General features: G+C 73.1%; 50 protein-coding genes and 2 pseudogenes. 33 read left to right on the top strand and 19 right to left on the bottom strand.

Annotated features, from left to right (window positions below; all coding sequences use genetic code 11):
- Positions 1-115: 115 nt before the first annotated feature.
- The 4 genes from ACFVGO_RS13175 to ACFVGO_RS13160 form a co-directional block, all read right to left on the bottom strand.
- Positions 116-247 carry a hypothetical protein gene (locus tag ACFVGO_RS13175; RefSeq protein ID WP_380356212.1) on the bottom strand — a complete coding sequence of 44 codons (132 nt, stop codon included), beginning with the start codon at positions 245-247 and terminating at the stop codon, positions 116-118.
- 522 nt (positions 248-769) lie between these two features.
- On the bottom strand, positions 770-961 hold the full coding sequence (locus ACFVGO_RS13170; protein WP_359906203.1) for a DUF397 domain-containing protein: 192 nt from the start codon (positions 959-961) through the stop codon (positions 770-772).
- A gap of 70 nt (positions 962-1,031) precedes the next feature.
- Positions 1,032-1,223: a DUF397 domain-containing protein gene (locus ACFVGO_RS13165; RefSeq protein ID WP_359906206.1), complete on the bottom strand. Its 192-nt coding sequence runs from the start codon at positions 1,221-1,223 to the stop codon at positions 1,032-1,034.
- Between the two features lie 10 nt (positions 1,224-1,233).
- Positions 1,234-2,082 (bottom strand): helix-turn-helix transcriptional regulator, encoded by an 849-nt coding sequence (locus ACFVGO_RS13160; RefSeq protein ID WP_359906209.1) that lies wholly within the window; start codon positions 2,080-2,082, stop codon positions 1,234-1,236.
- A gap of 256 nt (positions 2,083-2,338) precedes the next feature.
- Between ACFVGO_RS13160 and ACFVGO_RS13155 the strand changes: the two genes are divergently transcribed.
- From ACFVGO_RS13155 to ACFVGO_RS13140, 4 genes are all read left to right on the top strand, one after another.
- On the top strand, positions 2,339-2,701 hold the full coding sequence (locus ACFVGO_RS13155; protein WP_359906212.1) for an ATP-binding protein: 363 nt from the start codon (positions 2,339-2,341) through the stop codon (positions 2,699-2,701).
- Positions 2,701-2,943, top strand: coding sequence for a hypothetical protein (locus tag ACFVGO_RS13150; protein ID WP_359906215.1), 243 nt, complete (start codon positions 2,701-2,703; stop codon positions 2,941-2,943). Before ACFVGO_RS13155 ends, ACFVGO_RS13150 begins: the two co-directional genes overlap by 1 nt.
- 876 nt (positions 2,944-3,819) lie before the next feature.
- The gene (locus ACFVGO_RS13145; RefSeq protein WP_380631770.1) at positions 3,820-4,377 is read left to right on the top strand and encodes a hypothetical protein; all 558 of its coding nucleotides are present in this window, start codon (positions 3,820-3,822) and stop codon (positions 4,375-4,377) included.
- Between the two features lie 48 nt (positions 4,378-4,425).
- Positions 4,426-5,298 (top strand): TIR domain-containing protein, encoded by an 873-nt coding sequence (locus ACFVGO_RS13140; RefSeq protein ID WP_380631831.1) that lies wholly within the window; start codon positions 4,426-4,428, stop codon positions 5,296-5,298.
- Positions 5,299-5,312: 14 nt separating this feature from the next.
- Here ACFVGO_RS13140 and ACFVGO_RS13135 read toward each other — a convergent pair whose 3' ends face one another.
- The gene (locus ACFVGO_RS13135) at positions 5,313-6,188 is read right to left on the bottom strand and encodes a hypothetical protein (protein ID WP_380631768.1); all 876 of its coding nucleotides are present in this window, start codon (positions 6,186-6,188) and stop codon (positions 5,313-5,315) included.
- 490 nt (positions 6,189-6,678) lie between these two features.
- Between ACFVGO_RS13135 and ACFVGO_RS13130 the strand changes: the two genes are divergently transcribed.
- From ACFVGO_RS13130 to ACFVGO_RS13100, 7 genes and pseudogenes are all read left to right on the top strand, one after another.
- Positions 6,679-6,927: a hypothetical protein gene (locus tag ACFVGO_RS13130; RefSeq protein ID WP_380631766.1), complete on the top strand. Its 249-nt coding sequence runs from the start codon at positions 6,679-6,681 to the stop codon at positions 6,925-6,927.
- Positions 6,899-7,423: a DUF6879 family protein gene (locus tag ACFVGO_RS13125; RefSeq protein WP_380631764.1), complete on the top strand. Its 525-nt coding sequence runs from the start codon at positions 6,899-6,901 to the stop codon at positions 7,421-7,423. Before ACFVGO_RS13130 ends, ACFVGO_RS13125 begins: the two co-directional genes overlap by 29 nt.
- 28 nt (positions 7,424-7,451) lie before the next feature.
- A pseudogene (locus ACFVGO_RS13120) lies at positions 7,452-8,299 on the top strand (helix-turn-helix domain-containing protein).
- 117 nt (positions 8,300-8,416) lie between these two features.
- A complete protein-coding gene (locus tag ACFVGO_RS13115; protein ID WP_380356230.1) occupies positions 8,417-8,872 on the top strand; it encodes a glycine-rich domain-containing protein in 456 nt (151 codons plus the stop codon).
- A gap of 137 nt (positions 8,873-9,009) precedes the next feature.
- A complete protein-coding gene (locus ACFVGO_RS13110) occupies positions 9,010-9,705 on the top strand; it encodes a class I SAM-dependent methyltransferase (RefSeq protein ID WP_380631829.1) in 696 nt (231 codons plus the stop codon).
- Entirely contained in the window at positions 9,702-10,844 is a 1,143-nt protein-coding gene (gene tgmC, locus ACFVGO_RS13105) for an ATP-grasp peptide maturase system methyltransferase (protein WP_380631761.1), read from the top strand. Before ACFVGO_RS13110 ends, tgmC begins: the two co-directional genes overlap by 4 nt.
- Before the next feature lie 100 nt (positions 10,845-10,944).
- Positions 10,945-11,487, top strand: a complete 543-nt coding sequence (locus tag ACFVGO_RS13100; protein ID WP_380631759.1) for an NUDIX hydrolase — start codon at positions 10,945-10,947, stop codon at positions 11,485-11,487.
- A gap of 237 nt (positions 11,488-11,724) precedes the next feature.
- Here ACFVGO_RS13100 and ACFVGO_RS13095 read toward each other — a convergent pair whose 3' ends face one another.
- Positions 11,725-11,922 (bottom strand): hypothetical protein, encoded by a 198-nt coding sequence (locus ACFVGO_RS13095; protein WP_380631757.1) that lies wholly within the window; start codon positions 11,920-11,922, stop codon positions 11,725-11,727.
- Positions 11,923-12,043: 121 nt separating this feature from the next.
- Here ACFVGO_RS13095 and ACFVGO_RS13090 point away from each other — a divergent pair, with 121 nt between their 5' ends.
- Genes ACFVGO_RS13090 through ACFVGO_RS13080 form a run of 3 tightly spaced genes read left to right on the top strand, consistent with a single transcriptional unit; the run spans position 12,044 to position 14,819 of the window.
- Positions 12,044-12,871 carry a hypothetical protein gene (locus ACFVGO_RS13090; RefSeq protein ID WP_380631755.1) on the top strand — a complete coding sequence of 276 codons (828 nt, stop codon included), beginning with the start codon at positions 12,044-12,046 and terminating at the stop codon, positions 12,869-12,871.
- 44 nt (positions 12,872-12,915) lie between these two features.
- A complete protein-coding gene (locus ACFVGO_RS13085; protein WP_380631753.1) occupies positions 12,916-13,956 on the top strand; it encodes a DUF4232 domain-containing protein in 1,041 nt (346 codons plus the stop codon).
- A 59-nt stretch (positions 13,957-14,015) separates the two neighbouring features.
- The gene (locus ACFVGO_RS13080; protein ID WP_380631752.1) at positions 14,016-14,819 is read left to right on the top strand and encodes a hypothetical protein; all 804 of its coding nucleotides are present in this window, start codon (positions 14,016-14,018) and stop codon (positions 14,817-14,819) included.
- Between the two features lie 418 nt (positions 14,820-15,237).
- Here ACFVGO_RS13080 and ACFVGO_RS13075 read toward each other — a convergent pair whose 3' ends face one another.
- Positions 15,238-16,311: a helix-turn-helix domain-containing protein gene (locus ACFVGO_RS13075; RefSeq protein WP_359906246.1), complete on the bottom strand. Its 1,074-nt coding sequence runs from the start codon at positions 16,309-16,311 to the stop codon at positions 15,238-15,240.
- 324 nt (positions 16,312-16,635) lie between these two features.
- Here ACFVGO_RS13075 and ACFVGO_RS13070 point away from each other — a divergent pair, with 324 nt between their 5' ends.
- Positions 16,636-17,157: a hypothetical protein gene (locus ACFVGO_RS13070; RefSeq protein WP_380631750.1), complete on the top strand. Its 522-nt coding sequence runs from the start codon at positions 16,636-16,638 to the stop codon at positions 17,155-17,157.
- A 102-nt stretch (positions 17,158-17,259) separates the two neighbouring features.
- Here the strand turns inward: ACFVGO_RS13070 and ACFVGO_RS13065 are convergent, their stop codons facing one another.
- A complete protein-coding gene (locus ACFVGO_RS13065) occupies positions 17,260-18,027 on the bottom strand; it encodes a GntR family transcriptional regulator (RefSeq protein ID WP_359906252.1) in 768 nt (255 codons plus the stop codon).
- Positions 18,028-18,225: 198 nt separating this feature from the next.
- Here ACFVGO_RS13065 and ACFVGO_RS13060 point away from each other — a divergent pair, with 198 nt between their 5' ends.
- The 10 genes and pseudogenes from ACFVGO_RS13060 to ligA all read left to right on the top strand — a co-directional run bounded on the left by ACFVGO_RS13060 (position 18,226) and on the right by ligA (position 30,036).
- Positions 18,226-19,803, top strand: a complete 1,578-nt coding sequence (locus tag ACFVGO_RS13060) for an alkaline phosphatase family protein (RefSeq protein ID WP_380631749.1) — start codon at positions 18,226-18,228, stop codon at positions 19,801-19,803.
- Positions 19,804-20,067: 264 nt separating this feature from the next.
- Positions 20,068-21,078 (top strand): aldo/keto reductase, encoded by a 1,011-nt coding sequence (locus ACFVGO_RS13055; protein ID WP_380631748.1) that lies wholly within the window; start codon positions 20,068-20,070, stop codon positions 21,076-21,078.
- A gap of 53 nt (positions 21,079-21,131) precedes the next feature.
- Positions 21,132-21,563: an SRPBCC family protein gene (locus ACFVGO_RS13050; RefSeq protein ID WP_359906260.1), complete on the top strand. Its 432-nt coding sequence runs from the start codon at positions 21,132-21,134 to the stop codon at positions 21,561-21,563.
- Positions 21,564-21,851: 288 nt separating this feature from the next.
- The gene (locus ACFVGO_RS13045) at positions 21,852-22,862 is read left to right on the top strand and encodes a 3-oxoacyl-[acyl-carrier-protein] synthase III C-terminal domain-containing protein (protein WP_359906263.1); all 1,011 of its coding nucleotides are present in this window, start codon (positions 21,852-21,854) and stop codon (positions 22,860-22,862) included.
- A gap of 115 nt (positions 22,863-22,977) precedes the next feature.
- Positions 22,978-23,133 (top strand): hypothetical protein, encoded by a 156-nt coding sequence (locus ACFVGO_RS13040; protein WP_359906266.1) that lies wholly within the window; start codon positions 22,978-22,980, stop codon positions 23,131-23,133.
- A 77-nt stretch (positions 23,134-23,210) separates the two neighbouring features.
- A complete protein-coding gene (locus ACFVGO_RS13035) occupies positions 23,211-24,749 on the top strand; it encodes a phenylacetate--CoA ligase family protein (RefSeq protein ID WP_380631747.1) in 1,539 nt (512 codons plus the stop codon).
- Complete coding sequence (locus ACFVGO_RS13030; RefSeq protein WP_380631746.1) at positions 24,746-25,702, top strand: hypothetical protein; 957 nt, start codon at positions 24,746-24,748, stop codon at positions 25,700-25,702. The genes ACFVGO_RS13035 and ACFVGO_RS13030 overlap by 4 nt, the downstream gene beginning before the upstream one ends.
- 65 nt (positions 25,703-25,767) lie before the next feature.
- Positions 25,768-26,283 (top strand): annotated as a pseudogene (locus tag ACFVGO_RS13025) (IS701 family transposase); the annotation flags it as partial.
- Positions 26,284-26,510: 227 nt separating this feature from the next.
- Entirely contained in the window at positions 26,511-27,356 is an 846-nt protein-coding gene (locus ACFVGO_RS13020) for a TIGR04222 domain-containing membrane protein (protein WP_380631744.1), read from the top strand.
- A 601-nt stretch (positions 27,357-27,957) separates the two neighbouring features.
- The gene (gene ligA, locus ACFVGO_RS13015; protein WP_380631742.1) at positions 27,958-30,036 is read left to right on the top strand and encodes an NAD-dependent DNA ligase LigA; all 2,079 of its coding nucleotides are present in this window, start codon (positions 27,958-27,960) and stop codon (positions 30,034-30,036) included.
- A 169-nt stretch (positions 30,037-30,205) separates the two neighbouring features.
- Here the strand turns inward: ligA and ACFVGO_RS13010 are convergent, their stop codons facing one another.
- A complete protein-coding gene (locus ACFVGO_RS13010) occupies positions 30,206-31,177 on the bottom strand; it encodes a hypothetical protein (RefSeq protein ID WP_380631740.1) in 972 nt (323 codons plus the stop codon).
- 201 nt (positions 31,178-31,378) lie between these two features.
- Here ACFVGO_RS13010 and ACFVGO_RS13005 point away from each other — a divergent pair, with 201 nt between their 5' ends.
- On the top strand, positions 31,379-32,209 hold the full coding sequence (locus ACFVGO_RS13005; RefSeq protein WP_380631738.1) for an arylamine N-acetyltransferase: 831 nt from the start codon (positions 31,379-31,381) through the stop codon (positions 32,207-32,209).
- A gap of 55 nt (positions 32,210-32,264) precedes the next feature.
- On the opposite strand, the gene ACFVGO_RS13000 is transcribed toward ACFVGO_RS13005, so the two are convergent.
- The gene (locus ACFVGO_RS13000) at positions 32,265-35,108 is read right to left on the bottom strand and encodes a M48 family metalloprotease (RefSeq protein ID WP_380631736.1); all 2,844 of its coding nucleotides are present in this window, start codon (positions 35,106-35,108) and stop codon (positions 32,265-32,267) included.
- Positions 35,105-35,629, bottom strand: coding sequence for a hypothetical protein (locus ACFVGO_RS12995; RefSeq protein WP_380631734.1), 525 nt, complete (start codon positions 35,627-35,629; stop codon positions 35,105-35,107). Before ACFVGO_RS12995 ends, ACFVGO_RS13000 begins: the two co-directional genes overlap by 4 nt.
- 258 nt (positions 35,630-35,887) lie before the next feature.
- Here ACFVGO_RS12995 and ACFVGO_RS12990 point away from each other — a divergent pair, with 258 nt between their 5' ends.
- On the top strand, positions 35,888-36,526 hold the full coding sequence (locus tag ACFVGO_RS12990; RefSeq protein ID WP_359906292.1) for an ATP-dependent Clp protease proteolytic subunit: 639 nt from the start codon (positions 35,888-35,890) through the stop codon (positions 36,524-36,526).
- A gap of 1 nt (position 36,527) precedes the next feature.
- The gene (locus tag ACFVGO_RS12985; RefSeq protein ID WP_359906295.1) at positions 36,528-37,130 is read left to right on the top strand and encodes an ATP-dependent Clp protease proteolytic subunit; all 603 of its coding nucleotides are present in this window, start codon (positions 36,528-36,530) and stop codon (positions 37,128-37,130) included.
- An 85-nt stretch (positions 37,131-37,215) separates the two neighbouring features.
- Here the strand turns inward: ACFVGO_RS12985 and ACFVGO_RS12980 are convergent, their stop codons facing one another.
- A complete protein-coding gene (locus tag ACFVGO_RS12980) occupies positions 37,216-37,710 on the bottom strand; it encodes a helix-turn-helix domain-containing protein (RefSeq protein WP_380355003.1) in 495 nt (164 codons plus the stop codon).
- Positions 37,711-37,878: 168 nt separating this feature from the next.
- Between ACFVGO_RS12980 and ACFVGO_RS12975 the strand changes: the two genes are divergently transcribed.
- The 5 genes from ACFVGO_RS12975 to dpgD all read left to right on the top strand — a co-directional run bounded on the left by ACFVGO_RS12975 (position 37,879) and on the right by dpgD (position 44,710).
- The gene (locus tag ACFVGO_RS12975) at positions 37,879-38,523 is read left to right on the top strand and encodes a hypothetical protein (protein ID WP_359906301.1); all 645 of its coding nucleotides are present in this window, start codon (positions 37,879-37,881) and stop codon (positions 38,521-38,523) included.
- Positions 38,524-38,818: 295 nt separating this feature from the next.
- Positions 38,819-39,871, top strand: coding sequence for a DUF4190 domain-containing protein (locus ACFVGO_RS12970; protein ID WP_380631731.1), 1,053 nt, complete (start codon positions 38,819-38,821; stop codon positions 39,869-39,871).
- 228 nt (positions 39,872-40,099) lie between these two features.
- A complete protein-coding gene (locus ACFVGO_RS12965; protein WP_380631729.1) occupies positions 40,100-42,199 on the top strand; it encodes a hypothetical protein in 2,100 nt (699 codons plus the stop codon).
- Positions 42,200-42,213: 14 nt separating this feature from the next.
- The gene (locus ACFVGO_RS12960) at positions 42,214-43,764 is read left to right on the top strand and encodes a hypothetical protein (RefSeq protein WP_359906310.1); all 1,551 of its coding nucleotides are present in this window, start codon (positions 42,214-42,216) and stop codon (positions 43,762-43,764) included.
- 64 nt (positions 43,765-43,828) lie between these two features.
- Positions 43,829-44,710 (top strand): enoyl-CoA-hydratase DpgD, encoded by an 882-nt coding sequence (dpgD, locus tag ACFVGO_RS12955; RefSeq protein WP_359906313.1) that lies wholly within the window; start codon positions 43,829-43,831, stop codon positions 44,708-44,710.
- Positions 44,711-44,758: 48 nt separating this feature from the next.
- Here the strand turns inward: dpgD and ACFVGO_RS12950 are convergent, their stop codons facing one another.
- From ACFVGO_RS12950 to ACFVGO_RS12920, 7 genes are all read right to left on the bottom strand, one after another.
- On the bottom strand, positions 44,759-49,774 hold the full coding sequence (locus ACFVGO_RS12950; protein WP_380631726.1) for an amino acid adenylation domain-containing protein: 5,016 nt from the start codon (positions 49,772-49,774) through the stop codon (positions 44,759-44,761).
- On the bottom strand, positions 49,771-51,801 hold the full coding sequence (locus tag ACFVGO_RS12945; RefSeq protein ID WP_359913170.1) for an ABC transporter ATP-binding protein: 2,031 nt from the start codon (positions 51,799-51,801) through the stop codon (positions 49,771-49,773). Before ACFVGO_RS12945 ends, ACFVGO_RS12950 begins: the two co-directional genes overlap by 4 nt.
- Positions 51,798-52,025, bottom strand: coding sequence for an MbtH family protein (locus tag ACFVGO_RS12940; protein WP_359913173.1), 228 nt, complete (start codon positions 52,023-52,025; stop codon positions 51,798-51,800). Before ACFVGO_RS12940 ends, ACFVGO_RS12945 begins: the two co-directional genes overlap by 4 nt.
- Before the next feature lie 62 nt (positions 52,026-52,087).
- Positions 52,088-53,389 carry a (3,5-dihydroxyphenyl)acetyl-CoA 1,2-dioxygenase DpgC gene (dpgC, locus tag ACFVGO_RS12935; RefSeq protein ID WP_359913176.1) on the bottom strand — a complete coding sequence of 434 codons (1,302 nt, stop codon included), beginning with the start codon at positions 53,387-53,389 and terminating at the stop codon, positions 52,088-52,090.
- On the bottom strand, positions 53,386-54,069 hold the full coding sequence (dpgB, locus tag ACFVGO_RS12930) for an enoyl-CoA-hydratase DpgB (RefSeq protein ID WP_359913179.1): 684 nt from the start codon (positions 54,067-54,069) through the stop codon (positions 53,386-53,388). Before dpgB ends, dpgC begins: the two co-directional genes overlap by 4 nt.
- Before the next feature lie 21 nt (positions 54,070-54,090).
- Positions 54,091-55,206, bottom strand: coding sequence for a 3,5-dihydroxyphenylacetyl-CoA synthase DpgA (dpgA, locus tag ACFVGO_RS12925; protein WP_359913182.1), 1,116 nt, complete (start codon positions 55,204-55,206; stop codon positions 54,091-54,093).
- Positions 55,203-56,588: a PLP-dependent aminotransferase family protein gene (locus ACFVGO_RS12920; protein ID WP_380631722.1), complete on the bottom strand. Its 1,386-nt coding sequence runs from the start codon at positions 56,586-56,588 to the stop codon at positions 55,203-55,205. The genes dpgA and ACFVGO_RS12920 overlap by 4 nt, the downstream gene beginning before the upstream one ends.
- Between the last annotated feature and the right edge of the window lie 539 nt (positions 56,589-57,127).

Genomic DNA, 57,127 nt, shown 5'->3' with positions numbered 1-57,127 from the left:
AACTGTGATCACCTGAGGGGGGCCCCGGTTCTTTTTCCCCCCCCCTCCCCCCCTCTCCCCCCCCTCCGGGGGGGGGCGCCCCCCGCTGCGGGGTCGGGCCGGTCAGGAGCCTCGGTTACCTCTCGACCATGAAGGAGCGGGGGTGCGAGTTGAACCTGACCGAACGGCCGGCGGGGACGTTGAACAGCAGGCTGGTGCAGTCCTCCCGCCAGTAGAAGCGGACCGCGCTGTCTGTCGCGTTGTTCACGCCCGACAACGGCCCCTGCGCCTCCCTCGGCACTTCGTAGCAGCCTGCGGGCGGGTCGACGTACGGCACGCCCGGGCCAAGGCCCGACCCGTCAGGGAAGATCACGTTGTAGAACGTCAAGGTGCCCGTGGCGGCCTGGGCGGACGTGGGGACGGCTACGGCCAACGTCCCTGCAGCGATGAGAGTGCCGAGCGTTGTGACGAGTCGTCGCATGATGAGACCTCCTGTGCGCAGGGGTGCCGGGCGCATTCCGCGATCACTGCCAAACGTAATGGGATGTGCGCGAATCGTCACCGGCGTGAAGAGGTGCGAACGGCGCGAAGGCTGCTGCTGCGGCTGCGGCTGCGCAAGGGCTCGTGCGGCGGGCGGCCACCGGGCTTCGACGAGCAGCGGTACTTCTGCCAGGTGGACTCAGGCATTGTTGTTTTCCGTTTCCTTCCTGGCTGGGGGCCTTTGCCTTCGCGGTGCCGTGGTTGCGCCCCTCGCCCTGGGTGGGCGAGGGGCGTTGCGGGGTTGGGGCGGTCAGGCGTGGTGGTCGAATTCGCCGGCTTTGAGGCCGTGGAGGAGGGTGGCGAGGGTGGTGGGGGTGGTGCGGAGGATGAGGTGGCCCTCGTCGGACTCGCGGAGTTCGATCGCCCCGGTGGTCGAACGGATCTCCACGCACGCGTTGTTTGCGCCGGAGTAGCTGGACTTCTGCCAGGTGGACTCAGGCATTGTTGTCTTCCGCTTCTCGACTTGCGCCCCTCGCCCGGGGTGGGCGAGGGGCGCTGCGGGGTTGGGGCGGTTAGGCGTGGTGGTCGAATTCGCCGGCTTTGAGGCCGTGGAGGAGGGTAGCGAGGGTGGTGGGGGTGGTGCGGAGGATGGTCTGCCCCTCGTCGGACTCGCGGAGTTCGATCGCCCCGGCGACCGTGCGGACCTCCACGCAGTTCTCGACGTTGCCGCTGAAGGAGGACTTCTGCCACTCGGTGTCCGTCATATCGGGCCTTTCATAGGTTCTGTGCGATCTTGTGGATCAAGTTGCGAGAGTCGGTTTCGCCGAGTGCCGAGGCTTCGGTGCGATCGAAGATGTAGCGGTAGCTGTTCAGCTCGCTGACGGCATCGAGGTATTCGGGTCCTTGGGAGGACTCTCGTTCGACCGTGTCGAGTTCAGGGACGGCGCCGAAGGAGTAGGTGAGGTTCTCGGCAGCTCCAGGGAAGGTTTCGACGTCGAAGGGTACGACTCGGACGGTCAGCCAGGGCAACTCGGAGTCTTCGAGCAGAGAGGAGAGCTGCTCCTTGAGGGTTGGAGTGCCACCGAACCGTGTCCAAAGGACTGACTCGTAGATGAAGAACGTCGTCGGCTTCGGGTTGCGGCGCAGGTCTGCCTTGCGTTGCATTCTGAACGCCGTACGCGCTTCCACCTCATGCCGAGGCAGGGGAGGGAAGACGCGCCCGAAGACGGCCGATGCGTAGCTGAGGGTCTGACAAGGTCCGGGCATGTGCGTGAGGAGCCACAGTTTGAGTCCGTGGGAGGTCTTTTCCAGCTCCGCGTTCTCAAGGACGCCATCGGGGACCGTACCCCGATACTCCTCCCACCAGCCCTTGGACCGGTCCAGGACTATGGTTTCCAGCGCGTCGACCAGAGGTTCGTTCATGCACTTGCAGGCAGCAGCGAAGGAGCGGAGCCGGTCAGGGCTCACGCCGACCTTGGCTGCTTCGATCTGGCTGACCTGAGTCCGGTCGATACCGAGAGCTCTGCTCAGGTTGGAAGTCGAGAGTCCGGCAGCCTCGCGCATCTTTCGGAGTTCGGTCCCGATGCGGAGTTGGCGAAGCGTCGGGTGTGCTCGTGGCGGCATTGGCACCTTCCTGGCCCGGTGTGGACCAAGTCTGCCGCGCTGTTGTGCGCAGGGTCCACCTGGGGGTGAATCTATCCGGAACTGGGATCACATGTGATTCCGATGGAGTATGGTCGATCTCACATCGATCCGACGGATCGTCAGTAACGCCTGCTAGCAAGCACCGCAGAGCAGCCAAGCCCTTCTCCACCGGCCTGGCTCACGGCGACACATGTTCCGCCGGTTCCTCCCTCACTCACGCCTCGGGAGAACTCCCATGCGTCACATCAACACCCCCACCATTGCCATCGCCCGTCAGACCCTCCACAACAGCATGACCCGCGTCGGCTGGTCCCCCTCCGTCATCTCCGACGCGCAGCTCGCCCTCTGCGAGCTGCTCGTCAACGCCTGGCGGCACGGGGACACCCCCGCCCCGCTCGTCGAGATCATCTCCATCAACGGCTCCCTGCGGGTCTCCGTCACGGACGGGAGCCCGATCCTCCCCGCGACCCCGCCGCTCTCCCTGCTCGCCGAGTCCGGCCGGGGCCTGCAGTTGGTCGAGGGCCTCACCCACCGCTGGGGCGTCGACCCCCACGAGCGTGCCAAATCCGTCTGGTTCGAGCTGGACGGCGCCGCGTGATGGCCCGCCGTCACCCGATGCTGCCGACCGACCCCCGGATCCGGCACTACACCGACGCCCACATCAGCACGCTCCTCGCCGAAGTCCAGGACCGGGGGCGGAAGTTCGGCCTGATCTTCCCCTCGGCCGGCACCGACCGGACCATCGACGGCCGCGTCCTCGTCCGCTTCAACACCGCGCCGGCCTCGACGCTGTTGAACCTCCTCGTCCTTCTCCTCGACGCGGAGCGGGACTTCTCGTGAGGTTCCTGATCGGGACGGCCTTCGCCGTCCTCCTTGCCGTCGCGCTCTCCATCGTGGCCCTGGGCGTCGTCAACGCCCTCCGCACGACCCCGCCCGACGAGGACGCCTGACCCCGCCGGCCCCCGCCGCCCACGCGCCGGGGGCTGCGGCACTGCTCCGGGCCCCGAAAGGCTCACTTCTTGCTTCCTGCCAGCGACTCTCTAATGAGCCCTGAACGCGCGAAGGCCGATGCGGCGCGTTCAGGGCCCCTGCCCGTCAGCTGCATATTGTGACCAGCCTCGCGGTGTCACGGGTTCGCGCCCCGGCCAGTTGATCATGCCACCCTCCTCGCGCCTCCCCGCACGCTCTGCGATACATGCAAGAAGTCCGGATACGGCGAGGAATGGGCCCCGCCGGACGGCGGGAATTCAGCCGGCGCCCATCAACCACGGCTGCCGGACGGAGTGTCAGGCAGTGGGCTCGTCGGAAGGTCCCAGCAGGTGCTGGATGGGCTGGAGACGTCCTACCACTGCGGCGTAACGCGGACGGCAGCACCGGTCCTCGGTACGGCCAAGGACCCGATAGCCGCCCTGCTCTCCGCGCCGCGCGGCCTGACGGTGGCCCCGAGAGAACCGCGCCCGGCGTAATGGTGAGGCCGGACCGGGCAGCGGGGGGCACCCCTTGGCGGCTCGGCATCTTTGGGATGGTTTGAGATATTTTGTGAGCTTTTGGCAATCATTGCGACAGGCGGGCAAGATCACAATGGGCAGTCGAGAAATCCTATTGAATAATTATTCGCGACTTTCGCCTGTTCGTCGGATTATCTCTGTGCGCAAGCTGGCGGGATCTCCTGCGCCATGCTTCAATACCAAGCGAAGCGGCGCCATGGAGACTCCGATGATCGCAGCAATGGTAACTGCCTGTGCCAGCATTCTGATTGCCGTAATGGCCTACTGGCTGAATCACCAAGGAGAAACCCGCAGATCTCTGAGGAAGGCGCAAATCGACCGGGTGAGCAGTCAATTAAAAGACCTCTATGGTCCGCTTCTCATTCTCGCGGAAACAAACGAGAAGGCGTGGAGCGAATATCGCAGGCGCTACATTTTACCCGTTGGTTCCGGTCTGGATGAGATTCCGCTGCCAGAACTAGAGGAGAAACGGTGGCATACGTGGGTAGAATCGGTGTTCGCCCCGACGGCCCAGAGGATGCGAGAGATCGTCACTACTCGGGGTGATCTGATTATCGGGGGAGAAATGCCGCCCGTAGTCCTGGAGTTTTGCGCGCACGCAGCGACCTATAACGCCCTCCTGGCGAACTGGGAAGCCGCCAGTCCAAGCAAATCAACCCTGATTCGCCATCCAGGAAACGGATTTCTTTCCTATATTCGCGAGTCGTACGGGTCGCTCAAGGCGGAACAGGCGCTTCTGCTCAAGGCGGCGCGCGAGTCCGGGTGATCATAATTCGACCAACAGGCATTTTGAACAAAATAGAAGGAGGCTGCTATTAAGGTATTTCTGAGCTGGTCCGGAGAGCGCTCCAAAAGAACTGCCGAAGCCCTTTGGTCCTGGTTGCCAGATGTTCTTCAATATATTAACCCGTGGCTCTCCAGTCTGGATATTTCTGCAGGGAGGAGGGGAGTTCGAGAGATCACCGACGAGCTTTCTGAGACAAATTTTGGTATCATCTGTACAACCCCTGAGAATCAAGCTTCCACTTGGATTAACTTTGAGGCCGGGGCCCTTTCTAAGCAGGTCGATGAAGGCTATGTGGTCCCGTTCCTGATCGGCATGAAAGCTACCGACCTCATCAGTCCTCTCAGTCAGTTCCAGGCCATCATCGGAGACAGCAAGGATGATGTGCAGAAGCTCCTTTTTGACATCAATGAAGCTTCGAATGGCCTGGCAATATCGCGCGAAAGATTGGAACGTGCCTTCCGGAGAAGCTGGCCGGAGCTCGAGAGCAACATGAGGAACATCAGCGCACTTTCGTCACGGGACAGCCCGTCGAACACGGTCGAGCGATCCGAGGCCGACATGACTGAGGAGATCCTCCTTATTGCCCGACAGCTCGATCACCGTATGGCAGAGATCGAGAGATGCACGCTACAGGCAGACGGGGCGCCGCGGCGTTCTCCTCGGGAAATTCGCCGGATCAGCGAAGAGAAGTTCATTGCCTCCTCATTCGCAAAGATCGGCTGGGAGGCCGTACGCTCCTCCTGGGAGGCCGACACCGTAGTAATTGTCGCGCAGATTTCAGGAGGGTCATCGCAGTCGATTTCACGCGATTTTGTCGAGCGGGTCGCCAAATCCCTGGGGCGAGAGGTGGTCGTACGGGGGGAGGCCGGGAATGTGATCATTCGCAGCCTCCTCCCGTGATAAAAAATACGTTCCTAGCGCTCGAATTTTACCTCGACCGGCAGCGGCATCTTCTCCCTCTTTCCCAAGCGTCGAAGGCGCAATTCTCCGGCCTTCTCTGGTTCAACCCAGGCGTTCCACGCCTTGATATAGATTGCCACCTGGTCCCGCATTTCCATCCTGCGCTTGGAGGAGCTCCGTCTCGGCGTTTCTCTCGGAACCTCCCGCAGAGCAAGCCTCGCATCACCAGGATCCAGACTCGCGCCCGACTTGAGACCCGAGATCCATTCGTCGAGTTCTGCAGCAGGTGCTACCTCGGTGGTCACGAAATATCCCACCGCCACCGCCGTCTGGCTCGCGAAAAGGTGTTTCGAAAGCTCGCGACCGATGCTCACGGCCTCCCCGTACCTGTCTTTATCCTCGTTGTACGCGGCCAGGATCCGGTCGTTCGATACGTAAGCCCGGGTGCCACTCCAAGGGTCGTTCGGAATCATCTTGAAGAGAAGTACGTGACGGATTGTGGCGGAAAGCAGGGGCCGGTACTTCGCGCCTGTCGACAACAGCGTATCCGCTGCACTCCGACTCCTACCGGTGTCGAGAACCGGAAAAATGTCATTTGACAGCCCATCGACAACGAACATCTCCACAGGAGCGTTGGCTTCGATGATCGCATGGAGGCGATGCTGGCCGTCGATAAGTACGCCGTCCTTGTCGAAGGCGATTCCCTGATGAGTCAACTTCCATTCGCCGCGGAGAATGGCCTCCGCCAGGGCTCTCACTCGCCCCATGTCCAGGCGTCGGTTGACCGAATTCCGGGACAGAAAAGTTCCGGCAATATCGGGGGTTACCTTGATGATTCGCGAGACGGGGTTCTCCTTCGGCTCCCCCGGCCCTTCAATGGCGATAGTCATCCTCTGATCGTAAGGTCGACAGCTTTGAACTCCCCATTTTTGATCAAAAGTGATCAATTTTGCTCAATGGGTCGCTATCTTAATATCGTCGATGCCCAACTCGGCACGGTAAGGTCCGCTTGGTGGGATTGGGGGCCACCTCCGACTGGAGTTCAGGTATAGCGCGGACGGGACCCGCACCACGGGGCTTGCCCAGGATCGGCACAGCGCTACGGACAGACTGAAGGGAGACGCGCCCCGAGCGCGAGTCGCTCCGCCGACGTCCTGGCCCGGCGATCTCTCGCGGCCTCGCTCGCTGCACCATCCCAACCAAGGGGAGGCGCGCCGTGCCTATTTCTACGTTGATGTACCCGAACACGGTGCTCGCCAACGCCATTTAGGACGCTGACCGGGCCGGCGGTCGCTGCGTGCGGCGGGAGTCTTGACGGCGGTCGTTCAGCGGGGAATTGTCGAGCAAGTCAGAGCAATCCACTGGCAAGAGGGGGCCGGCGTGGCACTACGGTTGATCGGGATTGACCCCAACACGGGGGACGGGGACGACGAGTGCCCGACCGTCTGGTACGACGACGAAGCTGACGAGATCGTCGTGCAGGGCTGGAAGGCCGCCGAGAAGCTGCGCGCCAAGTGTCTGGAGACCGGCAGCATCCCCGATTCGGAGGATGTGGTCCGGCTGCCGGCGCGGATGGTGCCGATTTTGAGGAAGGCGTGCGATGCCGCCGAAGGTACCGACGTTCGCTGAGCAACTGGCCGCCGCCCGCTCCAGCGCAGTCCACTTGGAGATGCGCGACTCCTACAGTGTGGCCAAGGAGACCGGGCCCTTCGCGGCGTGGCGGGACGGCTTCCGCCACGACCCTGACGACCGTACGTCCTGGTGGCGCCCGTGGCTGACGCTGATCGAGGAGACCGTCGCCCGGGGCGTCGAGGTCCGGCGCGTGCGGATCGTGTCCGAGCCGGTGTCGGAGTACATCAGGTTCGAGTACTCCGGCACCTTCACCAACATCGCCGCGGGCGAGCAGATCCGGTGGCTGCCCCGGCGGCAGGCCTCGCACATCGCCTTGCCGGGCAATGACTTCTGGCTGTTCGACAGCGAGTCGGTGCGGTTCAACCACTTCACCGGTGATGGGGAGTCCGCCGGGCCGTCGTTCAGCGACGACCCGGCGGTGGCCCTGCTGTGCGCCACCGCGTTCGAGGCGGCCTGGGAACGGGCCGTGCCGCACGAGAACTACACAGTCTGACCACGTCAAGACCAGCCACGGCAGCATGATGTCGATCTCCCCGTCATCCAGCGTCCAGGCCGCCCGCAGGGCCCTCGCCGCACGCCTTGGCGAGCTGATGCGCGACGCCGGGCTGAAGGGTGGGGAACTGTCGGCCCGCTGCGGTTGGCACCCGGCCAAGACCTCTCGCATCCTCAACGCCAAGGTCGCCCCGTCGGACTCCGATATCCGCGCCTGGTGCGAGGCCTGCGGGGTCGACGACCAGGCGCCCGACCTGATTGCCTCCAACCGGGCGGTGGACTCCCTGTACGTCGAGTGGCGACGCATCACCCGTACGGGCCTGCGCCAGGCGCAGGAAGCCCGGGTGCCGCTCTACACCCGCACCCGCCATTTCCGCGCCTACTCCTCCCGGGTCGTCCCCGGCGTCCTGCAGACGCGGGAGTACGCAGACGCCCTGCTGCGCACCGTGGCCGATGTCCGTCATACCCCGGACGACGTGGAGGCCGCAGTCGAGGCCCGGCTCGCCCGTTCCAGAATCGTCCTCGAGGGAGGGCGCCGCTTCGTCGCGGTCATCGAGGAGTCCGTCCTGCGATACCGGATCGGCGACGACGAGGTGATGGCCAGCCAACTCGGCCACCTCTGCGGGCCATGTCGATGCCGTCGGTGTCGCTGGGCATCATCCCGTTCACGGCCGCCCGCACCATGTGGCCGACGGAGACCTTCAACCTCTTCGACGATCGGCAGGCGGGGGTGGAGCTGTTGTCGGCCCAGGTCACCGTGACCGCACCCAGCGGCCTCGCCCTCTACGCGCGGACGTTCGCCCGCTTCGCCGGGTTGGCTGTGCACGGCAGCGCGGCCCGTGAGCTGATCACCGCCGCGATCGACACGCTGAGGTGAAGCGGCCGCAAGTTTTTGCAACTTCCTTGAGTGCCAGAGGGGTTGGTCCGTAGCTTTCACAGGGCCGCCGGGCAGTGCCCGGCGCCACCAGGTGCCCCAACAGCAGTCGGAGGAACCATGGCAACCGCAGTTGCGCCCACCGACCCGACCGTCGGACCGCTCCGGAACGTGCGCGACCACATCCCCGCCGATCTGTGGGGAAAGCAGATCGGCCTGCTGATGCGCGACTACCCGTACGACTCCGTCATGGCCGCCCGCGTCCTCGGCCAGGGCTACGCCTACCTGCTGACCGCGATGGCCCACCGTGGCGAGCGTCTGAGCCTCGGCCCCAGCGCGCTGGTGGACATCGGCGTCCACACGATCATCCTGGACACCGTCGCCTACGCCGAGCTGTGCCGGACCCACAACGACGGTTACTTCCTGCACCACGTGCCGGCCGTCGAGTTCAAGGACGACGGTACGGTGCTGCGCACCGCCCGGCTCATCGCGGCTGACGGCTGGGACGTGGACCTGCCGTTGTGGGCCGACGCCGCCAACTGTAGCCCCTGCCACCCCGGCAACGACTCGCACTGACCGGCCGGCTGCGGTGGTCCCGGCCCGGCCGGGGCCACCGCCACGCGGACGGGTGGTCTTCGCCCGAATCCCTGCGCCCGGGCGCGCCGGGCACCAGGATGGCCCGGGTGACGACCACCTCACCCGCCCAGGCCGCCATGCCGGACCTCTGGCACCACTACGGCCGCACCCGCGCCGACGCGGACCGGGCCGTCCCCGGCTCCTTCCGCTGGGTCTGGGCCCAGGACGGCGGGCCGGGGAGCGAGGTGCTGGGCGACGTCACCGGCCTCGTACTGGCCGACCTCGGCGCGGGCGCCGCCCGACACGCCGCCCACCTCGTCGCCCACCACGAGCCGGCCCGGGTCGACGCCATCGACGCCTCTCCCGCCCAGCACGCGATGGCCTGCGACCTCTACGGTCACCTCGCGCCGCGCCTGCGCACCCTGCGCACCGGCGTGGTCGAGCACTTGGAGGTGCACCCGGATGCGTACGACGTCCTCTACTCCGTCTTCGGCGGCCTCGACTTCGCCGACCCCCGCCGGCTGCTGCCCGCCGCTGCCCGCGCCCTGCGTCCCGGCGGGCTGTTCGCCGCCTCCACCCTGGGCCACTACCTCGGCGGAGCGCCCGCCGAGCCGGACGTCCGGCACGCCGACATTCCGGCCCGCACCCCGGACGGCACTGCGACGACGATGCGTCGCTGGGTCCTCCAGGAGCACGTCTGGACGAAGTTGCTGGACGAGGCCGGGTTCACCGCGATCAGCATCGATCGGCTCCCCCCTGCCACTTCGGGCGCACGCTCGGCCGACACCCTGCTCGTCAGGGCCTACACGCTCCAGAAAGGCCGTGACACATGAGCACACCGGCTGAACTCCGCGCCTCTCTGGCCGACAGGCTCACCGAGAACGGTGCGCTGACCGAACGCGAGTGGCAGAGCGCCGCGAGGGCCGTTCCACGGGAACTCTTCGTCGGAACCCACTTCGCCCCGGTCACCGGCAGCGTTCCGACCAGCTACCGCCCCGTCCGCGAGGGCGAGCCCGGATGGCTGGAGGGGATCTACGACGACCGGACGCTGGTCACCCAACTCGACGGCCGCATCGGGCCCGAGGACACGGCCGGGGAAGCCGTGACCGGTATCCCGTCCTCGTCGTCCACCCTCCCGTCCGTGGTGCTGCGCATGTGGCAGCAACTCGACGCCGAGGCCGGGCACCGGGTGCTGGAGATCGGCACCGGGACCGGATACTCGACCGCCCTCGGCGCCCACCGCCTCGGGGACGCCAACCTCACCAGCATCGAGTACGACCCCCTGGTCGCCGCGGCAGCCGCGGCAGCGATCAGGACCGCGGGATTCTCCCCTCGACTGATCGTCGGAGACGGGCTGCGCGGCGACCCGGACGGGGGCCGGTACGACCGGCTCATCGCCACCTGTTCGGTTCGGTACATCCCCCTCCCATGGCTCCACCAGGTCAAGCCCGGCGGTCGAATCCTGGTCACCCTCTCCGGGTGGAGCTGTGCGAACGCCCTCGCGCTGCTCGACGTCACCGGACCCGGCGAGGCCACCGGCCGGTTCCTCACCGACCAGACCAGCTTCATGATCGCCCGCCCGCACGACCGGCCGCCCCGTCCAACGCTGGACCTGCTGCCCGGCGACGAGTCCCCGACCCTCATCGACCCGGCGACACTCGACAGCTGGACGGGCGGCTGGGTGGCCCAACTCGCCGCGCCCGCAGCCGTCCGCACGGGTGTGGGGGCCCGGCAGATCCTCTGGGACCTGTCCACCGGATCGCAGGCACGGACGGCACCCGGCCCCGGCGGCGGGTGGACCGTGACGCAGCGCGGGCCCGTCCGCCTGTGGGACCGGGTCGAGCGCGCGGTCCAGTGCTGGCAGGCGGCCGGTGAGCCGCACCAGGACGGTTTCGGGATCACCGTGTCGGCGGCCGCACAGCGCGTCTGGCTCGGCACCGAGGACGGACCGGGCTGGGACCTTCCTGTCTGAGCCGGGTGCGAGGTACGAGAGGACCCGGCGCTACTTCACGTTCAAGGCTCACGAAGCCATCGCGGCTACGTGGCTCGACTTCTACAACAGGTGAGATCCCTTGGCCATCACGGCAGACCACATCAGCACCACGCTCACGGCGTACCTCTCCCGCTTCCCCGAGGACGAGGCGAACCTCGCCGTCGCCCTGGAACTGCTGGCCTCCGGCGGCGACGCGGACGTGACCAGCCGGAAGGAGTTCCGGGGCCACGTCACCGCCGGGGCCCTTTTGGTCAACGACAAGCGGGAGGTTCTGTTCATCCACCACCGTGTCCTGGACACGTGGGTCCCCCCGGGCGGGCACCTGGAGCCCGAGGACACCACGCTGGTCGGCGCGGCCCTGCGCGAGCTGACCGAGGAGACCGGTGTCGGCGCCGAGGGGCTCGCCGCCGACGGTCCCCTTCACATCGACGTGCACACCATCCCGGAGAACCCCGCCAAGGGCGAACCGGAGCACCGGCACATCGACGTGCGGTTCCTCTTCCGGACCGGCGGCGCGGTGCCGGTCACCCTGCAGGAGGAAGAGGTCACCGGGTACGCCTGGCGGCCCGTCGAGGGCATCGCCGACGAGACCCTGCGGGCCCGGGTCCTGGCCGCGCTGTAGCACTTGGTCGCCCCGCCCGTCCGCACCCCGTGCGGACGGGCGGGACCTCAACTGCCGTCGAGTCGCGCTGAGCGGCCGGCTGCGGTGGTCCCGGGTCGGCCGGGGCCACCGCCACGCGGACGGGTGGTCTTCGCCCGGGCCCCTGGACCCTGTGCCCGGCCCGGCCGGGGTGCCGGACACCCCACGGCGCAGGAAGTCGGCCGGTCCGACTTCCTGCGCCGAACCCGTGACGTGGGGCTACGCCCTGCCGCGCAGGAGGTCCGCGATGCGCGCGTCGACCTGCTCGCGGTCGTAGCCGCGCCACCTGATCGGGAAATCCGGCCGCGGTGGCGGTGAACCGGCTTCGGACAGGGCGCTGAGATAGCGGTCGACCTCAGGGCGGTCGTAGCCGCGCCGCACAAGGTCGAAGCCGCGGAACTCCGGTGATGTCGACACCTTGCGGGTCCTCCGATCCGGCCTGCCCGAGGCAGGCCACTGGGGTCGAGCCCGGTCCGCAGGGCCCACCGGACCGGTTGGCGCGTGAAAGGCGTCAGGCTTCTTGATCTTGTCATATGGATTGCGTCAGGAGCCGCGGGACGGAGAATTCCGCTGCCTAGCATCCAACTTCTCCGAGAAGAAGGATGGTTCCGACGTACAACCCCTGTCCCGCCTGAAACGCGCCCTGGCCTGCGGGGTCGCCGCGGTCGCCGTGGTCTCCGGCCTGACCGCGCAGGCCCAGGCCGTGCCTGCGGCAGCCCCCGCGGCGGCCCCCGTGGACAAGACCTGCGGGACCCCGGCCTCGCCGGGCGGCGGCAACTGCATGACCGCGCTGATCAACTCCGCCTTCGACACGATCAGGCTCATGCACAACGCCGCCAACCTCAACAAGCTGGACAACGCGGAGTTCACCCGGAGCACCGCGACGAAGTTGAGTGCGAAGCTCCCGGGATTCAACGTCATGGTGTTCAAGACCGTGGGTACCGACCTGTACGACACCGAGTGGTTCAGGAACGAGTACAAGGCCGACATGAAGGGGGTGCTGCTCGACACCACCTACAAGCTCAACCACTTCATGGACAAGGAGAAGAAGGAGCCGTCCGGCTACGACGTGTTCCGGATCTGGGTGTTCCAGGGGGACTCGACCTTCCGCAACCGGGGCGACGGCGGCTACCTGAACTGGGCGTTCACCGGCAACGACGGCGACACCGTCAAGAAGCAGCCGTGGACCTGCCGGTCCGGCGCCGCGCGGCCCTACAAGTGCGACGGTGACGTGCGCACCGTCCACTTCCCCGCCCGGTCCGGCTACGGCACCAGGACCGGCAGCCTGACCCCCGAAAGGACGGCGGGCCGCCACCCGGCGAGGAGGCCGGCACGGACCGTGGCAGGGCTGTTGCACACGAAGTGACGCGGCTCACTGCCGTCCGGCGCGGGGCGTGATCGACTCGGCCGATGCGCCAGCCCTCCATGCCCCGACCTTCGCTGATGGTCCGTCACTTCGCCGCCGCCGGCGCCGCCCTGCTGCTCGCGGGCTGCGGCACCGCGACCTCCGGCGGCACCGCGACGACCGCGGCCTCCGGCGGCGGGCCGGAGGCCTCCGGCAGCCCCGGGTCGTGCGGCACCCCGCTGCCGGGCGCGCCCGGCGCGGCGCAGCCGACGGCGCTCGCCCAGGGCGGGGTGCGGATCACCGCCGTCGGCCGCACCTGCTTCGAGTACGAGGTGACCAACTCGAACAGCGAACCCTACGACTACACCGTGGTGTTCAACGGCCCCGATCCGAGCCGCGGCGCGGCGGTGTTCGGCAGTCCCGGGTCGGGCGGGGGAGGGAGCCTCACCCGGACCGTCACCGGGCTCGCCCCCGGCGCCACCGAGAAGGGGCGGATCGACCTGGCCGCGCCCGGCCCGCCCGGGTCGGGCTCCCGTCCGGGCGCGCCCACCCCGGGACAGCCCGACAACCCCCGCCCGCCGAAGCCGGAGCTCCTCAAGGTCCGCAGCGTGCCCACCGCCGAGGCGCCCGGCGCCGGCGGCCCCTGCCCGCCCTCCGGCCTGCGGCTGTACGCCGACGAGGGCGACGCCGCCATGGGCCTGCGCGTGGTCGGCCTGCACCTGCGCAACTGCGGCACCGCCGTCGTCACCCTCGACGGCTACCCGCAGGTGCAGCCGCTCGACCTCGACCACAAGCCCCTCGACGGCGTGCGGATCCTGCGCGGCGGCGCCGAGATCGCCTCCGGCACCGGCGCCGACGACCCGCCGCGGAAGATCGCCCTGCGCCCGGGAGAGGGCGCCCGCACCACCCTGGTGTGGCGCAACACCACCGAGGCCGGTGCCGGGGAACCGCTCAACGCCCCCTACGTGCGGGTGCGCGCCACCCCCGACGCGGCCCCCGTCACGGTCGTCCCGGAACTCGACCTCGGCACCACCGGACGCCTCGGCGCCGGCGCCTGGACCAGGGAGGACACGAACGACACGCCGTCACCGCGCCCGGCACCGTGACCGCACTGTGATCGAACCGTCGTCAAGCGCCGCAATCAAGATCACTACGGTACGGCGGTATGTTCCCCACCGATCCTGACCAGCGGCCCGACGACTCCTCGCCCCGCCCCCAGCGGGTCTGGCCGCGCAACCTCGCGTTCGCCCTCGCCGCCGCCGCGGTGACCGTCGGCGCCTTCACCCTGCTGCGGCCCTCCGGCGAGGAGGGCGGGGGAACGGCGGCCCCGTCCGCTGCCCCGGCCGTTTCCGAGTCACCGGCCCCGTCCGCTTCCGCGTCGGCGACGGCGTCCGCGTCCGCGTCCGTTTCCGTCACGGCTTCCGCCGCCGCGGCCCGGGCCTCCGCCACCCCGGACGCCTCCCTGTTGCCGCTCGACCAGCTGTTCCCCGCCCAGGTGACGGCGGCCGGCGGCGAGGTCTACACCAGGGTCGGATCGACCGTCATGAAGTCCTGCGTCGAACCGGACTCGGTCGGCCCGCGGCTGATCGGGATGATCCGCGCCTCCAAGGGCTGCCTGGGCGAGCAGATCGCCCTGTACACCGACAGCGCCAAGAACCAGTACAACCTGGCCGTCTTCACCATGGCCGACCCCAAGGACACCGTCCACCTGGTCACCACCCTCAGCATGGCCTTCGACGACTACCAGGTCGGCGCCCAGGCCCCGCCGCCCGCCTCGGGTCTGACCACCCTGCCCCCGGACAGCGGCATGGTGCAGGCGTTCTCCGGCGCCGGCCGGGCCATGGTCGCGGGCCTGGGCCAGTGGGCCGACGGCCGTGCCGGTGACTACCAGACCCTCGTCGACAAGCACCTGAGCCCGCTGCAGAAGGCGGTCGCCCAGGCCGTCTTCGCCCACGAGTCCGGCCGCTGAGTCGCTGAGTCGCTGAGTCGCTGAGTCGCTGAGTCGCTGAGTCGCGGAGTCGCTGAGTCGCTGAGTCCGATGACCGGCCGAGCCCCGCCGAGCCCCGCCGAGCCCGCCGAGTCCGGCCGGCCGTCCGGTCGGGCCGGGCGGTGCGGGACCCGGCGGCCCGGCACGCTCCCCCGTGGCGTGCCGGGCCGCCGGCGCGGAACGGAACTCGACGTTCCGCTGCGCGGTGTCCCTCAGGGAGGATGCCAGGGCGTCACCCCCGCCGTGTTGGCGCTGAGTGGACAGTCCTTGGCATTGCGTGCACTGATCCGGGATTCCCGCCCGCTCGTGCGCACCCGGTGCTCACGATGCGGGGTTTTCGCGCTCGTGGGCCCGGTCCGTACGGGCCGCGCCGCCCGTACGGCTGCCCTTGCCCGTACGGCTACCCGCCGACGGCCCCGATCCCGTTCCCGCTTCCGGCCCCGCTCCCGGTCCCGCCCTCGCCACCGCCCCCGGTCAGGGCGCGGTGGCGGTGCTCGCGGGGGGAGAGGCCGTACGCGGCCTTGAAGGCGCGGCTGAACTCGGCGGCGCGGGGCAGGCCGCAGCGGGTGGCGACGGCGTGGACGGGCAGGGCGCGCAGCGCGGGGTCGGCCAGTTCGCGGCGGGCCCGCTCCAGCCGGCGGCGGCGGATGAAGGCGGCGACGGTCTCGCCGCCGGACTCCCGGCCGAAGAGGCGGTGCAGGTAGCTGACGGAGATGTGGTGGGCGGCGGCGATCACGGCGGGCGTCAGCTCGGGGTCGTGCAGGTTGCGTCCGATGAAGGCCCGGACGTGCTCGACCAGGGCCCGTTGCCGGCTGTCGTCGGGCACGGCGGCCTCGGCGTCCACCTCCCGGGCGAGCCAGGCGGCCACCAGGTCGACCACGACGCCGCCCAGGCGGGGGGCGTCGGCGGGGCCCAGGAGGGCGGCCTGCCGGTCGAGGTTGAGCAGGAAGTCCGAGAGCAGCGCGCAGGTGCCCTCCCGGGAGGAGAAGCCGCGGCCCAGCAGGTCCTCCAGCCGGTGCGGCGGCACCGGCAGCAGGGCGGAGGGGAAGTCGACGCCGACGGCCTCGATCCGCAGGTCCCCGGGGGAGCGGGCGGCGCGGGAGCCGAAGGCCCGCAGGTCGAACGGGTGGGAGCTGTCGAGCATGTGCAGGTTGCCGGGCCCGAAGGTCTCGGTGCGCCCGGTGTCGCGGGTCAGGGTGAAGCCGCCGTCGAGCAGCAGGGTGAGGTGGAACACCTCCGGGTCCGAGCGCCGCACCCGGCGCGCGGTGCGGTGGAAGCGGGTCGGCTGGAAGGAGCTGCGCAGGAGGGTCACCGGGCCCAGCTCCAGGCGCCGCATCTCCGCCCGGAAGTCGTCGCAGTGGACGCTGGTCACCTCGCTGTCCCGGGTGCGGCTGACCAACTCCCGCCAGCAGTCGAACCGTTCCGTCACGGGTACGCCCTCGCTGCGGAACACGCTCTGCGTGCTCGTGGCCACTGTCCGCCCTTTCCTTCCGGGGTCCGTCCCCTTCCTGCCCGGCCGGGCTCCCCTCCCCACCAGGTGTCACCGGCTCCTTGCAGCCGGTGACACCGAAACCTACAAGGTCGGGCCCGGTGGCCTCCGCCCGGCCCCCGGTCCGGCGGCCGGCCGCGGGAATCCCGGTGAACCGGCCGCCGCCCGCATCCCGTTGCCATGGACGCAGGGGTCGAGAGGCCCCGCTCCCACCGCACGACGGCGGGCGGGCCCCGGGTCCGTACGGCCGTCCACGACACCGTGCCGCGGCCGGTCGGGAACCGCGCCGCAGCAGAAACGAGGGGAACGATGAGGAACACCGGAACGGTCAAGCGAGCCCTGTCCCTGGTCGGCGCCGCCCTGGCACTGGCCTCGGTCACCGGACTGACGACCGCCACCAGCGCCTCCGCCGACGTCAACAGTGAGTGGAACTGCTCGCGCAACCCGAGCGGCTGGGACCACATGAACTGGGGCAACTGCCTGCTGCCCGGCGACTCGCTCGTCTCCGGCAACGGCGACTACCGGCTGCTCTACCAGAACGACGGCAACCTCGTGGAGTACGACACCAACACCGGCTACGCGCTGTGGGCCAGCGGCACCAACAGCGGCGGCCCGGGCAAGGTGATCATGCAGTACGACGGCAACTTCGTCGTCTACGACACCTTCAAGAAGGCCAAGTGGTGGTCCGGCACCGCCCTCGGCTGCAACCCCAGCGCCAACTGGGCGCGCATGCAGAACGACGGCAACTTCGTCGTCTACCGCCCGCACGACAACAACAGCCCCTGGGTGCCGGTCTGGTCCTCGTACAACGGCCGCGTCGGCACCTGCTGACACCCGTACGCCCCGGACGCTTCGTACGCCCTGCACGCCCCGTACGCCCTGCACGCCCTGCACGCCCTGCCGGCGGCGGCCGGACCCGCGGCCGCCGGACGGTCAGTTCGCGTCCGGGGCGCCCAGGGCGAGGGTGAAACTGAACCGGTCCCCGCGGTAGAGGGTGCGCACCTGCTCCAGCGGGCGCCCCGCCGCGTCCAGGCTGCGGCGGTGCAGCAGCAGCATCGGCAGCGCCGGCGGGGTGCCGATCAGCAGGGCCTCGCGCGGGCTGGCCAGCACCGTCTCGATCCGCTCGTCGGCGGCGCCGAGCCGCACCCCCTGCTCGCGCAGATAGCCGTAGAAGGACCCCTCGGGGTCGAAGTCCCCTGCCAGCGCGGGTACCCGGGCGACGGGCACGTACGTGGACTCCAGTCCGACGCGCTCCTCGTCCGCGCGCAGCACCCGCTCCAGGTGCCACAGCGGCTCGCCCTCGGGGACCTCCAGCAGCCGGGCCATCGCCGCGTCGGCGGGCAGCCGGTCCAGGGCGATCAGGGTGCGGCCCGGGCGCAGGCCCTGGCGCGAGACGCCCTCGGTGTAGCTGCTCAGGGACAGCGGCTGCTCGATCTTCGGCCCGGCCACGACCGTGCCCCGGCCCTGCCGCCGCAACCGGCCCTCCAGCAGCAGCTCGCGCAGCGCCTGGCGCACCGTCGCCCGCGCGACCCCGTGACGCTGCGCCAGATCGACCTCGGTGGGCAGCCGCCCGCCCGGGCCCAGCTCGGCGATCAGCTCCTCCAGGCGGGCCTTGACCAGGTAGTACTTGGGCACCCGGCCGTGCTCGGGGACGCCGGCGCGGGCGGGCTCGGGGACGGCCCTGGGGATGGGGTGGTTCACCGCGCAAGCCTATCGAGCGCCGTCCGGGCCGGGCGGGCACCCCGGGGCGCAGGATCACGGAAGCATAACGGGTCTGGTCTGAATTTCTGCGGTTGTTCATACAACCGTGGATTCGCGGAGGGCCCGTCCTCGCCCGCCCGGCCCATCCTCACTTCCGGTGCAACTGCACCGTGCTGCCGACCAGTTGGGAGTCATCCGTTGCGCACCCCGCGCTCCACCCGCACCGCAGCCCTGGCCGTCACCCTCGCCGCCGCCACCACCGTCGCCGGGCTGATCGTGCCGACCGCCACCGCCGCCACCGCCGCCACCGCCGCCACCGCCGCGACCGCCGAGACCGCCACCGCGACCGCCGGCGGTCCGTACCAGGGCCTGCCGAACGGCACCAAGCAGGCCAAGACCCTCGTCATCGGCGTCGACGGCACCCGCTACGACAAGCTGCTCACCGCCGACGCCCCCAACCTCAAGGCCCTGATGGCCGGCGGCATGACCGCCACCGGCGACCTCTACGCCAACCCGCTGGCCCCCACCCTCTCCGGCCCCGGCTGGTCGACCATCGCCACCGGCGTGTGGCCCGACAAGCACCAGGTGAAGGACAACAGCTTCACCGGCTCCCGCTTCGACCTGTACCCCGACTTCGCCACCCGCCTGGAGAACGCCGACCCCGCCAACTCCACCCTGGTGATCGGCTCCTGGAACCCGATCGCCGGCAACGTCTTCAACGGCCGTGCCGACCTGCGCCTGCAGGAGAGCGAGAACGACACGAAGACCGCCGCCGACGCCGTCGACCACCTCTCCCACGGCAACCCCGACGCCACCTTCCTGCACTTCGACCAGGTCGACGAGGCCGGCCACAACCACGGCGGCGCCAGCCCCGAGTACGCGGCCGCCCTCCACTCCGCCGACGCCCTGGTCGGCCAGGTCCTCCAGGCCGTCAGGTCCCGCCCCACGTACGCCTCGGAGGACTGGCTGATCCTCGTCACCACCGACCACGGCCACACCGACGCCGGCGGCCACGGCGGCAACAGCGCCAACGAGCGCCAGACCTTCCTGATCGCCGGCGGCACCGGCTACGCCCCCGGCACGCGCCGCTACGACGTCAAGCCGGTCGACATCGCCCCCACCGTCCTCAAGCACGAGGGCGTCCCCGTCGACCCCGCCTGGCAGCTCGACGGCCGCCCGATCGACGAGATCGTCCCCGACGCCTTCGACGCGCTGCGCCCGGGCCTGCAGGCCCGCGCCGACGAGAGCGGCATCCCGGCCGCGGTCAAGGGCTGGACCCACACCCCGCCGGCCGGCTGGAGCATCGACAACTCCCGCATGCCCACCGGCGGCGTCACCGAGTGGCGCGGCTGGACCTTCGCCACCGACGAGTTCTGGACCGCCGCCCAGCTCGGCCAGTCCCGCGAGACCAATGTGCGCGCCCGCAACGTCTTCGCCGTCGCCGACTCCGACGAGTGGGACGACAAGGCGCACGGCGCCGGCCAGTTCGACTCCACCCTGGTCAGCCCCGCCTACCCGGTCTCCGGCGCGAGCCGCGGCGTGCTGTCCTTCGCGACGAACTACAAGATCGACGGGCCGCAGACCGGTGACGTCTACGTGGTCTTCGACAACGGCGCCCCGCAGCCGGTGAAGTCCTACCGCAGCGACCTCAACACCGTCGAGAACCTCCCCGTCGCCGTCCCCGCCGGCGCCACCACCGCCCGCTTCCAGTTCCGCTACACCGGTACGAACAGCGCCTTCTGGACCGTCGACCAGGTCGCCTTCACGGCTTCCTGAGCCGGACGGCGCGCGGGCGGGGGCGCCGGGCCCCGCCCCCGCCCGCGGCCGTGCTGGCCCGCCCCTGCCCGTCGCCCGGGCCCGCTGTCGCCCGTCGCCCCGGCCCGCTGCTGCCCCGGGGCGGCCCACCCCTTGCATTGCAGCGCGTGTGCAACTATTGTTCCTGCATGTAAGGCGCGCCTGCATCAATCACTCGGTGCAGGCGCAACCCCCGGCGGGCACCCCCTTCCCACGGGCCCCCGCCCGCTCCGCAAAGGCACTGACATGTCCCTCAAGGAACTCCTCCCCGGCACGCTCGGCTTCGGCACCGCCCCCCTCGGCAACATGTTCCGCGCGATCCCCGACGCCGAGGCCCTGGCCACCGTCGAGGCGGCCTGGGAGCACGGCATCCGCTACTACGACACCGCCCCCTTCTACGGCGCCGGCCTCTCCGAGCAGCGCCTGGGCGAGGTCCTCTCCGCCAGGCCCCGCGACGCCTACGTGCTGTCCACCAAGGTCGGCCGCGTCATCCTCGACGAACCGGAGGAGGGCGACCGCGACCTCGGCGAGAAGGGCGGCCTGTTCGAGCACGGCAACCCCAACAAGATGCTCCACGTGTGGACCGCCGAGGCCACCGAACGCTCCATCGAGGACAGCCTGAAGCGCCTGCGCACCGACCGCCTGGACATCGTCTGGGTCCACGACATCGCCCAGGACTTCCACGGCGACCAGTGGCTGGCCAAGTTCGAGGAGGCCCGCACCGGCGCCTTCCGCGTCCTGTCCCGCCTGCGCGACGAGGGCGTCATCAAGGCCTGGGGCCTGGGCGTCAACAAGGCCGAGCCCATCGAGCTCACCCTCGCCCTCGACGAGCCCAAGCCCGACGGCTTCCTCCTGGCCGGCCGCTACACCCTCCTCGATCACGAGTACGCGCTGCAGCGCCTGCTCCCGATGGCCCAGGAGCAGGGCGTCGACATGGTCGTCGGCGGCCCCTACAGCTCCGGCATCCTCGCCGGCGGCGCCCACTTCGAGTACCAGGCCGCCCCGGCGCACATCATCGAGAAGGTCGCCCGCCTCAAGGCCGTCGCCGCCCGGCACGGCGTGTCCGTCAAGGCCGCCGCCCTGCAGTTCTCCCTCGCCCACCCGGTGACCGCCGCCGTCGTCCCCGGCGCCACCAGGCCCAGCCGCATCGCCGAGGACCTCGCCGCGCTGAACGAGACCGTCCCGGCGGCGTTCTGGCAGGAACTGCGCGCCGCCGGCCTGGTCGGCCCGGCCGCCCCGCTGCCCAACGGCGCCTGAACCCCGCCCCTCACCCCCACCCCTCGCCCCGCCGCAGTACAGGAGAAACGATCATGGCCTCCACCTCCGTCAGCCGCATCGTCCCCGCCCCGCCCGACCAGGTCTGGAACCTCATCGGCGGCTTCGACGCCCTGCCCGACTGGCTCCCCTACATCCCCGAGAGCACCACGTCCGAAGGCGGCCGCGTCCGCAGCCTGAAGAACCCCGAGGGCGAGGTCATCGTCGAGCGCCTCGTGGACTTCAACGAGACCGAGCGGCAGTACAGCTACGCCATCCTCCGGGCCCCCTTCCCGGTCACCGGCTACGTCTCGACCCTGCGCGTCCACGCCGTCCCCGGCCGTGACGACATCGCCGAGGTCCAGTGGTCCGGCCGCTTCAACCCCGACAACGCCACCGAACAGGAGGTCGTCGACCTGTTCGCCGGCATCTACGCCGAGGGCCTCGACGCCCTCGCCAAGACCCTCGCCCAGGCCCTCGCGGGCTGAGCCGGGCGCCGCGGCCCCGCGCCGGCGCCGTCATGCACCGCATGGTCGATCTCGCCCTCCCGCACACCGGGATCCCGCCGGCGCCGTGATCCGGCGTCCGCCCGGGCGGCGAGGGTGCCGGTGTCGGTGCTGGTCAGGGCTCCTCGGCGCTGTATAGCCTGACGGGGCGTCGGGCCGGACCGGGAAACGGAAGTTCGATGACGAACTCCCTCGGCGGCGGAAGCGGCACCTTGCCGGTGTCGAACAGTGCGCGGACATGCGAGCCGCGCGGCCGGAAGGGGCAGTGGCGTGGACTACGGACTGATGTCGTTCGGATCGGCCCTCGGGGAGCCCGTCGCCGTCGCGGACGTGGCGTCGGAGTACACCAAGGACGTCGAACGCGTCCTGGCGTACGGCTACCGCACCGTCCACCGCAGCCCGGCCGGGGTCGGGCTCACCGACCTGGCCGTCGACGCCGCCCGGGCGGCCCTGGACGAAGCGGGCACCGACCCCGCCGAGCTGGACCTGGTGGTCCTCGCGATCACCGACATCCCCGAGTACCTGTACTGGGACGCGGCCGCGAGCCTCCAGGACCGGCTGGGCGCCCGCCGTGCCGAGGCGGTCCTCGTCGGCCAGGGCTGCGTCAGCGGCATCACCTGCTTCGACCTGCTCGCCGGCCGCTTCGCCACTCACCCCGAGTACCAGCGGGCGCTGGTGGTCGGGGCGAACCGGACGTGCGAGCCGTACTGGAACCGGATGCACACCAACTCGCTGCTGTTCTCCGACGGCGCCGGCGCCGCGGTGGCCGGGCGCGGCCACCCCGAACTGCGCTGGCGGGCCAGCGAGACGATCAGCGACGGCCGCTACGCCGACCTGTTCCGGATGGACCAGGGCGGGGCGGCCGACCCCTTCCGCGGCGGTCGGACGCCCCCGCCGGCCCGCGACGCCTGGGGCCTGATGGAGTTCTTCGACTACGACGCCGAGCGCTTCCAGGAGTTCGCCGGCCTGATGGGCGAGCGGGTGCACGAGGTGGTGGCCCGGGCCTGCAAGCGGATCGGCGCGTCCGTCCCGGACCTGGCCAGGGTGGTGCTGCTCAACGACAACCTCGGCACGCTGACGAAGCTGGCCGACCGGCTCGGCGTCCCGGTGGAGCGCACCAACCTCGAAATCTCCCTGGAGCGGGGCCACTTCGGGGCCGCGGACCACCTCCTCGACCTCCATCACCACCGCGCGTCCGGGCACTTCGGCGACGGCGACCTGATCGCCCTGGCCGGCATGGGGCGCGGCATGCACTGGAGCTGCACCCTCCTGGAGTGCTGACGATGGAGAGCCGCCGGGCCGTCGGCCCGGAGGGGTCACGAACTGACGTGAACAGCCGGAAGGTTGGCCGTGCACACAGGCTGTTGCGGGTGGCCGAACCGTCCCTATACTGCCGTTGCCCGTCGACCAGAACCGGCCACGGGCATCCGCTGCCGCGCCCGGTCAGGGCGGCCGGCCCGGCCCGTACGAGGGAGAACCGATCATGGTCAAGCACTACCTCAAGTACGCCTTCAGCACCCTCACCGCCGCCATGTTCCTCCACATGGTCTGACCTGATCGGGGCCTGATCCGATCGACCCCGGCCGGGGCCGGGTGGCGTACCGTCCGACCCTGGCCTGGGGAGCCCGCTTGTTCGCGACCGCGCTGAGCCAACTGCGTTACGGCGCAGCAATCCTGACGAACCGTCGAATACGCCCGAGCGACCTGGAACGCCTCGCGCGGGACCTGGTCGCCACCATCGCCGAGTTCGGCGAGCCCGGCGAGGACTCCGCCCTGCTGCCCGGCCGGGCCGGACACGTCGACCCGCAGGTGCGGCGCGAGGTGGCCCGGCGCAGCCTGCGCGCCACCGCCCGCGCCGCCGCCCGGCACACCGCCCACTACCGCCGGCTGTTCGCCGAACTCGACCTCGACCCGGCCCGGTTGGAGCCCGAGGACTGGTCGCGCGTCCCCGTCACCCCCAAACAGGCGCTGCGCGCCCTGCCCGCCGCCTTCGTCTCGGACGCCGCCACCCCCGTCCTGATGGCGCTCACCACCGGCACCAGCGGCACCCCCACCGCGGTGTGGTTCTCCCGCGCCGAACTCGAGTGCGCCGTCGCCTTCAGCACCATCTCCGCCGTGCTCGGCCTCGGCCTGCGCCCCCGCCACACCGTCGCCTACGCCGGCTGCTCCCGCGCCACCCTGCCGCTCGTCAACGCCGAGGAGTCGGCCACCCGCGCCGGCGCCGGGTTCGTCCAGTTCGGCACCGTCGGCCCCGCCGTGGCCCTCGACCGCCTCGCCGCCCCGCTCGGCCTGCCCGGCAAGGACCCCCGGATCACCCACCTGACCACCTCCGCCTCCTACCTGGCCGCCCTCGTCCAGGAAGCCGAACAACGCAAGTGGCGCAGCGCCGACTTCGGCCTGCGGTCGATCAGCGTCGGCGGTGAGGTGCTCTCCGCGCCCCTGCGCCGCCGCGCCGAGGAGGTGTTCGGCGCCACCGCCACCTCCGCCTACCTGATGACCGAGATCCTGCCCTCCGGCGCCACCCCCTGCACCCGGGGCCACCTCCACCACACCACCGAGTTCGGACACCTCGAAGTCCTCGACCCGCTCACCTGGGAACCCACCGCCCCCGGCGCCACCGGCACCGTCGTGCACACCCCCTACGTGCCCTACCGCGACTGCACCCTGCTGCTGCGCTACGCCACCGGCGACCTCGTCCGCCTCCCCGCCGAGCCGCCCACCTGCGAACTCGCCCACCTCCCCGCCACCTCCGAGATCCTCGGCCGCTGGAACGGGCCGCTCAGCCGCACCGTCACCACCCGCGAGGTGCTCGACCTGGTCGAGGCCGAACCGGAGGTCCCGCTGCCCGCCCGCCACGCCCTCACCGAAGGCCCCGACGGCCCCCACGGACCCGCCCGCCTGCACCTGCTGGTCGACCGCCTGCCCGCCACCGCCCTGCGCGGCCGCCTGGAGGAGCGCGCCCACGCCGCCGGCCTGCGGCTGTCCGACATCGTGCTGTACGAGGACCGCGCCGCCATGCCGCCCACCGCACCCCTGCGCGCCGACCTGCGCGAGCACACCTTCGACACCCTCGACACTCCCGGCACCGCCGGCGGCCCCGGCGCCCTCGGCACACCACCGGCACCCCCGTCGCCGTCGACGGCCCCGGCCGGGGGAGGAACCGCATGACCGTCAGCCCCGCCGCCCTGGCCGCACTGAGCGCCGCCGTCGCCGCCGAACTGGCCCTGGCCGCCTGGTACCTCGCCCGGATCCGGATGCCCCGCCCCCCGGTCGGCGTCTACACCGGCGGCGACATCGCCGTCCTGTGCGCCGGCGTCGTCCTCGCCCCGCTGCTCTACACCGCCCTGCCCGGCGCCGCCGTCTCCGCCGTCTTCGGCCTCGTCGGCTGCCTGGCCGTCCAGTTCACCCTCGCCCCGCTGCTCGCCGCCACCCGGCTGCGCGCCGCCCCCTGGTCCTGGGCCGCCGCCCTCACCGCCACCGCCGCCACCACGCTCGCCGCCCTCACCGGCCACCCCGGCGCCGCCCGGGCCGGCAGCGACCTGATGATCGCCGCCGCCGTCGTCGGCGTCGCCAACCTCTGGACCCAGAGCGGCCTGCGCTCCGTCCACACCGCCGCCCTGGCCGCCGTCCTCACCGCCTACGACCTCACCGCCACCACCCTCACCGACACCACCGCCCGCTTCTTCGAACAGGTCCAGGACCGCCCCTTCGCCCCGATGCTCGCCCTCACCGGCGGCCCGGCCCCCGTCGCCGTCGGCCTCGGCGACCTGCTGCTGCTCGTCCTGTACCCGCTGGTCGCCGCCAAGGCCCACGGCCGCACCGCCGCCGCCGTCGCCGCCCTCGTCGGCCTGCTGACCACCAGCGCCGTCAGCGCCTGCTTCGCCCTCAACTGGCTCACCACCGGATTCCCGCTGCTCACCGCGCTGGGCCCGCTGATCGTCGCCCAGCACCTGTACTGGCGGCGCCGCTCGGGCGGCGAGCGGACCACCGCCCAGTGGCGCGAGGGCCACCCGCTCCCGCTCCCCGCCCGCTCCGGCACCGGTACCCGACCCGGACCCGGCACCGAGCCGGACGCCGCCCTCGCCGCCCCCGTCCCCGAGGGCGCACCCCCGGGTACTTAGTACGGCAACGGTGCTTACCGTGAAGGTTGTTGGATTCGCTCGTTGGGCTGTTCACGGGTGGGGACATGTCCGATGTCGATGCTCGTTGCTGGTCGGACGGGCTCGCCGAACTGCATGAGCGGTTCGGTCACCGGTTCGCGCGGAGCGAGGCGCGGGATTCGGCGTTGGCCTACATGCGGGGTCTGCTGGCGCCGTTGGAACGCAAGAACGACTGGACGGTGGCCGAGGAGGCCGGTCACGGCGGGCCGGACCGGATCCAGCGGCTGCTGAACCGGATCGACCGGGACGCGGACGGGGTGCTCGACGGCGTGCGCGAGTACGTCGTCGAGCACCTGGCCGATCCCGGTGGCGTGCTGATCGTGGACGACACCGGATTCCTGAAGAAGGGCGTGCGGTCGGCCGGGGTCCAGCGGCAGTACTCCGGCACCCCCGGCCGCACCGAGAACTGCCAGGTCGGCGTCTTCCTCGCCTACTCCGGACCGCTCGGCCGGACCCTGATCGACCGGGCACTCTACCTGCCGAAGTCCTGGACCGACGACCGCGAGCGCTGCCAGGCCGCCGGGATCGGCGACGAGGTCGAGTCGCCCAGCGCGGTCCTGCCGTGCCCACCACACCGACCGGCTGCACCACGGCACCGCCCTCCACGCCCTGTCCCCCGGCGGTCGTCGCTTCCCTGCCCGCCGGGCGGGCAGGCGGGCGCCAGGTCAGTGTCAACTCCCGTTCTGCATAACACACTTGCCACTTGCTCGGCGGTCGTCGCGGGCCACACACTGGGGCTGGCTCGACGGGGAGAGGGGACGTCATGTGGGTGGTCCTGGTGCTTCTGCTGGGAGTGTCGGCGGCGGTGGCCGTGGCCGCCGTGCGCTGCTACGTCGGGCTGCGGGAGCTGCGCCGGGCGGAACAGCTGGCGACCGGGCGGGAGTTCGACCTGACACGGGTCGACCTCGCCTTCCTGGCCGGGAACCTGGGGGTGATGACCGTGACGGAGATGTACGAGCGCGGCCGATTGGTTGCCTCCCGCTCCGGTGACGTCACGCTGACCACGCCCGCCGCAGCCGGCACCGGCGCGGGAGCGGAGGACGGTGCCGGAGACGAGTTCGAGGCGGCGGCCGTGCGCTCACTCGGGTCCGCGCGCACCGGCGATCTCACCACGCTGCGCTGGGCGGTGGAGAAGTCCCCGGAGGCGAAGGCCCTGCGCGCGCGGCTCGCGGCGCGGGGCCTGGCCGACGACGAGGACCTCGTCGAACGCGTATGCCGGGTGAACCGGCGGATGGAGGTGCTGATCGGCGCGGTGGTCCTCGCGTTCCTGGTCGCAGGGGCGTGGACGGGCGCGCACCGAGGGCTCTGGCCCGCCCCGCTGGCGGCCTTCCTGCTCGCGGCCTTCCTGCTGCCCTTCGCGGCCGCTCTGTGGATCAACCACGTATCGCTTCCGCTGCTACGCAACGCCACCGAGACGGGAGCCCGGGTACTGAAAGCCGCCCGAGCGGCCGAACCCCACAGCGGGACGGCAGCCGTGGCCCTGCGGGGACTCACCGCCCTGCCCGCCGACCACGAACTGCGTACCTGCGACGCCGCCTCCGACCGCCGGATGGCCGCCCAGGTGGAAGCCTCGATGCAGCAGCGCCTCTACACGTGCTCCGGCGAGGGGGGTTAGCTACGGGGCCTGGTACTCCAGCAGGACTTCGACGTTTTGCCTGTTCAGAGGGCTGCGCGGTGGAGTGTAGTGGGTTGGTGCTCCATCAGGGGCGGTCTTCATGGGACCGCCCCTCGATCGTGTGCAGTCGACGTTGATAGTGGCAGCGGCGGGCGACGGCCTGGCGTTCCCGTCGCCAGATGGACCAGTTCAAGGCATGAGCGCGGGGCGAGCACCGTGGCGGACGCGGGCCGTGCGGACGGCCAGTTGCCAGGAGCCGCCGGATCTTCGCCACGGTGAGGTCGACCATGGGGCGGGAACCGTTTCTGCAGCCCCCTTTGACGCCGCTGCCGCCATCGCGGCCAGGAAGGCGTGGGCGAGCATGGCCAGGGTGATGTGTCGCATCCAGCCGGTGCAGCGGCGGACCTCGCACAAGACACGCCCCGGTTCGCCCTCGCCGAAGGACGCGTCCTCGGCACCGGCCCCACCCCCGGCCACGCCCGCCGCCACGCCCGCCGCCACGGCGCCGACACCCCCACCACCGCCCGGCTGGTCCGACCGCCCCGGGCGCCGATGGACCGCCCCGGGCGCCGATGTCAGTGCCGGCCGTCATGATTCCCGCATGATCGAGACCGCAGCACCGCTCTCCTCCCCGTCCGCGTACGCCGACGCCGTCGCCACCGCCGTCCGGGCCGCCGCCGCGTACTACACCGACGGCTCCACCCCGCTCGGGGACGACGAGTACGACGCCCTGCTGCGGGCCATCGCCGCCTACGAGAGCGCCCACCCCGACCAGGCCCTGCCCGACTCGCCGACCGGAAAGGTGGCCGGCGGCGCCGCCACCGGCGACGTCCCGCACAGCGCGCCGATGCTCTCCCTGGACAACGTCTTCTCCGCCGAGGAACTGGAGTCCTGGGCCGCCGGCCTCGAACGGCGCCTGGGCCGGCCGGTCGCCGCCTGGTGCGTGGAGCCCAAGCTCGACGGCCTCGCCGTCGCCGCCCGCTACCGCGCCGGGCGCCTGCAGCAGCTGATCACCCGCGGCGACGGCCTCGCCGGCGAGGACATCACCCACGCCGCCGACGCCGTCCTCGGCCTGCCCGCCGAGCTCACCGAGCCCGCCGACATCGAACTGCGCGGCGAAGTCCTGCTCACCCAGGAGCAGTTCGAGCACGCCAACCGGGTGCGCGCCGAGCACGGCGCCACCCCCTTCGCCCACCCCCGCAGCGGCGCCGCCGGCACCCTGCGGGCCAAGGACCGCCCCTACCGGATCGAACTGACCTTCTTCGGCTACGACGCCGTCGGCCCCGAGGGCCTCGACCACAGCGCCCTGCTGGACCACCTCGCCGCCCTCGGCGCCAACACCGCCGCCACCACCGACGCCCGCCCGCGGCACTGCGCGGGCATCACCGAGGTCCAGCGGCGGATCGAGGAGATCGCCGCGCTGCGCGCCGAACTGCCCTTCGGGATCGACGGCGTGGTGGTCAAGGCCGACCTGGCCGCCGACCGCGCCGAGGCCGGCCTGGGCTCGCGCGCCCCGCGCTGGGCGGTGGCCCGCAAACTGGCCGCCCAGCACAAGGTCACCCGGCTGCTCGGGGTGGAGTGGAACGTCGGCCGCACCGGGATCATCGCCCCGCGCGCCGTCCTCGAACCCGTCGTCATCGACGGCGTCACCGTCACCTTCGCCACCCTCCACAACCCCGCCGACATCGAACGGCGCGGGCTGATGATCGGCGACCAGGTCTTCGTCTACCGCGCCGGCGACGTGATCCCCCGGGTGGAGGCCCCGGTGCTCGACGCCCGCACCGGCGACGAGCAGCCGATCGCCTTCCCCGAGGCGTGCCCGCGCTGCGGCGACGCCATCGACACCACCGAACAGCGCTGGCGCTGCACCCGCGGCCGCAACTGCCAGGCCGTGGCCTCCGTCCTCTACGCGGCCGGCCGCGACCAGCTCGACATCGAGGGCCTCGGCGGCACCCGCGCCGTCCAGCTCGTCGAAGCCGGCCTGGTCGCCGACCTCGCCGACCTGTTCACCCTCACCCGCGAGCAACTGCTCACCCTGGAGCGGATGGGGGAGACCAGCGCCGACAACCTGCTCGCCGCGATCGCCACCGCCCGCACCCAGCCGCTCAACCGGGTCTTCTGCGCCCTCGGCATCCGCGGCACCGGACGGACCATGTCCCGCCGCATCGCCGCGCACTTCGGCAGCATGACGGCGATCCGCGCCGCCGACGCCGAAACCCTGGCCGGCGTCGACGGCATCGGCACCGAGAAGGCCCGCGTCGTCGCCGCCGAACTCGTCGACCTCGCCCCGCTGCTGGACCGCCTCGCCGCCCTCGGCGTGGGCACCGCCGTCACCGCCCCGACCGCCCCCGCCGCCGCGGCGGGGGAGAGCGGCACCGGCGACGGGAACGGCACCGGCGAGGGGAGCGACGGCGGTGGCGACGGCGGACCGCTGGCCGGCGAGGCCGTCGTCGTCACCGGCAGCATGACCGGCGCCCTCGCCGACCTCTCCCGCAACCAGATGAACGAACTGATCGAACGCGCCGGGGGCAAGGCCTCCTCCTCGGTCTCCAAGCGCACCACCCTCCTGGTCGCGGGCGAGAAGGCCGGCTCCAAGCGCGCCAAGGCCGAGGAACTCGGCATCCGCATCCTCACCCCCGAGGAGTTCGCCACCCTGGTGGCCACCCACCTGGAGGCCTGACGGCCGGCCGGCCACCGTCCGGGCCCCGAGCGGCCCCCGACCACGGCCCCCGACCACGACCCCCGACCGCGACCGCCCCCGGCGGGTCCTCCCGAGGACCCGCCGGGGGCGGCGTCGTTCGCGGGGGTTGCGCACGGGCGGCGCGGGGGAGCGCGACGGGCCGCCGGCGCTACGGGGAGTTGCCGTTGGCGGCGAGGCGGGCGCTCATGTCCGCGTGGGCGCGCTCGGAGCGGGTGTTGGCCGGGTCGTGGACGAGGCGCAGGTAGTCGTAGAGGATCCGCACGCACGCGTCGCGGGTGGAGCAGGGCGCGTCGGGGGCCAGGTCGAGGCCCCGGGTGATCTCCATCAGCCGGCCGTCGGCCGCGGCGTACACCGGGTGCCAGACGAGCCGCACCGCCGGGTCGAGCGCCATGACCACCCGCAGCTGCGGCACCTCCTGTGCGATCAGGACGCTCTCGGGGTCGTAGGCCCGCAGGAAGATGTGGACGGGGCCGCGGGCGCGGCTCACGAAGGCCTTGGACAGGACGTTCCACATCGGCGTCTTGAGCATCCAGTCCGGGGTCAGGGCCAGCCGGTCGACCACGCCGCCGAAGGCGGTGGCCTCCAGCGGGGTGTGGCCCTTGGCGAGGGCGTAGTCGCTGATCTCCCGGCCGCCCGACCACAGGGCCAGCGTCGGCGTGTCGATCTCCAGGTGGTCGCCGACGACCTTCACCAGCTCCTGGTACCAGCTGTTCGACGCGCGGTGGTCGCGCTGGTCCTGGCGTTCGGTGAACCGCGCCATGGCCTCGTCGTTGAGCCGTCCCTGGTCGGCGATGCCGCCGAGGACGAGCTGCCAGGCGATCTCCGTGACGTCCCCGGAGAAGCCCGCCCGGGCCATGTCCTCGCGGAACGTGCCCCACTCGCCGTGCCCGGTCGGGTCGGCGGCGTCGCGCCGCGCCTGCTCCCTGACCCCGGGGGCCTCCTGGCGCTGCAGCCGGCGCGTCACGGCCGCGTTGCCCACCGTCCGCTGGAGGGCCGCGAGTTCGGCCGGGTGCGGCGCCCTGCCGGGGGCGGCCGGCACCGCGGCCGGGCCCGGCGTCGTACGCCTCCTCGGCGCGGCCCCGGGCACCGGCGGCACCGAGTGTGTCACGGCCTTGCGCACGCTTCCCCGCCCTCCCGTTTCGCCGTCCGGCCCCCGGCCGTCGAGACTACGGCCCCGGCGCGGGCGTCCACGAGGGCCGAAAGGGCAGAGCGGGGGCAGCGCCCGGGGGCGGTGCCGACCCGTGGCCGCGCCCGGCCGTCCGGGTGGACGTAGGACCAAAAGCCGATGCCCCCGCGCCCCGCACCCCGGTGGAATGGCCGGATGGATCACGCGCCACACCACGAGCAGCCCCCCGCCGGCCTCACCGCCGCCCAGCGGTCCGCCTACCTCGACCGCATCGCCCTCCCCGACCCCGGAGCGCCCTCCCCGCAGGCCCTCGCCCGGCTCCAGCTCGCGCACCTGCGCACCGTCCCCTTCGAGAACCTGAGCATCCACCTCGGCGAGGGCGTCGACCTCGACCCCGCCGCCCTGCGGACCAAGGTCGTGACCCGCCGCCGAGGCGGCTTCTGCTACGAACTCAACGGCTCCTTCGCCGAGTTGCTCACCTCACTCGGCTACCGGGTCAGCCTGCTGGCCGCCCGCGTCTTCGACGGCGAACGGCTCGGCCCGCCGCTCGACCACCTCGCCCTGCGGGTGGACCTCGACGAGCCGTGGCTGGTCGACGTCGGCTTCGGCCGCTTCAGCCGCCACCCGCTGCGCCTGGACGAGCGCGGCGAACAGACCGACGCCGAGGGCGCGTTCACCCTCGTCCCGACCGGCGGGCACGGCGACCAGGACGTCCTGCTGGACGGCGCGCCGCAGTACCGCCTGGGCCCGCGCCCGTACGAACTCGCCGACTTCGCCCCGACCTGCTGGTGGCAGGCCACTTCGCCGCACTCCCACTTCACCCGCTCGACGACCTGCTCGCTGCCCACCGCGGACGGCGGCCGGGTGACCATCAGCGGCAACCGCCTGATCACCACCACCCCGGACGGCGGGCGCACCGAGCGGACCCTCGCCGACGACGAGGCCCTCGCCGCCTACCGCACCCGCTTCGGGATCGCGCTGGACCGACTCCCGGCCCTGCCGGTCCTGCCGGTCTCCTCGGGCTGAGCCCTCAGCAGGAGCAGGCCGCGGCCGGCCCCGCCCGCCCGAGCGGGACCGCCCCTCAGCCGTCGCCCCGCCCCGAGGGCCGAGGACCGGTGATGCGGACCAGGTCCGGCCAGTACCGCGGCCCGTCGCTCTCGATCCGCCGCACGACGGGATCGATGGCGCCCAGGGTCGCACGGAGCCCGTCGGCGACCTCCGCCAGCACGGCGTCGCCCTCGCCCGGCTGCTCCTCGCGGTCGCGGTCCATGACCTGCGCGCAGTGCTGCCCGGCCCGTCGGGTCTGCTCCAGTGCCGCCCACCACGGCCCGTCCAGGCCGGAGTCGGGGATGTGGAGGTGTCCCAGGGCGGTCCCGGCGGCGCGGTGGAGCGTGGTGCAGATCCCGGCGAAGCGGCGGCCGTCGAACCGCACCTGCTCGCCCGGGTGCTCCCGCGCCGTCCGATCGAGCACCTGGACCTCGTCGTAGAAGGCCTGGTACCCCTCGATGAGCGCCAGGGTGTCCTGCTTCCCGCCGACCCGGTACCACATCAGCAGCTGGAAGACGCGCACCCGTTCGGACCGGGCGTCGGCCGGACGCTGCACCACGGGGCCGAGCCCGCCCGCCGAACCCGACGCCGACGCCTGCACGGCGACGGGCCCCAGCGCCAGCGCCCCGACGAGGACCCCGGCGAGCACCGCCCGCCGGGGGCCGGAGCGCGCCACCCGGTCGGCGGTCTGCGGCCCGTCGCCCCGCCGCCGGACGAGCGCGAGCGGCAACCGCACCAGCGCCGCGGCCATCGCCGCCCCGAACAGCGCCGGCAGCACCGGGCCGGCCAGCACCTGCACCAGCGGCCAACTGCCCCGCGGTACCCACAGACAGCTGTCGCCCATGGTCCGCAACGGCCCGAGGCAGCCGTCCACCGACATCAGCAGGAACACCGCCACCAGCGCGCACGCCTGGGCGACCCCCGCCGCCACCAGCGCCCCGACGAGCCACAGCCGCCGGGACACCAGTGCCACGACCACCGCCGTGACCACCATCCCCGCCCAGATCGCGACCGTCAGCCACCACACGTACCGCAGCGCGTACCCGCTCCCGCGCTCACCCAGCGGCGGCCGGTCCGCGTGCAGCGCCGCCTTGACCGCCAGCACCCCGACCACGCACAAGGCACCGCCCAGCAGCCCGCGGCGCAGCGCCCGGCCGAGCCCCCGGTGCCCGCCGAGCAGCCACAGCAGGTACGGCAGCGCCCACAGCGCCCCCGCGGCCGCGGCGAAGGCCACGGTGCGCCCGTCCGTACCGAGACGCGGCAGCACGGCGGCGATCCACCCCAGCTCGGCCCGGTGCCGCTCCCACCCGTCGGGGAACTGCTGGAGCAGCACCTCCCGGATCCCGCCCTGGACCAGGAAGTCCCCGGCGGTGTACAGGTGGCCGCCCTTCGACCACCAGGTCAGCCCGGCCGCGGCGACCAGCACCGCCGCCGCCAGCGCCATCACCGCGGCCACCCGCCCGCGCCCCGGATCCAGCCCCAGCCGGGCGCACTGCACCAGCCACGGGACGTACGCCAACGCGCCGAGCAGCGGCACCAGCAGGGCGATCGGATGCTCCGGGAGCCAACCGCCGCCGGCGGTGATGTCCACGGTCAGCTCGCCGACCACCAGGCCGGCGCCCAGCCACAGCCCCGCCCGCAGCCCGTCCGGCCCGGCCGTCCCGCGGTGCGCCGCGTACGCCGTCGACCGCCAGGCCGCCACCGCGAGGATCGTCGCCGTCGGCACGGTGGCCAGCCACACCCCGACCGTCCCGTCGGCAAAGGGGGGCAGCAGCAGGGGGACGGCGATACCGGCCGCGCCCACCAGGAACGTCTGCAACGGCGCCAGGGTGAACAGCGCCGCCGGGTCGTCCAGCGCCCGGCGCCGCTGCGCCCAGGTCGGATGCGACCGCCAGAGGCGGCCGAGCCGGGCGGCCGGGCCCGCGGGGTCGCGCACGTCCCACACCCGCCGGTCGGCGCCGAGGGCGACGGCGTCCGCGTCCGCGTACAGCTCCCGGTGGCGCAGCGTGTCGGCGCGGGCCAGGACCACCAGCAGCGCCATCCCCAGCGCGGTGGCCGTCTGCCGCACCAGCGGCGCCCGCCCGGCCGGCCAGAACACCCGGTCGGCGCCCACGAAGAGCCCGAACTCCGCGCCCACCAGCGTCCCGCCGACCACCAGCACGAACGGCAGGGCCACCAGCAGTGCGAACACCCGCCACAGGGCGGTGACCGCGTACCCCAGGTCCACGTCCCGGTTGCGGATGTGTGCGAACTCGTGGAGCACCACGGCCCGGAACCCGGCCGGATCGCTGTGCCGGCTCACCGAGAGCCCCGCGTACAGGCACACGGTGCGCCGGCGCGCGTGGCCGAACGCCACCGCCCCCGGGCCGAGCCGGCGCGGGTCCACCACGAACTCCGGTACCACGGGCAGCCGGGCCTGCCCTGCCAGGCGCTCCAGCTCCTCCCGCAGCTGCCCGTCCACGGGCACCAGCCGGCGCGAGCGCCGGCGCCAGCGGGGCAGCAGCAGGTACAGCGTCGCGGCCGCGGCCAGCACCAGCGCCAGCGCGACGGGCACCGGCCACGACGGGTCGTCCGGTCCGGTGGCCAGGCAGGCGCGCAGGGCCGGGTCCGTTCCCGGGGCGACTCCCAGTTGCGCCAGGAAGTCCCCGTTGGGGTCGAGCCCGGCGGCCAGCTTGCAGGCGTACTCCGTCGCCCTGCCCTTGCGGACCAGCTCCAGCACGGTCGTCAGCATGTGGTGGCCGGCGACGACCATGGACAGCAGCAGCAGGCCGAAGCGCAGGGCGGTTCCGGCGGGCAGTACCCGTGGGTCGAGGGCCGGCGGGACGGCGGGCGGCTCCGGTGGCATCGGTGGCACCGGCGGCGCGGCGGGTGCGCTCACGCCGGTGGCTCCGGGAGGAGCGGTGCGCCGGACCCGCGCCCGGCCCCGGAGCCGGGTTCCGCCGGGGGAGCGGGCGCGCCCGGCTCCATGGCCAGCCGGGCCACCACGCAGTCCGCGAGCGCGCCGGCGGCCGGCTCGTCGAACCCGGCCTCGCGGGCACCCGTGCGCACCCGGGCGTGGACGGCCGCCAACTGCCGCTCGTCCAAAGGCGGTACGGGCGGCTCCACCGCGGGCCGGGCGCGCCCGCGCCGCCACAGCCGCCGCAGCCCGCCGCCCGCGCGCCTCACGCCGGCACCGACCGCGGCCCGGCACGCCTCGTCCACCGCCATCCACACCACCGGGGTGGCCAGCGCGGCCGCCTCGGCCAGCCCGAACCCCAGCGGCTCGCCGCGCTGCCGGCGTCCGAACAGCGCCACCACCTCCTCGGAGGACAGTCCGTCCAGCCCCCGCAGCAACGGCAGTTCCTCCGGCGCCAGCCGTGTCACCACATCCACGACGACGTCCCGAACCGATTCGGCCATCCGCCCGACCTCCCAGCTGATCTTTCGTCAACTGATGGTGTGCTGGCGGAACTTACCCCAGTCGGAGCTTCGTCATCCAGGAAGTTTTCCGACCGTGCCCTGCGGACGGGCCCCGGGTCCGGCGGCGCGGCGGGGCGCCGGCCCGCTCTGCCCTCGGCGAATCCGCCGCGGGCAGAGCGGCCGCATCCGGGGGCCCTCCCGGGTCGAGAGTGGAGTGGACGGCGAGTTCCGCCCCCCCCGCCTCGACAAGGAGACCCGATGGCCCCGCTCACCACGCCCCCGCCCCGCGCGGCGGAGGGCGACACCCCGCCCAGCGCCTTCGACGACCACCTCGCGGCGCAGCTGCTCGCCCAGCGGATCGTGCTGCTCGGCACGCAGGTCGACGACGTGTCGGCGAACCGGGTGTGCGCGCAGCTGCTGCTGCTGTCGGCGGAGGACCCGCGCACCGACATCAGCCTGTACATCAACAGCCCCGGCGGCTCGGTCACCGCGGGGCTGGCCGTCTACGACACCATGCGGCTCGTCCCGAACGACGTCTCGACGCTGGCGATGGGCTTCGCCGCCAGCATGGGCCAGTTCCTGCTCACGGTGGGGGCGCCCGGCAAGCGCTTCGCCCTGCCGAACGCGCGGATCATGATGCACCAGCCCTCGGCGGGCATCGGCGGCACCGCCGCGGACATCGAGATCCAGGCGGAGAACCTCCAGTTCACCAAGCGGGCCATCGAGCGGATCACCGCCGAGCACACCGGGCAGAGCGAGGAGACCATCGCGCGCGACGGCGACCGGGACCGCTGGTTCACCGCCGAGCAGGCCAGGGAGTACGGGCTCGTGGACCGGGTGGTGGAGTCGGTCGCCGACATCCGCCCGGCCGCCTCCCGCCGACGGATCGGACTGTGACATGGGCTCGTACACGGTTCCCTACGTCGTCGAGCGCACCGCGCAGGGCGAACGCACCTACGACGTCTTCAGCCGGCTGCTGAACGAGCGGATCGTCTTCCTCGGCACCGAGATCGACGACTCGGTCGCCAACGTGGTCATCGCCCAACTCCTGCACCTGGAGTCGGAGAACCCGGAGCGGGAGATCTCGATCTACCTCAACTCGCCCGGCGGATCGTTCACTTCACTGATGGCGATCTACGACACGATGACCTTCGTGCAGGCGCCGATCTCCACCTTCTGCGTCGGCCAGGCCGCCTCCACGGCGGCGGTGCTGCTGGCCGGCGGGGACCCGGGGCGGCGGTTCGTGCTCCGGCACGCCCGGGTGCTGCTCGGTCAGCCGGCCAGCGGCGGCCGGCGGGGGACGGTCTCCGACCTCAGCCTCGCGGCCAAGGAGATGGTCCGCATCCGCGCGCAGGTGGAGGAGGTCCTGTCCCGGCACACCCACCACGACGCGGCGACGCTGCGCGCGGACATGGACCGGGACAAGGTGCTCTCCGCCGAGGAGGCCGTCGCCTATGGGATCGCCGACCAGGTGCTGAGCCGGCGCTTCGCGTCCGGGTGAGCCGCGCGCGGCCGGGCGACGGCAACGGCAGGGGGCGAGCCCCTGCCGTACCCCCGTACCCGGCCGCCGCAGTGCCGCGCCGCGGTCAGGCGACGAGGCAGAGTCCGTCGTACCGCCCCGCGGGCGAGGTGCGGCCCCGGCCCGCCAGGCCCTGGCCCGTCCGGCCCACCCGGTTCCGGTCCACCAGGCCCTGGTCCGCCAGGCCCTGGTCCGCCAGGCCCTGGCCGACCCGGCTCGGGGCGTAGCGGGCCAGTTCGTCCTGGGCGAGCGAGAGCAGGTCCGCGAGGCCGAGCCCCAGCGCCCGGGCGGCCGCCGCGAGAACCTCGGAGGAGGCCTCCTTGCGTCCGCGCTCCAGCTCCGACAGGTACGGCATCGAGATCCGGGCCGCCTCCGCAACGTCCTTCAGCGTGCGCTCCTGGGCGAGCCGCTCGCGCCGCAGCACGTCGCCGACGACGTCGCGCCACAGCGGCTCCCTGCGCGCGGGCGTCCGCGGGGGGCGGGACTCCCCGCCGGACGCGGGCGGCGAGGCGTGCGGGCGCAGGGGGATGACGCGGGCTTCGTTCGGCGCTTGAGTGCTCACCCCTTCAGCCTAGGGACCGGGGGCCCGGGGGGAAGAGCACGGCGTTCTGCCCTGGGTGAATCCGCCCGACCCCGCCCGCCTCGCCCCGCCCGCGCGGGCGCCGCCCGGCGGCCGGGTGCTCACCCGCAGGACACCGGACTGTCGCAGGCCCGTGGTAACCATGGGGCCGTGGACACCACGGAGCCGTCGCCGCTGCCCCTGCCGCCCCTGTCGCCCGCCGCCGAAGCCGCGTTCGGGCGCGGACGCGAGGCCGCGGACGAGGGGGAGTGGGAGCGCGCCCGCGACCTGTTCGAGGAGGCGGTCCGCGGCGCGGGGCCGGAGCTGCTGTGGCATGTCGTCGAGGCCTGCGGCGAGAGCGACGAGGCCGCGTTCTGGATGCGGCGGGCGGCCGTCTCGGAGAGCGAGCCGGGCGGCATCACGGTGGATCCGCACACGCTGCCCATCGAGCGGACCCGCCCCGGCGCTGTTCCCTGCCAGGTCTTCGGAGTGGCCGTCAGGTCCGACGACCCGGCGCGCGCGGTCGCGGCGCTCACCGCCGCCGAGCCCCGGCTCATGCTGGTCTTCGAGGACGGCCGCGAACTCTCGCCGGAGGAGGCCGAGGACGCCTGGGACGAGGAGATGCCGCCCTACAGCCCCAACCACGCCGCCGTCGACGCCTCGATCCCGTACGTGCGGCTGGACTGCAAGGGCCTGGTCCTCCCGCACATGGCCCGCACCGTCCTGCGCATCGTCGCGGACGAGCTGCGCAGGGCCGGGGTGCGGCGGGCGCACCTGTTCAGCCCGGAGCTCCCGGACGGCCGGGAGGGGTCCTGAGGCGTCGTCCCGGGCCCGGAGCCGCCCGTGGACCGCGGCGTCGGGGCCGGTGCCGGGCCCCTGTATGTTGATCACTCGCCGATCCTGTCGGCGTCCCGTCCCAGGGGGTTGACGCGCGGGCCCGGCACGAGGTGGCGGCCGTTTCGCGCGGGGCGGGTCGCCGCCGCCGGGGAGCCGGGAACGACCCGGACGACCCGGGGGCGCCCCGGAAGGACCCCGGAGGAACCCGGGAAGGACCCCGCCCCGGGGCCGGACGGCAGCAGCTCATCGTCTCGACGTTTCCGAAGGATCCCGCATGACCGTTCCCGTCCCGCCCGACAGCAGCCCGCAGTCCGCCGAGGAACCGGCTGCCACCGACCCGTGGGCGCCGCTGACCCCGGGCCAGGGCGAGACCGCGGCCCCCGCGTCCGTCACCGCTCCCGCTCCCGCCCCCGCCGGGGCGCCCGGCGTGCCGCCCGCCCCGGGCGCGGCGCCCGCGCCCGGCGTGCCGTACTGGCCGCCGTACCCGATGCCGATGCCCGCCCCGCAGCCCCGCAACGGCCTGGGCATCGCCGCCCTGGTGCTCGGCATCGTCGGTGTCGTCCTCGGCCTGGTCGTCATCCTGTTCTGGCTGTCCTGGCTGCCGGCCCTGCTCGCCGTCGTGTTCGGCGCCATCGGCCTGGGCTACGCGCGCAAGGGCACGGCGACCAACCGGGGGATGGCCCTGGCGGGCGTGATCCTGGGCGTCACCGGCCTGCTGGTCTCGGTCGGCGCCGGGGTGTTCGTCGTCTCCCGGGTGCAGGCGGTCAACGAGGAGCGGCGGGCCGAGGCGGACGCCGCGCGCGCCCGCTCGGAGGCCGCGACCAAGGCCGCCCAGGAACGGGCCGCCCAGGAGAAGCAGCGGATCGACGCGGAGCTGAAGCGGATCGAGGCCGAGAAGGAGAAGGCGGCCGCGGAGGAGCGGGCCCGGCACCTGTCGTTCGGCCAGACCTACACCTACGGGGACGGGCTGAAGGTCACGACGGCCGCGCCGGAGCCGTACTCCCCGCTCCTGACCGTGTACCAGCCGCCCAAGGACGCCACGATCGTCCAGCTGAGGATCACCGTCGTCAACACCGGATCCCAGGAGCTCCCGCTCAACGGATCGGGACTGCCCACGGTCAGGGACGCCAAGGGTGCCCTGCTCTTCTCGCTGAGCGACGGGAGCGACAAGCTGAAGCTCATCACCGGCTCGCTGGCCCCGGGCCAGGAGGCCACCGGCGTGTACGCGTACGCCCTGCCGAACGGCACGGACCGGATCTCGGTCGAGTTCACCTACGGCCTCCTGCTCCAGCGCAAGACCGTCGCCTGGACCGGCCCCATCGGCTGACCCGGCGCCGCCCCCGTCCCACCGGCACCACGGGCATCACCGGCATCACGGGAAACACCCTTCCCACCAGCCCGCCCCCGCAGGAAAACTGACGGATTATCAGGCGAGTCACGAATTGGCAACCGAGGTCCGGGTCCGCGGCGATACACCTGTGGCGGACCGACCGGTTCCCCTATTCTCCATCCGGCGCGGCGCACTCCCGCCGCGCCGGAGGACAGGGGGGTCGCGGTGGTTCTGGACGGACGGGCGGCTGTGTTCAAGGCCGTCGTTCCCTCGCTGGTCGGCCTCGAACTGTCGGGGCCCGAACCCGGGGGCGGCACCCGGCTGCGCATCCCGGCCGGGATCCCCCTGCTGATCGAGTGCTCCGGCGGGCGCCTGACCGGCAGGACCACCCTCCTGAAGACCCTGGAGGTGCGGTACGCCGAGCGCCTGCCCCAGGCCTACGCGGACCTCGGGCGCGCGGACTTCGGCCGCCCCGGCCTCGCCCTGCCCGCCGAGAACGAGGCCCCCCGGCTGAGCAACGCCTCCCACACCTCGGACCTGCTCTTCCACCTGCGGTACGAGCTGAGCCGGCGGGCGAGCAGGTTCGGCGCGGGCCTGTCCTTCCCCCGGCTCACCCAGGGCCTGCTGGCGGTCACCAGCTGGCAGGCCGTCGGGCCCGGCGAACTGGAGGCCGCCGGGCGGCGCCTGGAGAGCCTGCTGCGCGAGAGCCAGCCCGACGCCCAGGCGCGCCGGGACAAGGTGGCGGGCTGGACCAGACAGGTGGCCCCGAACCTCGGCACCGTCGTCGGACTGGGCCCCGGGGTCAACGAACTCGTCGCCTCGCTCGCCGACATCGTCGCCACCGAACTGCTCGGCGCCCGCGCCAACAACAAAGGCCTGCGCTGGTGGGCCGAACGGCGGGTCAGCGCCCAGGGCGAGGCGAACGTCCAGCTCTCCGAGCTCGCCCGCGGCTTCCGCGGCAACCCGCACGACCGCGGGCGCGCCGAGCGCCACCTGATGGCCGCCCTCCTGGCGGACATCGACGACCACTACACCTGGGCGCGACTGAAGAACCGGGTGCCGCGCCCGCTGCTGCTCCTGGACAACGCCCACACCCCGCTCGGCCGCCCGGTCCTGGACATGCTGACCGAGGTCTGGCACGAGGAGACGGTCCGGACGCGGCCGGGCGTGGTCGTCACCGTCCTGGCACCGGAACCGGCCACCCCCGACCCCGAGAGCACCACCGCGACGACACGCAACGCCACCGGCCCGTTCTGGCGCGAGGACCGGCCGCAGACACCGGCCGGCTGGACCCTGCGGCTGCCGCTGGCCCGGCTGACCCTCGACGAGGTCACGTGGATGTTCGGAACGGACCACCCCGGGCCCGACATCGCCCAGTTGATCCACCGCCTCAGCGCGGGCCGGGCCGGCATCGCCCACGTCCTGGTCCGGGCCGTCCGACGGGCCGTGCGCCTCGGGCAGAGCCCCGACCCGCGCACCCTGTTCGACCTGCCCGCCGAGGACGAGCCCGGCACGCCGGCGCACGAGCGGCTGCTGCGCCTCCTGGTCCCCGACGACACCGCCCGGGAGCGCCTGACCAACTTCGCCCCGGCGCTCGACGAGGACGCCGCCCACGCGCTCGACGCCCACTACCCGCCCGGCGACAACGGGACCCTGCGCGTCCAGACGACCAGAGGGCTGCTGCAGCACGACCACTGGGGCGCCCACCCGTGGCCGGGCACCGGCGCGCCGTTCGTCGGCGACCCCACCCTGCGCGCCCTGCTCGGCCACCGCCTGGTCACCGCGCTCGACGCGACCCCCGGGGCCGAGCGGTGGCACGACATCCACGAGACCCTCTGCGACCGCTACGCCCCGCAGGCCGCCGCCCCGCAGGCCGCGGCCCCGCGCAACGCCGCCCCGCCCGACGACCGCTTCCTGCACCACTCCCTCGCCGTCCTCGACACGGGCACCGTCGTGCGCGCCCTCCACCGGCGCCTGGCCGGCCACGACACGGCCGGCTGGCTCACCGCCCTCAACCTGGTCTGCGCCGCGCCGCACCCGCCCCGGAACCTGACCGCCCTCGCGGCCCAGCCCGAGGACTGTCCGGCCTGCGGGGGCGCCGGCACCCCCGTGCACCAGGCGGTCGAGTTCCTCGTCGACGCGCTGTGGCAGCAGTCGCACCCGCTCGCCCCGCCCGACGAGCGGCTGATCGGGAGCGTCCAGCTGCAGCTGCTCACCCTGGCCCAGCTCGCCGGGGCCGCCCACCAGACGGTGTTCTTCCACGCGTACGAGACCTGGCCGCAGCTCCTGCGGCGCTGGGTCCAGGCCCCCCACCTCCCGATCTGAGGAGACCCCCGACCATGAGCGTTCTGCCCGACGGTCCCCTGAACCGCGCGCTGGCGGCCGTCCTCGCCGCCGCCGTCCTGGCCGCCGGGGGCTATCTGGGATACGAGTACCTGCTGGTCGACGACCCCTCCTGCGCCCCCGGCGTGGAGCGGCGCGGGGACCGGCACGAGTGCGTGGGCGTCACCGACGGCGCCTACGTCTTCACCGACGAGCTGAAGCAGGTCACCGCCCGCATCAAGGCCGAGAACGACCGCGTGGCCGACAGCTCGCCCGTCACCGTCGCCCTGATGATCCCCATGACCTCCGCCGCGCCCGCCGAACGGCGCGAACTGGTCGAACAGGTGCAGGGCGCCTACCTGGCCCAGCACTGGGCCAACGACGACCGGAACAAGAACAAGCGGCAGCCCCCGATCCGGCTGGTGCTGGCCAACCCCGGCCGCGGCTACCTGCAGTGGCGCGCCGTCGCCGACCAGCTGGCGCAGGCCGCGGCCGACGGGAAGCAGAACCTGCGGGCCGTCACGGGCATCAACATCAGCATCGCCGAGACCGAACAGGCCGTGCGCTACCTCACCGCGGACAAGCACATCCCGGTCGTCGCCGGCCCCATGACCGCGGACGACATCAAGAACACCGCCGCCGACCCGCGCCGCTACCCGGGACTGGCGCGCATCGCCCCCGGCAACGCCGACCAGGCGGGCGCCCTCACCTCGTACGGGGCGGCCATCAAGCCCGAAGAGGCCCTGGTGATCGAGGACACCCGCGACAACGACAACTACCTCGCCACCCTGCGCCAGACCTTCGAGAAGCTCACCAAGGGCGCCCCCAACGCCCCGGAGACCTACCAGTCGCCGCCCGACTTCAACGACGAGGGCAACCTCGCCAACGACTTCCACCAGATGGTGCCGAGCATCTGCACCTCCGCCGCCACGACCCTCTACTTCGCCGGCCGCCCGGTCCAACTGCGCCAGTTCCTGGTCGAACTGGGCAACCGGAAGTGCAACAAGCACTACACCGTCGTCACCGGCTCGCACGCCTCCACCCTGATGGTCGACGAGAAGTTCGCCGACAAGTGGGACGCCCTCAGCACGGGCGCCGGCATCACCGTGCGCTACACCGCCCTCGCCCACCCCGACACCTTCGGGGAGAAGAGCACCGAGGGCCCCGGCGGCTCCAAGGCCGCCTCGAAGGAGCTGGCCGACCTGCTGGGCGAGCCCGACACCAAGGCACCCGACGCGATCGGCCCCGCCGACCTGCGCGACGGCCGCGTGATCATCACCTACGACTCGGTCTCCACCGCCGTCGCGGGCATCCGCAACCAGACGGTGGGGAACGTGAGGACGCCCTCGACGGACGACGTCGTCCAGAGCTGGCGACGGCTGCACGGCGACAACCGGGTCGACGGCGCGAGCGGCTGGATCTGCCTCGACCAGTACGGCAACCCGTACAACAAGGCCGTGCCCGTCGTCCACCTCGACCCGGTCACCAGGAACGCCGTCCTGGACACCCTCGCCTGGCCCCTCGGCCACGCCCCCGACCCCAACTGCTCGATCGGCAGCGACGGCTGACCGGGCCGCGGCGCCGCGGCCCGGCCTGCGCCCGACGGCCCGGGCCCGCCGGTAGCCTGCCCGCGTGGACCCCGCGACGCCGCCACCCGCGGCACAGGAACCCGCAGAACCGCAGCCCGCGACACCGCAGCCCACGGCACCGCAGCCCGCGACGGACCGGCCCGTGCTCTACGAGCGGGCCGGCCACGTCGCACGCGTCACCCTGAACCGGCCCCACGTCCTCAACGCGATGGACCGGCGGATGCACGCCGAACTCGGCGCGGTCTGGGACGAGGTCGAACGCGACGACGAGGTGCGGCTGGTCGTGCTGACCGGCGCGGGCGAGCGCGCCTTCTCCGTCGGACAGGACCTCAAGGAACGGGCCCGGCTCGACCGCGAGGGACACCCGCCGACGAGCTTCGGCTCCCGGGGCCAGCCGGGCTCGCCCCGCCTGACCGACCGCTTCACACTGTCCAAACCCGTCCTGGCCCGGGTCCGCGGCCACGCCCTCGGCGGCGGCTTCGAACTCGTCCTCGCCTGCGACCTGGTGATCGCCGCACAGAGCGCCGTCTTCGCCCTGCCCGAAGCCGCCCTCGGCCTGATCCCCGGCGCGGGCGGGGCCTTCCGGCTGGCCCGGCAGATCCCGCTCAAGGCCGCGATGGGCTACCTGCTGACCGGCCGCCGGATGCCGGCCCACGAGGCACTGGCCCTCGGACTGGTCAACGAGGTCGTCCCGGACGACCAGCTGGACGCCTGCGTCGAGCGGTGGACGGCCGACCTGCTGCGCTGCGCCCCCCTGTCCCAACGCGCCCTGAAGGAGGCCGTGCTGCGCTCGGTCGACCTGCCGCTGGAGCAGGCCTTCACCACCCGCTACCACTGGGAGCAGGTCCGCCGGGCCAGCGAGGACGCCCGGGAGGGGCCGCGCGCCTTCGCCGAGAAACGCGCACCCGTGTGGCGCGGGCGCTGAACCGGCCCCCTCCGGGGCCGCTCCGACGCCCGCGCCGGCGCGACCCGCTCAGCCCCCGCCCCCACCCCGGCCCTCGTCCCGGCCTTCGCCCTCACCGCCGAAGGCCGACTCGAACTCGTCGATGTCCTCCTGCCCCAGCGAGATCAGCGAGAAGTCCGACGGGGTGTGGCCCCCGGACCCCTCGGCGGCGTGCCGCACCAGGCCCTCCAGCACCGCCCGCCAGCGCCCGGCGAGATCGCCCAGCTCCGCCCCGGTGAGCAGCCCGCCCGGCGACTCCAGGACGAAGCCCAGCTCGGGCCCCCCGGGCAGGTCCCGCGCCGAACCGTTGATCTCCAGCACGTGCCGCAGCGGCGTCGACGGGTCCACACCGCCGTCGGGCACCGGGCGCTCACCCGCCGGCGTCCACGCCCGCGCGGACACCCCGGCCGGCACCCCGGCCGGCACCCCGTCGGCACCGGGGACGTCCGCCTCCCCGCCGGCCCCGCCGAACCGGCCCAGGTAGTTGAACCCGATCTGCGGCTGCGCCAGCGGCTCCAGCACCGCCCGCGTGGCCGGGTTCACGTACCGCAGCAGCCCGTACCCCAGACCGTCGCCCGGCACCTGCCGCAGCTGCTCCTTGACCCGCTTGATCAGCCGCGCCGCGTCCGCCCCGCCCGCCCGGACCTCGGCCGTGTCGACCGGACCGGGCTCCAGCCGCACCGGATGGACGGCGGTGAACCAGCCGACCGTGCGCGTCAGATCCATGTCCTCGGCCAGCGGCACCCGGCCGTGCGCCTCCCGGTCGATCAGGAAGCCTTCCGGGGCCCGCCCGCCGCGCGCCCGCAGCCACTCGTCGAGCGCCGCCGTCAGCCCGGACAGCAGCACGTCGTCGACCCCCGCGTGGTAGGCCGCGGGCAGGGCCGCCAGCAGCGCTCCCGCCATCGGCGCCGGAACGGTCAGCTCGGCGCGGGACACCCCGCCCCCCACGGTGTCGGTCCGCGGGTCCAGCGCACGCCCGGCGATCGGCGGCTCGACCCGGTCGAGCACCCGCCGCCAGGCCGGCAGCTCGTCCACCGTCCGCTGCGCCCTGGCCCGCTCCGCCAGGGCGCCCGCCCAGCGGCGGAACGAGGTCGGCTCGGGGGCGACGGCCGCCCGCGCCGCGTCCGCGCCCCCGGCGGCCAGGGCCGTGTGGGCGAGCGCCAGATCGGGCATCAGCACCCGCCAGGAGACCCCGTCGATCACCAGGTGGTGGGCCGTCAGCAGCACCAGGGCGTCCTGCGCGGGGCCGCGGTCGACGAGCACGGCCCGCAGCATCACGCCGTCCCGCGGCGCGAGCGCGGCCTCGGCGGCCGCCGCCTGCTCGTCGAGCAGCGCGTCCAGCCGCGCCCCGTCCAGGCCCGCGGCCTCCACCCGGGTCACCAGGTCCGCCGCGGCGACGGCCGGGGCCGCGCCGGGCTCGGGGACCACCAGCCGACCGTCCGCCTCCTCCAGCCGCGCCCGCAGCACGTCGTGCCGGTCGAGGACGGCCCGCAGCACCGCGGCCAGCAAACCGGGCGTCAGACCGGGCGGGGCGGTCAGCACCATCGACTGGCTGCCCGCGCGCGCGGCCGAACCCGTGCGGGCCGCGATCTCGTGCATCACCGGGGTCAGCGGCACCGGGCCCCAGGGGACGTCCTCGGGGCGCGCCGCCCGCTCGGCGTCGACCGGCTCGGCCACCCGCGCGAGCTCCGCGGGCGTGCGCAGCTCGAAGACCTGGCGCGGCGTGATCGCCAGCCCGGCCTTGCGGGCCCGCCCCGCCAGCAGCATCGAGGTGATCGAGTCGCCGCCGAGGCCGAAGAACGAGTCCTCCGCGCCCACCCGCTCCAGGTTCAGCACCTCGGCGAAGAGCCGGCACAGCAGCTCCTCCGCGTCGGTGGCCGCGGCGCGCCCCTGCGCCGGGCCGGCGAAGACGGGCCGCGGCAGGGCGGCCCGGTCGACCTTGCCGTTCGCCGTCACCGGCAGCGCCTCCAGCACGGTCACCGAGGCCGGGACCAGGTAGTCCGGCAGCTTCCCGGCGAGGTACTCCACCAGCGCCCGCGGCTCGGGCGGGGCCTCCCCGCCGCCGGCCGGCACCGCGTACCCGGCCAGCCGCTTGCGGCCGTCCGCGTCCTCGACCGCGACCACCAGCGCCTGCGCGACGCCCGGGTGGGCGGCGAGCACGGCCTCGATCTCGGCCGGCTCGACGCGGAACCCGCGGATCTTGAGCTGCTTGTCGGAGCGGCCGAGGAAGAGCAGCTGCCCGTCCCGGGTCCACTGCGCCAGGTCGCCGGTGCGGTACATCCGCGCGCCCTCGGGCTCGCCCTCGGCGGGGAAGGGGCAGGCGACGAAGCGCTCCGCGGTGAGCGAGGCGCGCCCCAGGTAGCCGCGCGCCAGCCCGGCCCCGGCGAGGTAGAGCTCGCCCGTCATGCCGACCGGCACGGGCCGCAGGAACGCGTCCAGGACGAACGCCCTGGTGTTGTCCATCGGCAGGCCCAGCGGCACCGCGTCGGGCACCGCGTCCGGGTCGGTGAAGGGCAGCTGGGTGGCGAAGGCGGTGGACTCGGTCGGGCCGTAGGTGGTGCGCACCACCAGGCCCGGGTGGGAGCGCAGCAGCGTCCGTACGGCGTGCGCGGAGACCACGTCGCCGCCGGTGGACACCTCGCGCACCCCGGCGAAGATGTGCGGGGCCTGCTCCGCGAGCACCCGGAAGTGCCCGGCCGTGGCGTGCACGCTGGTCACCTTCTGGTCCGCGATCAGCCGGCCGCGCTCGACCGTGTCGATGTCCCCGGGCGGCACCAGCACCAGCCGGCCGCCGTGCAGCAGCGTCGTCCAGATCTCGTAGGTGGAGGCGTCGAAGGCGTGGTTGGCCTGCACCAGCACCCGTTCGAGGGTCTCGGCGGACCAGCACCCGTCCAGGCAGAACGCCAGGACGCTGCCGTACGTCACCGCGACGCCCTTGGGCAGGCCGGTGGAACCCGAGGTGTAGACGACGTACATGAGGTTCTCCGGGCGCACCGGCACGGCGGGGAAGGCCGCGCCGTCCCCGTTCGCGGCGGGCGAGCCGGGCGGGCCGGGGGCGTCCGGGCCCGCGGGGGCCGGCTCCAGGAGGAGCACCTCGGCGCCCTCGAACAGCGCGGCGTCGGCCAGGCCCCGCCGTGCGTTCGGCCCGTCGACCAGGACGACGGCCGCACCCGCCTGCGCCGCCGTCGCGGCGAGCCGGGCGGCCGGGTGCCGGCCGTCCATCGGCAGGTACGCCGCACCGGCCTTCACCACCGCCAGCAGCGCGGCGATCAGCTCGGGCGAACGCTCGGCGACCACGCCCACCAGCGTCTCCGGGCGCACGCCGAGCGCGGCCAGCCGGCGCGCCAGCCGGTTCGCCCGCCGGTCCAGCCCGGCGTACGTCAGCTCGGTGTCCCCGGCGACCACGGCCACGGCCCCGGGGGTGCGGCGCGCCTGCTGCTCGAAGAGCTCGGCGAGCGTCGCGCCGGGCAGCTCGCGGCGGGTCCGGTACCCGGAGCCGTCCAGTTCGTGCCGCTCCTCGCCGGTCAGCACGTCGAGCCGGCCCAGGGGCACGTCCGGGTCGTCCGCGACCTGGCGCAGCACCAGGAGCATCCGGTCGACCAGGCCCCGGGCGGTGCGCTCGTCGAACAGGTCGGGCCGGTAGTCCAGCCGGACCTCGATGTCGTCGGTCGGCGTGACCACGATGGTCAGCGGGTAGTGGGCGGCCTCCTCGCCGCCGCCGGCCGAGACCCGGATGCCGGCCGGGCCCCGCAGGCCGATCCCGGACGGACCGCCCGGCGGCTCCCGCCCGTCGCCCGGCGGCGGCCCCGGAGGCTCCCGCCCGTCGCCGGGCGGCGGCCCCAGCGGGCCGCCGGCCTGCTCCCCGCTGCGCAGCGCCGTGCCGCCCAGGCCCTCGCCCGGGGGCGAGCCGTCGGCGGGCCGCGGCGCCCGGCCCGGCCCGGCGGGCGCCGCCGGTCCGGCCGAGGGGGCCGCCATCGGCCCGCGCGGATAGTTCTGGAAGACCATCAGGGTGTCGAAGACCGCGCCGGGACCGCCGGCGCGCTGGATCTCCGGCAGGCTCAGCTGCTGGTGGTCGAGCAGGGCGGTCTGCTGGTCCTGCAGCGCCGCCATGGCCCGGCGGAAGGGCAGGGCCGGGTCCAGCGGCACCCGCACCGGCACGGTGTTGATGAACAGCCCGACCATCCGGTCCGCCTGCGGCACCTCGGCGGGCCGGCCGGAGACGGTCGCGCCGAAGACGGTGTCCAGCCGGCCGGACAGCTTGCCCACCAGCAGCGCCCAGGCGACCTGGAAGACCCGGTTGAAGGTGACCCCGGCGGAGCGCGCCGTCTCCCGCAGCCGCTCGGCGAGGTCGTCACCGAGCCGCTCGACCACGTGCCGCAGCATCACCGGCGGGCCGCCGCGGTCGGCCGGGCCCACCAGGGTGGGCTCCTCCGTCCCGGCCAGCATCGCGCGCCAGGCCGCGCGCGAGGCGTCGGTGTCCCGGCGCACCAGCCAGGCGAGGTAGTCGCGGTACTGCGGCACCTTGGGGAGCACCGAGGCGTCGCCGCCGTTGCCGTAGACCTCCCACAGCTCGCCGAACAGGATCGGCAGCGACCAGCCGTCCATCAGGATGTGGTGCATCGTCACCACCATCCGGTGGCGGCCGGGGCCGGCGCGCAGCAGCAGCACCCGCAGCAGCGGCGGCACGCCGAGGTCGAAGCGCCGCGCGTCGACCTCGGCCAGGCGCGCGGCCTCCCGCTCGGCCTCCTCCGCGCCCAGCCCGCCGAGGTCGGCGTACGTCCAGGGGATCCGCACGCCCCTGGCGATCACCTGGACGGTGTCGCCGGACGCGCGCGAGCGGAAGGCGGCGCGCAGGCTCGCGTGCCGGTCCAGCACCGCCTGCCAGGACGCCTCCAGCACCTCGGGGCGCAGGTCCCCGTCGAGGTTGAGGATCCGCTGCCCCACGTACACGTCCCGGGGCGCGTCCTGGTCGTACGAGGCGTGGAACAGCAGTCCCTCCTGCAGCGGGGAAAGCGGCCACACGTCCTCGACCGTCAGCTGGCTCATCGTGCTCTCCGTTCGGGTCGGCCGGGCTCGGGCGCCGTCTGGGGCGGCGGCAGCCGGCGCAGGGGCCCTCCGCCGCGCGGCAGCGGGGGCAGGTCGCCGTAGCCGTTCGCCGAGTGCTGCTCGGCTTCCGGGCGCGGCGCGGGCGGTTCGGCGAACTGGGTGCGGTAGAGCTCCGCGTACAGGCCGTCGGCGTCGACGAGGTCGGTGTGCCGGCCGCGTTCGACCACGCGCCCGTCCTGGACCACGAGGATCTGGTCGGCCTCGCGGACGGTGGACAGGCGGTGGGCGATCACCAGGGCGGTGCGGCCGGCCAGGGCGGTCCACAGCGCTTTCTGCAGGGCCGCCTCGGACTCGGAGTCCAGGTGGGCGGTGGCCTCGTCGAGCACGACCACGGTCGGTTTCTTGAGCAGCAGCCGGGCGATCGACAGGCGCTGCTTCTCGCCGCCGGAGAAGCGGTAGCCGCGGTCGCCCACGACGGTGTCGAGCCCGTCGGGCAGCGCGGAGACCAGGTCCCAGACCTGCGCGGCCCGGCAGGCCTCGACGAGCTGCGTCTCGGTGGCGTCCGGCTCGGCGTAGAGCAGGTTGGCGCGGATGGTGTCGTGGAACATGTGCGCGTCCTGGGTCACCATGCCGACGGTGTCGTGCAGCGAGGCCAGGGACAGGTCGCGCACGTCGTGGCCGCCGATCCGCACGGTGCCCGCGGTGGGTTCGTAGAGCCGCGCGACCAGCTGGCTGATCGTGGTCTTGCCGGCGCCGGAGGGCCCGACGAGCGCGGTCAGCCGGCCCGCCGGGGCGCGGAAGCTCACCCCGCGCAGCGCCGCGGCGTCGCCGGAGCGTTCCGGGGCCGGCAGCGACAGCGTCTCCAGCGAGGGGAGGGAGACGTCCTTCGCCGCGGGGTAGCGGAAGGAGACGTCCTCGAACTCGATCTCCGGGGCCGGGGCCCGGGCCGCGGCGGGCAGCACGACCGGGTCGGGCCGTTCCGCGATCAGCGGCTCAAGATCCAGCACCTCGAAGAGCCGGTCGAAGGAGACGAGGGCGGTCAGGTAGTTCGACTGCAGGTTGGAGAGCTGGTTGATCGGGCCGAAGAGCCGTGCCAGCAGGGTGGCCAGGGCCACCAGCGAGCCGATCTGGATGGCCCCGTCGATCACCAGTTCGCCGCCGACGCCGTAGACCACCGCGGTGGCGAGCGAGGCCAGCAGCGTCACCGTCACCAGCAGCATCCGCGAGTAGACGGAGGTGACCACGCCGACGTCCCGCACCCGTGCCGCGGTGCCGGCGAACCGCCGGGCCTCGCCCTTCGGCCGGCCGTAGAGCTTGACCAGCAGCGCGCCGGCCACGTTGAAGCGCTCCTGCATGAACGAGCCGAGTTCGGCGTCCAGTTGCATCGACGTGCGCAGGTTGCGCTGCAGCCGGCGCCCCACGACGCGGCCGGGCAGCACGAACAGGGGCACCGTGACGAGCACGACCAGGCCCACGAACCAGGACAGGAGGAAGATCGTGACGAGCACCAGGCCCAGCACCACCAGGCTGGAGAGCACGTTGGACAGCAGCACGGTCACCGCCTGCTGGGCCTCCATCACGTCGGTGTTGAGCCGGCTCACCAGCGAACCGGTCTGGGTGCGGGTGAAGAACGCCAGCGGCTGGCGCTGCACGTGCCGGAAGACCTCGGTGCGCAGGTCGTAGACGAGCCCCTCGCCGATGCGCGCCGAACTGCGACTGACGAAGAAGCCCACCAGCGCCTGCAGCAGCGCCAGGCCCGCCACCGCGGCGGCGGCGGCCGCCACCACGCCCCGGTCGTGGGGCACGATGCCGTGGTCGATGAGCACCTTGAACAGCAGCGGCGTGGAGACGGTGATGACGGCGTCGACCACGGTCAGGCTCAGCAGCGCGGCGATCTGCCGCCGGTAGGGCCGCAGGTAGGGCCGGATCCGCCGCGCGGTGCCGGGCCTGACCCGGCCCCGGGCCGGGTCGGGCCCGTCGCCGCCGGTGGCCCGTACCGTGATCAGCGGGCCCGGGCCGGCCATCATGGCGCGGCGACCTCCTTGCCGTTCGTGGCCGTGACCGGGCCCGGCGGCCGCTGGTCGCTCCAGACCCGGTCGATGTACTCCAGGCACTCGTCGCGCGCGCCCGGGCCGTGGGCGATCCGCCACCCGGCGGGTGTCCGCGCGAACGCCGGCCACAGCGAGTACTGGCCCAGGGTGTTGACCAGGACGAGGTAGGAGGCGTCCGGGTCGTCGAAGGGGCTGGTCATCTCGGTCTCCTCAATCGTTCGGGGGCCGCCCGCCGGGGCGGCGGGGGAGGGGCCCGGGGGCCTCAGCCGGGCGGCCGGGCCGTGAAGCGGCCCGCCTTGCCGAGCACGTCCGCCGCGTGGACGCGCAGCGCCTGCTGGACGGCGAACTCCGCCATGTACGCGCGGAAGCCGTCCGCCGGCTCCAGGGCGAGGTTCACCATGCGGCGGTTGGCGGTGACGGCCGGGTCGCGCAGCAGCTGCACGGCGTGCTCGACGGCCCCGTCGAGCTCCGCCGGGTCGACGACCCGGTCGACGAGCGTGCGGGCCTCCGGATCGCTCGCGCGCACCCGCCGCCCGCCGAGGATGATCTGCCGGGCCAGCCGGGGGCCGGTCACCGCGGGCAGGCGGAAGTCCGCCGCGCCCGGGACGATCCCCTCCTGCGCGGCCGGCAGGCTCAGATAGGCGTCGGAGGCCGCCAGGACGTGGTCCACCGCGAGCAGCAGCTGCATGCCGCCGCCGATCGCGAAGCCGTCCACCGCGGCCACCCACGGCATGTCGGTGAGCGGGTAGCGCCAGGACGCCTCGTCCGTGCGCAGCCCGAGCAGCAGCTTCCTGAGGTAGCCGAGCTCGCGGCGCAGCAGGAAGCCGACCAGCGTGATCTCGCCCGCGTGCAGGCGCTTGAGGTTGATCCCGGCGCTGAACACCCGGCGGCCCGCGTAGCGCGGGTGCGTCATCTCGCCGCCCCGGATGAGCCCGATCTCGCACTGCCCGTCCAGCAGCGCGAGGTCGACCGCGGTCTCCATGTCGTCGACCTGCTGCTCGTCCTCGGCGTTGAGGCGGTCCCCGGCGCACATGGTGATCCGGGCCACCCCCGCGCGCCGCTCCAGCCGGGTGCTCTCCATCCGCACCACCCCGGTGGCCCGGAACTCCCCGAGCAGGGCCAGCGCGCGCCCGGTGGGCCGCAGCATGGAGTCCATCAGGTGGTGGCCGGCGGCCGGGCAGCGCAGCAGCCCGCGCAGGAGGACGCCCAGGTCGATCTCGTAGCCCAGGCGCCGTGCGACCGGCAGGGCCCGTTCCGCCCGCAGCTGCGCGGGCGTGGGCACCAGGTGGGGCACGGCGAACGCGGCGCCCTCCACCAGGGCCTCCAGCCGCGGGCGCAGCGTGCGGCCCTCGGTGAGCCGGTCGTACAGCGCCTCGGCGTGCAGGTCCAGGAAGGCGGTGCGCCGCGCGCGGCCGTCCTCCAGCGCCCGCTCGGTGCCGGCGGGCGGGCCGCCGGTGCGCGGCCCGGGCTCGGGGAACGGCGGCAGCCGCCGGGCCGCCCGGTCGAAGCCGTCCGCGGCGCGCTCCCGTACGGCGGCGGGCGCCCGCCCGTTCGGGGTGCTCACGCCGTCACCCCGTCCGCCGCCCGGGCGCGCCGCAGCGAGCGGTCGCAGGCGGCCAGGTGCGGGCCGAGCGCGTCCTCGAAGCTCATCCACTGGGCGTCGAAGGCCAGTTGGCGGCGGATCGCGAGTTCGGGGCCGGACAGCCGGCGCAGCAGCCGGGCCGCGGCCGCCAGGGTGCGCCCGGGGTCCGTGCTCACCCGGTCCACCAGGCAGTGCTCCAGGGCCTCACGGGCGGTGATCGGCATCCCGAAGAGCACCGTGCGGCGCGCCGGGGCCGGCCCGAGCTGCTGGACCAGCCGGAAGCCGGCCATGCCGGGCCACACGGCCTGCCCGTGGAAGGTCACCCGCAGCCGCAGGTCGGGTGCCGCCACCCGCACGTCGGTGGCGAGCAGCAGGTCCAGTGCCGCGCCGCCGCACTCCCCGCTCGCCGCCGCCAGGGTGGGCAGCCGCAGCCGTTCGAAGCGCCGTACGGCCCGCTCCCACTTCGTCACGGTGGCCACGTCGGCCGGCTTCGCCACCGCCTCGCCCGTCGGGGCGCCGGAGAGGTACAGGGTCGCGAAGTCGGCTCCGGCGGACTCCGCCTCGTCGCACAGCGCGCCGACGGCCTCGGTCAGTCCGGCCGAGATCTCCCGGCCGCCGTCCACGTGCAGCACGGGGCCTTCGGGCAGGGCGTTGACGGGCATCGCGGTCTCCCTCGCGTCGGTTCACCACTGGATGAGCGCGGATTCGATCGTCGAACCCGGCCCCATGGTCATGAGCACGCCGTAGTCGCCGTCGCGGACCACGCCCTCCTGCAGGAGCCGGTCGTAGGAGAAGAGGAACGAGCCGCTGGAGACGTTGCCGAAGTCGCGCAGCACGGTGATGGTGTGGCGCAGGTCGTGGCGGGTCAGCCCGAGGTTGACGGCGACCGCGTCGATGACCTTCTTGCCGCCCGAGTGCACCAGCCAGTGCGTCACGTCGTCGCGGCGCAGCGACGTGCCGGCCAGCAGCCGGTCGACGACGCCCTCCACGTGCGCGCCCACCAGATAGGGGATCTGCGGATCCAGGAAGAAGCTGAAGCGGTCCTGGTCGCGGTCCCAGTCGTAGCGCATCGCGTCGATGGCGTCGACGATCGTGACGCTCGCCGTCCGCAGGATCCGCGGGCCCTCCGGGCGCGGGCCGGACCCCTCCTCCTCGGCCCCCTCGCCGCCCCGCGGGTCGGCCATCACCGCCACCGCCGCCGCGCCGTCGCCGAAGAGGCTGTTGACCACGGCCGTACGCATCGTGGAGTCCATCGTGTACGCGGCCGAGCAGGCCTCCGAGCAGACCATCACGGCCAGCCGGCCCGGATTGGCCGCGGCCCAGTTGCCCACCACGGCCAGCGCGTTGAGCCCCGCGTTGCAGCCCATGCCGACGATGTCGGCCCGCGCCGTGTGCCAGTCCATGCCCAGCTCGCGGATCAGCAGCGCGCTCAGACCCGGGGTGAGGAAGCCGGTCGACGTCACGCAGCACAGGTAGCCCACCTCGGACAGGTCGGCCCCGATCCGCTTGAGGCACACCGACATCGCGTCCGACCCCATGCTCACGGCCCACGCCTTGTGCTTGTCCAGGAGATCGCCCTGGCTCTCGCGCACCCGCGTGCCGTCGGGCGCCGCCGGGGGCAGCACCAGCGAACGCTGCCGGATGGAGCCCAGCAGGAAGACCGAGCGCACCTTGCGGTCGGTGATCCCGAACAGGTCGAGCAGCTCCTCCTGGGAATAGTGCTCGGGCGGCACGGCGGTGCCCACGCTCAGGATGCGCGGGGCCGTGGCGACCATCGCTCGCTCCAGGGCCGCGGTCATGATGCGTCACTCTCCGTTCCGGTGCCGGGCACGTCGCCGCCGTGCGCCGCGGCTCTGTACGTCCCGGCTCTGTGCGTCCCGCCCGGGTTCCGCTCGCCGCTGAGCGCCTCCACGAACCGCGCGAGCCGCTCGACGCCCTCGGCCACCTGCCCGGGCGTCAGATAACTGATCGAGAGCCGGATGTCCTGCTCGCCCCCGCCGTACGGATGGAAGAACTCCATCGGCGTCCAGATCACACCGAAGTCCCGGGCCGAACGCTCCAGGGCCGCGGCGCCGGTCCGGAAACCGGTGCGCAGGGTGAGGAAGAACCCGCCCTCGGGACGGTTCCACCCCACCCCCAGCTCCCGGCGCCGCCCCTCGGGCAGCCACCGCTCCAACTGCGCCAGCGTCGCGGCCATGCTGCGCCGGTAGTGCTCGGCGGCCCTGGCGTTCAGCACGGAGAGCCGGCCGTCCGCACCCAGCAGGGCACCCGCCGCGGCCGCCTGGCTGAGCGAGGACGTGTTCACCGTGACCATGCTCTTCACCCTCGCCAGGTCCCGCGCGAGCAGCCGCGCCCCGCCCCGCCCGCCCCGCACCTCCTGGTCGGCCACGACGTAGCCGATCCGCGCGCCGGGGAACAGCGTCTTGGAGAAGCTGCCGAGCTGGACGACGCTCCTCGACCGGTCGAGCGCCTTGAGCATCGGCTGCCGCGGCCCCGGGCCGCTCAGCCGGTAGGGACTGTCCTCCAGGACGAGCAGCCCGTGGCGCTCGGCCAGCTCCAGCAGCGCGGTCCGCGTCGCCAGGTCCAGCGTGGACCCGGTCGGATTGGCGTGGTCCGGCACCACGTACACCGCCCGTGGCCGCCGGCCCGCCGCGCGCTGCGCCCGCACCGCCCCGTCCACGTCGGCCACCACCAGCCGCCCGTCACGCTCCGGCACCGCGACCACCGGGACGTCCAGCAGCCGCGCGGCCCCGATGATCCCGACATAACAGGGGGTCACCAGCAGCAGGACGTCCTCGGGCGTCGCGAACAGCGCGCGCAGCACCAGGAACATCGCCTCCTGCGCACCGACCGTCACCACGATCGCCTCGGGCGCGACCTCCAGCCCCTCGTCCTGCCGCAGCCAGTACGCGATCAGCTCGCGGATCCGCCCCGCGGCCGGCCCGTACTGGTAGAAGCCGTCGCGCACTTCGGCCGGCCCCGCGCCCCGGCTCTCCAGGTACTTCGCGTACCGGCGCAGGTGGGCGTGGATCTCCTCGACCTCGAAGAAGCCGTCATAGGGCCGCCCCGGCGCGAAGGACACCGCGTCCGGGTAGCTGGACGTGATCTCGTTCAGGAAGTTCATCCGGTCGAGAACCGGGTCCTCGATGCTCGAGTGCAGGGTTGTCGAATCGAGCACCATGGTGCCCGCCTTTCCGTCGACGAGCCGCAGGACGGCAGTCCGTCGGAAGGGCGGATGCCGGGGCTCGCGTGAAGGACGCGCGGCAGAGCGGCGATGCGGCGGCGTCCCGCCGGCGGTGCGCCGGCGGCGTCCTCCCGCGTTCGAACATCGGCCGTTTTCGACTTCGACCTCATGGCGGCCCCTCGGACCCGGCCCACGGGCTCCGGCCCCCGGCGGCGTCACCGCCCGTGCACCGTCCGGTGGTGCGGGCGCGGTACCGGCACACGAAAGGGCCCGTCGAAGGCACCGGGCCGAGCACGACGCGGGGGTGCGGAGCATCCCGACGCCCTGTCGCCGCTTCGCACCGGCCGCGGAGATCGAACGGAATCCTGGAGCACAGGGCCCTGTCTGCTGTTTGTCCTTGTTCCAGTACGCGCCTCGGGGCAAGAGACTGTCAAGTGCTGAGGGTTCCCGTCCCGTCACGGTCCGCTACCGGCGGGCCCGGTGGCGGCCGCCGGACCCGGCGGCCCGGCCGGTGCCCGCCCCGGCCCCGGCGCGGG

The sequence above is a fragment of the Kitasatospora sp. NPDC057738 genome (assembly GCF_042798815.1).
Lineage (GTDB): Bacteria > Actinomycetota > Actinomycetes > Streptomycetales > Streptomycetaceae > Kitasatospora > Kitasatospora lactacystinica.
This window is presented reverse-complemented; position numbering and strand designations above follow the sequence as displayed.

What these genes read in the sequence shown, in the direction of transcription:
- ACFVGO_RS13170 (WP_359906203.1), bottom strand. Translation starts at nt 961, where the DNA reads ATGCCTGAGTCCACCTGGCAGAAGTCCAGCTACTCCGGCGCAAACAAC.
- ACFVGO_RS13165 (WP_359906206.1), bottom strand. Translation starts at nt 1,223, where the DNA reads ATGACGGACACCGAGTGGCAGAAGTCCTCCTTCAGCGGCAACGTCGAG.
- ACFVGO_RS13160 (WP_359906209.1), bottom strand. Translation starts at nt 2,082, where the DNA reads ATGCCGCCACGAGCACACCCGACGCTTCGCCAACTCCGCATCGGGACC.
- ACFVGO_RS13155 (WP_359906212.1), top strand. Translation starts at nt 2,339, where the DNA reads ATGCGTCACATCAACACCCCCACCATTGCCATCGCCCGTCAGACCCTC.
- ACFVGO_RS13150 (WP_359906215.1), top strand. Translation starts at nt 2,701, where the DNA reads ATGGCCCGCCGTCACCCGATGCTGCCGACCGACCCCCGGATCCGGCAC.
- ACFVGO_RS13145 (WP_380631770.1), top strand. Translation starts at nt 3,820, where the DNA reads ATGATCGCAGCAATGGTAACTGCCTGTGCCAGCATTCTGATTGCCGTA.
- ACFVGO_RS13135 (WP_380631768.1), bottom strand. Translation starts at nt 6,188, where the DNA reads ATGACTATCGCCATTGAAGGGCCGGGGGAGCCGAAGGAGAACCCCGTC.
- ACFVGO_RS13125 (WP_380631764.1), top strand. Translation starts at nt 6,899, where the DNA reads ATGCCGCCGAAGGTACCGACGTTCGCTGAGCAACTGGCCGCCGCCCGC.
- ACFVGO_RS13115 (WP_380356230.1), top strand. Translation starts at nt 8,417, where the DNA reads ATGGCAACCGCAGTTGCGCCCACCGACCCGACCGTCGGACCGCTCCGG.
- ACFVGO_RS13110 (WP_380631829.1), top strand. Translation starts at nt 9,010, where the DNA reads ATGCCGGACCTCTGGCACCACTACGGCCGCACCCGCGCCGACGCGGAC.
- tgmC (WP_380631761.1), top strand. Translation starts at nt 9,702, where the DNA reads ATGAGCACACCGGCTGAACTCCGCGCCTCTCTGGCCGACAGGCTCACC.
- ACFVGO_RS13085 (WP_380631753.1), top strand. Translation starts at nt 12,916, where the DNA reads ATGCGCCAGCCCTCCATGCCCCGACCTTCGCTGATGGTCCGTCACTTC.
- ACFVGO_RS13080 (WP_380631752.1), top strand. Translation starts at nt 14,016, where the DNA reads ATGTTCCCCACCGATCCTGACCAGCGGCCCGACGACTCCTCGCCCCGC.
- ACFVGO_RS13070 (WP_380631750.1), top strand. Translation starts at nt 16,636, where the DNA reads ATGAGGAACACCGGAACGGTCAAGCGAGCCCTGTCCCTGGTCGGCGCC.
- ACFVGO_RS13055 (WP_380631748.1), top strand. Translation starts at nt 20,068, where the DNA reads ATGTCCCTCAAGGAACTCCTCCCCGGCACGCTCGGCTTCGGCACCGCC.
- ACFVGO_RS13050 (WP_359906260.1), top strand. Translation starts at nt 21,132, where the DNA reads ATGGCCTCCACCTCCGTCAGCCGCATCGTCCCCGCCCCGCCCGACCAG.
- ACFVGO_RS13030 (WP_380631746.1), top strand. Translation starts at nt 24,746, where the DNA reads ATGACCGTCAGCCCCGCCGCCCTGGCCGCACTGAGCGCCGCCGTCGCC.
- ligA (WP_380631742.1), top strand. Translation starts at nt 27,958, where the DNA reads ATGATCGAGACCGCAGCACCGCTCTCCTCCCCGTCCGCGTACGCCGAC.
- ACFVGO_RS13005 (WP_380631738.1), top strand. Translation starts at nt 31,379, where the DNA reads ATGGATCACGCGCCACACCACGAGCAGCCCCCCGCCGGCCTCACCGCC.
- ACFVGO_RS12995 (WP_380631734.1), bottom strand. Translation starts at nt 35,629, where the DNA reads ATGGCCGAATCGGTTCGGGACGTCGTCGTGGATGTGGTGACACGGCTG.
- ACFVGO_RS12990 (WP_359906292.1), top strand. Translation starts at nt 35,888, where the DNA reads ATGGCCCCGCTCACCACGCCCCCGCCCCGCGCGGCGGAGGGCGACACC.
- ACFVGO_RS12985 (WP_359906295.1), top strand. Translation starts at nt 36,528, where the DNA reads ATGGGCTCGTACACGGTTCCCTACGTCGTCGAGCGCACCGCGCAGGGC.
- ACFVGO_RS12970 (WP_380631731.1), top strand. Translation starts at nt 38,819, where the DNA reads ATGACCGTTCCCGTCCCGCCCGACAGCAGCCCGCAGTCCGCCGAGGAA.
- ACFVGO_RS12960 (WP_359906310.1), top strand. Translation starts at nt 42,214, where the DNA reads ATGAGCGTTCTGCCCGACGGTCCCCTGAACCGCGCGCTGGCGGCCGTC.
- ACFVGO_RS12950 (WP_380631726.1), bottom strand. Translation starts at nt 49,774, where the DNA reads ATGAGCCAGCTGACGGTCGAGGACGTGTGGCCGCTTTCCCCGCTGCAG.
- ACFVGO_RS12945 (WP_359913170.1), bottom strand. Translation starts at nt 51,801, where the DNA reads ATGATGGCCGGCCCGGGCCCGCTGATCACGGTACGGGCCACCGGCGGC.
- ACFVGO_RS12940 (WP_359913173.1), bottom strand. Translation starts at nt 52,025, where the DNA reads ATGACCAGCCCCTTCGACGACCCGGACGCCTCCTACCTCGTCCTGGTC.
- dpgB (WP_359913179.1), bottom strand. Translation starts at nt 54,069, where the DNA reads ATGCCCGTCAACGCCCTGCCCGAAGGCCCCGTGCTGCACGTGGACGGC.
- dpgA (WP_359913182.1), bottom strand. Translation starts at nt 55,206, where the DNA reads ATGACCGCGGCCCTGGAGCGAGCGATGGTCGCCACGGCCCCGCGCATC.
- ACFVGO_RS12920 (WP_380631722.1), bottom strand. Translation starts at nt 56,588, where the DNA reads ATGGTGCTCGATTCGACAACCCTGCACTCGAGCATCGAGGACCCGGTT.